Origin of the sequence: Streptomyces sp. NRRL S-646, from assembly GCF_000720765.1 — a bacterium.
Taxonomy (GTDB): domain Bacteria; phylum Actinomycetota; class Actinomycetes; order Streptomycetales; family Streptomycetaceae; genus Streptomyces.
On the sequence record NZ_JODC01000011.1, the window covers coordinates 57,672 to 115,342 of the forward strand.

At 69.2% G+C, this 57,671-nt stretch carries 45 protein-coding genes, 2 tRNA genes and 4 pseudogenes (2 of these 51 cut by a window edge); 21 read left to right on the forward strand and 30 right to left on the reverse strand.

What is annotated here, in order from left to right:
* The 8 genes from IH68_RS51905 to IH68_RS0128980 form a co-directional block, all read right to left on the reverse strand.
* Positions 1 to 2,496, reverse strand: partial view of a discoidin domain-containing protein gene (locus IH68_RS51905; RefSeq protein ID WP_051833785.1) — the 5' portion only. Its footprint begins 429 nt before the window's first position; 2,496 of the gene's 2,925 nt are visible here — the first part of the coding sequence; the start codon lies at positions 2,494 to 2,496; its stop codon lies beyond the left edge, outside the window.
* A gap of 27 nt (positions 2,497 to 2,523) precedes the next feature.
* Positions 2,524 to 3,984: a glycoside hydrolase family 32 protein gene (locus IH68_RS0128950; protein ID WP_030940751.1), complete on the reverse strand. Its 1,461-nt coding sequence runs from the start codon at positions 3,982 to 3,984 to the stop codon at positions 2,524 to 2,526.
* Between the two features lie 110 nt (positions 3,985 to 4,094).
* Positions 4,095 to 6,395: a glycoside hydrolase family 3 N-terminal domain-containing protein gene (locus tag IH68_RS0128955; protein ID WP_030940753.1), complete on the reverse strand. Its 2,301-nt coding sequence runs from the start codon at positions 6,393 to 6,395 to the stop codon at positions 4,095 to 4,097.
* A 61-nt stretch (positions 6,396 to 6,456) separates the two neighbouring features.
* Complete coding sequence (locus tag IH68_RS0128960; protein ID WP_037885409.1) at positions 6,457 to 7,344, reverse strand: carbohydrate ABC transporter permease; 888 nt, start codon at positions 7,342 to 7,344, stop codon at positions 6,457 to 6,459.
* A 4-nt stretch (positions 7,345 to 7,348) separates the two neighbouring features.
* Positions 7,349 to 8,332, reverse strand: a complete 984-nt coding sequence (locus IH68_RS0128965; RefSeq protein WP_030940758.1) for a carbohydrate ABC transporter permease — start codon at positions 8,330 to 8,332, stop codon at positions 7,349 to 7,351.
* A 62-nt stretch (positions 8,333 to 8,394) separates the two neighbouring features.
* A complete protein-coding gene (locus tag IH68_RS0128970; RefSeq protein ID WP_030940760.1) occupies positions 8,395 to 9,693 on the reverse strand; it encodes an extracellular solute-binding protein in 1,299 nt (432 codons plus the stop codon).
* 492 nt (positions 9,694 to 10,185) lie between these two features.
* Positions 10,186 to 11,193 carry a LacI family DNA-binding transcriptional regulator gene (locus IH68_RS0128975; RefSeq protein ID WP_030940762.1) on the reverse strand — a complete coding sequence of 336 codons (1,008 nt, stop codon included), beginning with the start codon at positions 11,191 to 11,193 and terminating at the stop codon, positions 10,186 to 10,188.
* A 198-nt stretch (positions 11,194 to 11,391) separates the two neighbouring features.
* Positions 11,392 to 12,432 (reverse strand): LacI family DNA-binding transcriptional regulator, encoded by a 1,041-nt coding sequence (locus IH68_RS0128980; RefSeq protein WP_037885412.1) that lies wholly within the window; start codon positions 12,430 to 12,432, stop codon positions 11,392 to 11,394.
* A gap of 291 nt (positions 12,433 to 12,723) precedes the next feature.
* Here IH68_RS0128980 and IH68_RS0128985 point away from each other — a divergent pair, with 291 nt between their 5' ends.
* The 3 genes from IH68_RS0128985 (at position 12,724) to IH68_RS0128990 (ending at position 17,513) form a co-directional block, all read left to right on the forward strand.
* The gene (locus IH68_RS0128985) at positions 12,724 to 15,279 is read left to right on the forward strand and encodes a GH32 C-terminal domain-containing protein (RefSeq protein WP_030940766.1); all 2,556 of its coding nucleotides are present in this window, start codon (positions 12,724 to 12,726) and stop codon (positions 15,277 to 15,279) included.
* Positions 15,280 to 15,541: 262 nt separating this feature from the next.
* Positions 15,542 to 15,611, forward strand: a tRNA-Ser gene (locus tag IH68_RS56515).
* A gap of 450 nt (positions 15,612 to 16,061) precedes the next feature.
* A complete protein-coding gene (locus tag IH68_RS0128990) occupies positions 16,062 to 17,513 on the forward strand; it encodes an ATP-binding protein (protein WP_199931944.1) in 1,452 nt (483 codons plus the stop codon).
* 684 nt (positions 17,514 to 18,197) lie between these two features.
* Here IH68_RS0128990 and IH68_RS56520 read toward each other — a convergent pair.
* Complete coding sequence (locus tag IH68_RS56520) at positions 18,198 to 18,515, reverse strand: hypothetical protein (RefSeq protein ID WP_159403735.1); 318 nt, start codon at positions 18,513 to 18,515, stop codon at positions 18,198 to 18,200.
* On the opposite strand from IH68_RS56520, the pseudogene IH68_RS59190 reads away from it, so the two are divergent.
* Positions 18,489 to 18,929: pseudogene (locus tag IH68_RS59190) on the forward strand (UTRA domain-containing protein); the annotation flags it as partial. The gene IH68_RS56520 and the pseudogene IH68_RS59190 sit on opposite strands and share 27 nt — an antisense overlap.
* Here the strand turns inward: IH68_RS59190 and IH68_RS0129000 are convergent.
* Complete coding sequence (locus tag IH68_RS0129000; protein WP_030940770.1) at positions 18,910 to 19,134, reverse strand: hypothetical protein; 225 nt, start codon at positions 19,132 to 19,134, stop codon at positions 18,910 to 18,912. The pseudogene IH68_RS59190 and the gene IH68_RS0129000 sit on opposite strands and share 20 nt — an antisense overlap.
* Before the next feature lie 134 nt (positions 19,135 to 19,268).
* The gene (locus tag IH68_RS0129005; RefSeq protein WP_030940773.1) at positions 19,269 to 19,511 is read right to left on the reverse strand and encodes a hypothetical protein; all 243 of its coding nucleotides are present in this window, start codon (positions 19,509 to 19,511) and stop codon (positions 19,269 to 19,271) included.
* Positions 19,512 to 19,554: 43 nt separating this feature from the next.
* Here IH68_RS0129005 and IH68_RS56525 point away from each other — a divergent pair.
* Positions 19,555 to 19,624 (forward strand) — tRNA-Gln (locus IH68_RS56525).
* 45 nt (positions 19,625 to 19,669) lie between these two features.
* Here the strand turns inward: IH68_RS56525 and chvE are convergent.
* Positions 19,670 to 20,770 (reverse strand): multiple monosaccharide ABC transporter substrate-binding protein, encoded by a 1,101-nt coding sequence (gene chvE / locus IH68_RS0129010; RefSeq protein WP_030940775.1) that lies wholly within the window; start codon positions 20,768 to 20,770, stop codon positions 19,670 to 19,672.
* 918 nt (positions 20,771 to 21,688) lie between these two features.
* Between chvE and IH68_RS0129015 the strand changes: the two genes are divergently transcribed.
* Entirely contained in the window at positions 21,689 to 21,910 is a 222-nt protein-coding gene (locus IH68_RS0129015; protein WP_030940777.1) for a hypothetical protein, read from the forward strand.
* A gap of 338 nt (positions 21,911 to 22,248) precedes the next feature.
* On the opposite strand, the gene IH68_RS0129020 is transcribed toward IH68_RS0129015, so the two are convergent.
* A complete protein-coding gene (locus tag IH68_RS0129020; RefSeq protein WP_030940779.1) occupies positions 22,249 to 22,551 on the reverse strand; it encodes a hypothetical protein in 303 nt (100 codons plus the stop codon).
* Between the two features lie 546 nt (positions 22,552 to 23,097).
* On the opposite strand from IH68_RS0129020, the gene IH68_RS0129025 reads away from it, so the two are divergent.
* On the forward strand, positions 23,098 to 26,064 hold the full coding sequence (locus tag IH68_RS0129025) for a SpoIIE family protein phosphatase (protein ID WP_234341661.1): 2,967 nt from the start codon (positions 23,098 to 23,100) through the stop codon (positions 26,062 to 26,064).
* Between the two features lie 23 nt (positions 26,065 to 26,087).
* Here IH68_RS0129025 and IH68_RS0129030 read toward each other — a convergent pair whose 3' ends face one another.
* Positions 26,088 to 26,381, reverse strand: a complete 294-nt coding sequence (locus IH68_RS0129030) for a putative quinol monooxygenase (RefSeq protein ID WP_030940783.1) — start codon at positions 26,379 to 26,381, stop codon at positions 26,088 to 26,090.
* A 42-nt stretch (positions 26,382 to 26,423) separates the two neighbouring features.
* Positions 26,424 to 27,368: a carbohydrate kinase family protein gene (locus IH68_RS0129035; protein ID WP_030940784.1), complete on the reverse strand. Its 945-nt coding sequence runs from the start codon at positions 27,366 to 27,368 to the stop codon at positions 26,424 to 26,426.
* A 240-nt stretch (positions 27,369 to 27,608) separates the two neighbouring features.
* Here IH68_RS0129035 and IH68_RS0129040 point away from each other — a divergent pair, with 240 nt between their 5' ends.
* The 4 genes from IH68_RS0129040 (at position 27,609) to IH68_RS0129055 (ending at position 31,818) form a co-directional block, all read left to right on the forward strand.
* Positions 27,609 to 28,625, forward strand: coding sequence for a sugar ABC transporter substrate-binding protein (locus IH68_RS0129040; protein WP_030940786.1), 1,017 nt, complete (start codon positions 27,609 to 27,611; stop codon positions 28,623 to 28,625).
* 239 nt (positions 28,626 to 28,864) lie between these two features.
* Positions 28,865 to 29,878, forward strand: coding sequence for an ABC transporter permease (locus tag IH68_RS0129045; protein ID WP_030940788.1), 1,014 nt, complete (start codon positions 28,865 to 28,867; stop codon positions 29,876 to 29,878).
* Positions 29,875 to 30,711, forward strand: a complete 837-nt coding sequence (locus IH68_RS0129050) for an ATP-binding cassette domain-containing protein (RefSeq protein ID WP_030940791.1) — start codon at positions 29,875 to 29,877, stop codon at positions 30,709 to 30,711. Before IH68_RS0129045 ends, IH68_RS0129050 begins: the two co-directional genes overlap by 4 nt.
* A 75-nt stretch (positions 30,712 to 30,786) precedes the next feature.
* Positions 30,787 to 31,818 (forward strand): LacI family DNA-binding transcriptional regulator, encoded by a 1,032-nt coding sequence (locus IH68_RS0129055; protein ID WP_030940793.1) that lies wholly within the window; start codon positions 30,787 to 30,789, stop codon positions 31,816 to 31,818.
* Between the two features lie 40 nt (positions 31,819 to 31,858).
* Here IH68_RS0129055 and IH68_RS0129060 read toward each other — a convergent pair whose 3' ends face one another.
* On the reverse strand, positions 31,859 to 32,998 hold the full coding sequence (locus IH68_RS0129060; RefSeq protein ID WP_051833787.1) for an alpha/beta fold hydrolase: 1,140 nt from the start codon (positions 32,996 to 32,998) through the stop codon (positions 31,859 to 31,861).
* Between the two features lie 61 nt (positions 32,999 to 33,059).
* Between IH68_RS0129060 and IH68_RS0129065 the strand changes: the two genes are divergently transcribed.
* The gene (locus IH68_RS0129065) at positions 33,060 to 33,668 is read left to right on the forward strand and encodes a TetR/AcrR family transcriptional regulator (RefSeq protein ID WP_030940797.1); all 609 of its coding nucleotides are present in this window, start codon (positions 33,060 to 33,062) and stop codon (positions 33,666 to 33,668) included.
* A 59-nt stretch (positions 33,669 to 33,727) separates the two neighbouring features.
* Here the strand turns inward: IH68_RS0129065 and IH68_RS0129070 are convergent, their stop codons facing one another.
* Positions 33,728 to 34,393, reverse strand: a complete 666-nt coding sequence (locus IH68_RS0129070; RefSeq protein WP_030940799.1) for a nitroreductase — start codon at positions 34,391 to 34,393, stop codon at positions 33,728 to 33,730.
* A gap of 114 nt (positions 34,394 to 34,507) precedes the next feature.
* Here IH68_RS0129070 and IH68_RS53645 point away from each other — a divergent pair.
* A pseudogene (locus IH68_RS53645) lies at positions 34,508 to 35,436 on the forward strand (IS5 family transposase).
* A gap of 24 nt (positions 35,437 to 35,460) precedes the next feature.
* On the opposite strand, the gene IH68_RS0129085 reads toward IH68_RS53645, so the two are convergent.
* From IH68_RS0129085 to IH68_RS0129100, 4 genes are all read right to left on the reverse strand, one after another.
* Entirely contained in the window at positions 35,461 to 38,661 is a 3,201-nt protein-coding gene (locus IH68_RS0129085) for an amidohydrolase family protein (RefSeq protein WP_030940802.1), read from the reverse strand.
* A 272-nt stretch (positions 38,662 to 38,933) separates the two neighbouring features.
* Positions 38,934 to 39,107: a hypothetical protein gene (locus tag IH68_RS56530; RefSeq protein ID WP_159403736.1), complete on the reverse strand. Its 174-nt coding sequence runs from the start codon at positions 39,105 to 39,107 to the stop codon at positions 38,934 to 38,936.
* 18 nt (positions 39,108 to 39,125) lie between these two features.
* A complete protein-coding gene (locus IH68_RS0129095) occupies positions 39,126 to 39,494 on the reverse strand; it encodes a hypothetical protein (RefSeq protein ID WP_030940803.1) in 369 nt (122 codons plus the stop codon).
* A gap of 310 nt (positions 39,495 to 39,804) precedes the next feature.
* Positions 39,805 to 40,263, reverse strand: a complete 459-nt coding sequence (locus IH68_RS0129100) for a MerR family transcriptional regulator (RefSeq protein ID WP_063763553.1) — start codon at positions 40,261 to 40,263, stop codon at positions 39,805 to 39,807.
* Between the two features lie 133 nt (positions 40,264 to 40,396).
* Between IH68_RS0129100 and IH68_RS50275 the strand changes: the two are divergent.
* The 3 genes and pseudogenes from IH68_RS50275 (at position 40,397) to IH68_RS58370 (ending at position 41,860) form a co-directional block, all read left to right on the forward strand.
* Positions 40,397 to 41,097: pseudogene (locus IH68_RS50275) on the forward strand (SDR family oxidoreductase).
* A gap of 389 nt (positions 41,098 to 41,486) precedes the next feature.
* Positions 41,487 to 41,591 (forward strand): annotated as a pseudogene (locus IH68_RS59195) (transposase family protein); the annotation flags it as partial.
* 113 nt (positions 41,592 to 41,704) lie between these two features.
* Positions 41,705 to 41,860 (forward strand): transposase, encoded by a 156-nt coding sequence (locus IH68_RS58370; protein WP_420719014.1) that lies wholly within the window; start codon positions 41,705 to 41,707, stop codon positions 41,858 to 41,860.
* A gap of 299 nt (positions 41,861 to 42,159) precedes the next feature.
* On the opposite strand, the gene IH68_RS0129115 is transcribed toward IH68_RS58370, so the two are convergent.
* The 3 genes from IH68_RS0129115 to IH68_RS0129125 form a co-directional block, all read right to left on the reverse strand.
* On the reverse strand, positions 42,160 to 42,456 hold the full coding sequence (locus IH68_RS0129115) for a hypothetical protein (protein WP_030940806.1): 297 nt from the start codon (positions 42,454 to 42,456) through the stop codon (positions 42,160 to 42,162).
* Positions 42,404 to 42,757: a hypothetical protein gene (locus IH68_RS0129120; protein WP_030940808.1), complete on the reverse strand. Its 354-nt coding sequence runs from the start codon at positions 42,755 to 42,757 to the stop codon at positions 42,404 to 42,406. Before IH68_RS0129120 ends, IH68_RS0129115 begins: the two co-directional genes overlap by 53 nt.
* A gap of 62 nt (positions 42,758 to 42,819) precedes the next feature.
* Positions 42,820 to 43,278, reverse strand: coding sequence for an ATP-binding protein (locus IH68_RS0129125; RefSeq protein ID WP_030940810.1), 459 nt, complete (start codon positions 43,276 to 43,278; stop codon positions 42,820 to 42,822).
* 151 nt (positions 43,279 to 43,429) lie between these two features.
* On the opposite strand from IH68_RS0129125, the gene IH68_RS0129130 reads away from it, so the two are divergent.
* The 3 genes from IH68_RS0129130 (at position 43,430) to IH68_RS0129140 (ending at position 47,566) form a co-directional block, all read left to right on the forward strand.
* Positions 43,430 to 44,311 (forward strand): helix-turn-helix domain-containing protein, encoded by an 882-nt coding sequence (locus IH68_RS0129130; protein WP_030940813.1) that lies wholly within the window; start codon positions 43,430 to 43,432, stop codon positions 44,309 to 44,311.
* Entirely contained in the window at positions 44,308 to 44,490 is a 183-nt protein-coding gene (locus IH68_RS0129135) for a DUF397 domain-containing protein (RefSeq protein ID WP_030940815.1), read from the forward strand. The genes IH68_RS0129130 and IH68_RS0129135 overlap by 4 nt, the downstream gene beginning before the upstream one ends.
* Before the next feature lie 313 nt (positions 44,491 to 44,803).
* On the forward strand, positions 44,804 to 47,566 hold the full coding sequence (locus tag IH68_RS0129140) for a M36 family metallopeptidase (protein WP_234341662.1): 2,763 nt from the start codon (positions 44,804 to 44,806) through the stop codon (positions 47,564 to 47,566).
* 163 nt (positions 47,567 to 47,729) lie between these two features.
* Here the strand turns inward: IH68_RS0129140 and IH68_RS0129145 are convergent, their stop codons facing one another.
* On the reverse strand, positions 47,730 to 49,184 hold the full coding sequence (locus tag IH68_RS0129145) for a flavin-containing monooxygenase (protein ID WP_030940821.1): 1,455 nt from the start codon (positions 49,182 to 49,184) through the stop codon (positions 47,730 to 47,732).
* Positions 49,185 to 49,341: 157 nt separating this feature from the next.
* Between IH68_RS0129145 and IH68_RS0129150 the strand changes: the two genes are divergently transcribed.
* Entirely contained in the window at positions 49,342 to 50,148 is an 807-nt protein-coding gene (locus IH68_RS0129150) for a slipin family protein (RefSeq protein WP_051833788.1), read from the forward strand.
* Between the two features lie 66 nt (positions 50,149 to 50,214).
* On the opposite strand, the gene IH68_RS0129155 is transcribed toward IH68_RS0129150, so the two are convergent.
* From IH68_RS0129155 to IH68_RS0129170, 4 genes are read right to left on the reverse strand one after another with little or no spacing between them, the layout of a single operon-like run.
* Complete coding sequence (locus IH68_RS0129155; RefSeq protein WP_030940826.1) at positions 50,215 to 51,561, reverse strand: DUF4407 domain-containing protein; 1,347 nt, start codon at positions 51,559 to 51,561, stop codon at positions 50,215 to 50,217.
* Positions 51,551 to 53,071 (reverse strand): hypothetical protein, encoded by a 1,521-nt coding sequence (locus IH68_RS56540; RefSeq protein WP_030940827.1) that lies wholly within the window; start codon positions 53,069 to 53,071, stop codon positions 51,551 to 51,553. The genes IH68_RS0129155 and IH68_RS56540 overlap by 11 nt, the downstream gene beginning before the upstream one ends.
* A 5-nt stretch (positions 53,072 to 53,076) precedes the next feature.
* A complete protein-coding gene (locus IH68_RS56545) occupies positions 53,077 to 55,296 on the reverse strand; it encodes a hypothetical protein (protein WP_030940830.1) in 2,220 nt (739 codons plus the stop codon).
* 20 nt (positions 55,297 to 55,316) lie between these two features.
* On the reverse strand, positions 55,317 to 56,111 hold the full coding sequence (locus tag IH68_RS0129170; protein ID WP_030940832.1) for a hypothetical protein: 795 nt from the start codon (positions 56,109 to 56,111) through the stop codon (positions 55,317 to 55,319).
* Between the two features lie 285 nt (positions 56,112 to 56,396).
* On the opposite strand from IH68_RS0129170, the gene IH68_RS0129175 reads away from it, so the two are divergent.
* On the forward strand, positions 56,397 to 56,921 hold the full coding sequence (locus IH68_RS0129175; RefSeq protein WP_030940834.1) for a hypothetical protein: 525 nt from the start codon (positions 56,397 to 56,399) through the stop codon (positions 56,919 to 56,921).
* Positions 56,922 to 57,171: 250 nt separating this feature from the next.
* Here IH68_RS0129175 and IH68_RS0129180 read toward each other — a convergent pair whose 3' ends face one another.
* Positions 57,172 to 57,671, reverse strand: the 3' portion of a protein-coding gene (locus IH68_RS0129180) for a Crp/Fnr family transcriptional regulator (RefSeq protein ID WP_030940836.1). The gene runs 217 nt beyond the window's last position; 500 of the gene's 717 nt are visible here — the last part of the coding sequence; its start codon lies beyond the right edge, outside the window; it ends in the stop codon at positions 57,172 to 57,174.

Consider the following 57,671-nt stretch of genomic DNA (forward strand, 5'->3'; position numbering starts at 1 on the left):
ACCCGCGTCCGCTCCGCCGGCCCCGTTCACCGACACCTTGTACGTGCCCACTGCAAGACCGCTCGGCACGTACGCGCTGATGCTCGTGTCCGACCAGCTGTCGATTTCGGCAAAGAGCTTCCCGAAACGCACCGTACCCAGCCCCTGCGCGTCACCGAAGTGGGAACCGCTGATCGTGAACTTGGCGCGCGGTATGCCTTGCTTCGGCTTCAGGCTGCTGAAGACCGGTGCGGGGAAGCCGGACAGCTTCTGCGTGGTGAACATCGCCGACGTTCCGCTCGGCAGGGTGTAGGTGTACGAGCTGTCGGCGGACACCGGGAAGCTCCGGCTGCCGGCGGTGCCGTTGAACACCGTGGTGACCTGCGCCCCTTCCGGACTGGTCCAGGTCTTCAGCTGGAGGCCCTTGGGGACCGCTGTCGGGGCTGCGATGGAGCCCATGCCACCCGAGGATCCGTATACGTTGATTTCGGCGATGCTCCACCAGAAACCGGATGCCGCGACGCAGACGATGCGAATGTACCGTGCCGTCTGCTCCGGCAACGTGACGGCTGTCTTCCCTATGTTCCCGCTGCCGTTCGCGACCGCGCCGCCCCAGTCGGCCCCGTCGTCCGAGACGTATATCTGGTACTTGGTGACGTAGTCGAAGGAGTTGCTTTCTCCGGTGGCGAAGGCGATCTTGTTGAAGCTCGTCGGGCTCCCCAGATCGATCTGGAACCAGGCGCCGCTGGTTGTCCCCTGGCCGAGATTCCACCGGCTGTTGATGTCGCCGTCGAGCGCGTTCGAGGCTGCACCCCAGTCCGGGCTCGACGAGGCGGTGGCGGTCCACTTGCCACGGCTCAGTGACGTTCCGGGCGTCTTGATGGACGCTCCCATCGGCAGGGAGTACGTGAGCAGCTTGCTTCCGGTGCGGACGGCGTTCTGGTACTGCAGGAGTGCCGGGTCGTACGTGACCGTCATCGGCCCCAGCGACGACTTGAACGTGAAGTCATGGGTTGGGTCGAGGACATTGGTCGCCGCGGGGGTCCCGCCGCTGCGCACGCCCGTGTAGGTGAACGTGACGGCGTCGCCGGCGTTCAGGGTGTAGTCGAAGGACTGCGTCCCGTCCGCCACCCTGAAGTTCTTCGCGGCGCTACCGGAGTTGTACGCGATGAGGACCTTCGAGCCGTCCGGGTTTTGGAACGCGACGCTCTCGATGCTTCCTTCTCCGAAGGTGTTCGAGTAGATGCGATGCGCTCCGGGCTTCACGAACCGGCTGGCGTGAGCGAGTGCGTGGTAGTCCACGTTGTAGGACACCTGCCCGCTGTCCGGATCGACCGTGACCAGTCCCCGGCACATGGGGATGCCGTTGGTGTCGCTGTTGAGCGGACCCAATTTGGGGTCGAGGGCGGTGTTCCAGAGCATCACGCCGTTCGCCCAGTTGCGTATCCCCTTGATGATCCACGTGCCGAGTGCGTCATTGAACGCCGTCTCGTCGTCACCCTGCCAGACGCCCCCGCTGGCCTCCGTGATGTAGGTTTCCTTGTCCGGAAAGTCGTTGTGGACCAGGGTCTGGTACGTCGGGTTGCCGCTGTAGATGTGCCATCCGGTGCCGGCCGTGTACTGGGAGGCGGCGGGGTCGCTGAAGATCGTCTCGGGGTACGAGGGCACATCCCAGTTGTGGTCCCAGGCCAGGATCTTCGTGGAGATGCGGTTGGCCGCGAACGCCTGGCCGATCTCCTGGATCACCGCGGATTCCTGGTAGGCGGACAGGGACATGCCGGGCCAACTGGGGGTGCCCATGGGCTCGTTCTGCGGCGTGATGTAGGAGATGGGCACACCGGCCTTGTCGTAAGCCTTGATGAACTTCACGAAGTAGTCGGCCAGCGTGGAAGCGTTCTCGCTCTTGAGGGTGCCGCCGATCATGGAGTCCGAGGTCTTCATCCAGCCTGGCGGGCTCCATGGGTTGGCCAGGACCTTGGCGGACGGGTTTTGTGCGAGAGCCTGCCGCAGGACCGGAATGATGTACTTCTCGTCGTGCTGGACTGAGAAGTCGGACAGCGTCGGGTCTGTCTGTCCCGTCGGCATGTCGTCGTAGGAGTAGTTGCCGGACGCGTTGAAGTCCGTGGCGCCCATCGGCGTGCGGATCAGGCTGAGGCCGATGCCCTTCGAGGGGTCGTACAGCTGCTGCATCAGCTTCGCTCGGTCAGCGGTGGACAGCTTGTTGATGAGCCAGGCGGAAGAGTCGGTCATGGCCGCCCCGAAGCCCTGGATCTTCTGGTACTTGACGCTGTCGTCGACCTTGATCGTGAGCGGGTTGCTGGTGCTCTTCGTCCGGAACAGCACATCGCTCTGGCGGACGACCCACTTCTTGGCCGATATGTCGGTCAGCCAGACCTGCACGGACGAATTACGCGACGAGGTGGCGGCGGCAGCGTTGCCGGAAACCTGGGTCCAGGCGGCGGCGACGCCGATGGCGGTGGTGAGGAACTGACGTCGTCCAAAACCGTGCGAGCTCATTGAGGATCCTCCTTCAGACCTGTTGGTTCAGTACTGCTCTGCGGCGCCGGCGGTCGGCTTCTTGATCACGAGCGGGTGCAGCTCCCACGCGTCGACCGCGTAGCGAAGGCGCGTGCCCGGTGCGGTGCGGGCCTGAAGTCGCCAGGCGCCCTGCCCTGTCGGGTAGAACCGCAGTGTGAGGACCTGGCCGGTGGAGGTCAGGAAGACCTCGGCAATGGAGTGGTCGACGACCACGCGGAGGTCGACCGGCTGTCCGGTGGGGCAGGGCATCCGGTAGGCGCCGCCGTGGGCACGGGAGTCGAGGGAGGCGTGGTAGCGGTCGACGACCAGTTCGCCCGCGTCCGGATCGAGGCGGATGTCGAGGTACTCGGATCCGTCCGGGGTGGTGAGCAGTCGCAGGCCGGCGGTCCCGGTCGGCTCCAGACGGGCTGTCAGGTCGAAGGCCCGTCCCACGCTGCCCAGTTCCACCGGCTCGGGGCCATGGGTGGCACCCTCGGCCTGCACGGTGCGCTCACCGCGTAGCGCGAGCAGCTCCGGGGCGGGCCGCTGACGCAGCGTGCCGTCGCCGCCGACATGGATCTCGCGGGGCACGGTGAGGACGCCGGCCCATCCGCCGGCGACGGCCCAGGCTTGGTCGCGGGCTTCCCAGGACCAGCCCCACAGCAGCCATCTGCCGCCAGGTGCACGCAGCAGGGCGGGTGCGTAGCAGTCCGGGCCGTGGTCCGCCCACACCGGTGCGCCTGCCTTGAAGTGGCCGTCGTGCTCTTCGCCGATCAGGGCTGCGACGCGCATCGGGCCAGTGGGTTCGGTCCAGGTGCTGAAGATGAGGGCGGCCTGTCCGCCGGCTGCCGGGAGGTACTGGGGGCATTCCCAGCCCTCGCCGGTGAGCTCAAGGGTGTCGCCGATGGGCTCCGGGTGGCGGGCGACGAAGGGCCCTCGGTAGGTCCAGGTCTCCAGATCGGGTGAGTCGTACAGGAGGGTGGCGGCGCGGCCGTCGGCGAGAGCGGCACCGACCAGCATCCGCCAGCCGTCGCCGTCCCGCCAGACATACGGGTCGCGGTACATGGTGCAGCCCTCGGGCAGCTCGGGGATGAGCAGTTCGCCTCGCGGGCGGAAGGTCGCGCCGCCGTCGTGGGAGACGGCGCAGGTGACCGGCTGGTGCTGGGGGGAGCGCGCCACGAGGTGCGCGGAGTAGAAGGCGACGAGCCGGTCGCCGTCGGAGACGGCGTTGCCGGAGAAGCAGCCGTCGCCGTCCACGCCGCCGGGCGTAGGGGACAGGGCGATCGGCAGCGGCTCCCAGCTCAGCAGGTCGGGACTGCGGAAGTGGCCCCAGTGCAGGTTCGCGTGTGTGGCGCCGTACGGGTTGTACTGGTAGGAGACGTGGTAGTAACCGTCATGGAAAGCCAGCCCGTTGGGGTCGTTGAGCCAGTTACGGGGCGGGCGCAGGTGCGCCACGGGGAAGTGCACATCGCGGGGTGTGGTGGACACACGCGTGCCTTTCGATGGTTCAGAGGGGCCCGCCCAGCCGGGTCAGGGATCGGCTGGGCGGGGGCTTCGAGCGGCCTCCGTGTGGCCTTCGCACGACCTTCAAGCAACGTTCAGGCCCGGATGCGGAATCCCACGCTGAGCTGTTGCTCCCGCCGTGAGCTGCGGCCGACGCGGAGCATGAACTCGCCTGGTTCGACCACGCGACGGTTGTCGGCGGTGACGAGTGAGCAGTGCGCGGCGGGGATGCTGATGCCGACATCAAGGCTTTCACCGGGAGGGATCTCCACCTGGGTGAACGCCTTCAGCTCCTGCTCGGCCCACGTGACGCTGGTGGTCAGGTCACTGACGTACGCCTGGACCGTCTCCAGGGCCGGGCGGCTTCCGCTGTTGGTGAGCCGCACCGTGGCGTGGACGGTGCCGTCGGCCAAGACCTCGTCCTCGTGCACGGTGAGGTCGGAGTAGGTGACGGTGGTGTAGCTCAGGCCCTCGCCGAACGCGAACAGGGGGTCCTGGGTGAGGTCCGCGTAGCGGTCACCGTGCTGGCCCCGCACCTGGTTGTAGTAGACCGGCTGCTGCCCGACGTGACGTGCGAAGGAGACCGGGAGCCGGCCGCTGGGTTCGGTGAGTCCGAGAAGGAGTTCGGCGACGGCGCGGCCGCCGCGCATGCCCGGGTTGAACGCCTCGATGAGCGCTGCCGCGTTCAGTGCCGAGTCGGGGAGGGTGCTCGGCTTGGACTGCAGCAGTACGACGATCATGGGCGTGCCGGTGGCGGCGACCGCGTCCAGCAGCGCGATCTGGCCTCCCTGGAGGTCGAGGGTGGCCGTGGAGCGCACCTCACCCGTGAGGGCGATGGTGTCCCCCACCACCACGACGGCGTAGTCCGCGGCCTCGGCGGCGGCGGTGGCCTCCCGAAGCTGTGCCTCATCGACCGGGGCGGGGAGGAACACGGGCGGCTGCGGCTGGCCGTCGGGCCCGGCGACCCACTGGTCGGGGTCGAAGGCGGGGCTTTCGATGTCGGCTCCGCGGGCGTGTGTGACAGTCCAGTCGGCGGGGACGACGGCGCGCAGGCCGTCCAGCACCGTCTCGACCAACTCGCGTGGATGTCCTTCGGGCATCCACGGCACCTGGCCGGTGGCACCCGCCCAGTCGCCGAGCATGGCCTCCGGGCTGTCGGCGTTGGGGCCGATGACCGCGATGGTGCGTGGCGTGACCTGGCCTGTGGCGCGGCCGGTTCCGTCCGCAGTCAGCCCGCCTTCGAGGGGCAGGACCCCCTCGTTGCGCAGCAGTACGAGGGAACGTCGGGCGGTCTCCAGGTTGAGGTCGGCGTGTTCGCGGCAGCCGATCACCTGCGCCTGCCGCTCGGGGTCGGGGGCACGGGGGTCCTCGAACAGCCCGAGTTCGAACTTCAGCCGCAACACCCGCCGTACCGCGTCGTCGATCTGCTTCTCCTCGATCAGGCCGCGGGCGACCGCCTCCTGGGCGCCCTCGAAGAACGCCGGCGTGGCCATGATCAGATCGTTCCCGGAGTTGACCGCGACCGCCGCCGCCTCGGCGTAGTCGGCGCAGGTCCGCTGGTCGTAAACCATCCTGCCGACGTTGTCCCAGTCGGTCACCAGCGTGCCGGTGAAGCCCCATTCACCCTTGAGCACGTCGTTGATCAGCCACTCGTTGGCGGTGATGGGCACCCCGTCGATCGACTGGTAGCCCAGCATGAAGGCGCGGCAGCCGGCCCGGGCCACCCGCTCGAACGGGGGCAGGAACCACGAGCGCAGCTTGCGCGGACTGAGATCCGCCTCGCTGGCGTCGCGTCCGCCCAGGGTCTCGGAGTAGCCCGCGAAGTGCTTGGCGTAGGCCAGCACGGCTGTCGGGTCGCCGAGGCCGTCGCCCTGGTAGCCGCGCACCATCGCGGCCCCCAACTCGCCTATCAGGTACGGGTCTTCGCCGAACGTCTCGTTGATCCGGCCCCAGCGCAGGTCCCGCGTGATGCACAGCACCGGGGAGAACGTCCCGTGGATCCCGGTCGTCGAGATCTCGATCGCGGATGCACGGGCGACCCGGTGGATCAGAGAGGGGTCCCAGGTGCAGGCCATGCCGAGCTGTGTGGGGAAGATGGTCGCGCCCGGCCAGAATGAGTGGCCGTGGATGCAGTCGTCGGCGGTCAGCAGCGGAATGCCGAGCCGTGTCCGCCGGGCCCGTTCCATGGCCTCCGGCATCCGCTCGGGCATCACATGCAGGACCGACCCGGCCAGCTTGGCCGACACGATGTCCTCCAGGTCCCCGTGCTGGGCGTCGAGCATCAGCAGCTGCCCGACCTTCTCCGCAAGGGTCATCCGGGACAGCAGGTCCTCGGTTCTCGCTTCCACGGAGGCGTCCGGATCCAGGTACACGGCAGCGCGGACCGGCTGTCCCACGGTGGTCTCCAAGTCATGAGTCATTGCAGGTCAGAGAGTTGATGAGGGCGAGCGACGGAGGTCACTTCAGGCCGGTGGTGGCGATTCCGGCGACGAACTGGCGCTGGAAGCGGAGGAAGACGAGCATCACCGGCAGCAGGACGACCACGGCGCCGGCGAGCAGGATGCCGTAGCGGGTGAAGGACTGGCCGCTGCTGGCCAGGGCGAGGCCGACGGGGAGGGTGTACTGGTCCTGGTTCTGGGCCACGACCAGGGGCCACAGGAAGCTGTTCCACGAGCCGAGGAAGGCGATGATCCCGAGCGTGGCCAGGGCCGGCTTGGTCAGCGGAAGGATGATCCGCCAGAAGATGGCCAGCTCTCCGCAGCCGTCGACGCGGGCGGCGTCGATGAGTTCGTCGGGCAGGGTGGAGATGAACTGCCGCATCAGGAACACCCCGAACGGGCCGGCCAGGAACGGCAGGATCAGTCCGACCAGCGAGCCGGTCAGCTTCATATTGGCCACCAGCACGTACAGCGGTACGAAGGTGACCAGGGCGGGGACCATGAGGGTGCCGATGACCAGGCTGAACACGACGCGTCGGCCGCGGAAGTCCAGCTTGGCCAGGGCGTAGCCGAGCATCGAGCAGAAGAGCAGGTTGCCCGCGGTGATGGCCAGGGAGACGATCACGGAGTTCGCGAACATGCTCGTGAAGTCGAGGCTGCGGAACAGCTGGCTGTAGTTGGCGGTCGTGGGTGCGGTGGGGATCAGAACGGGCGGCAGTCTGCGGATGTCGGCCTCGGGCTTGAAGGAGCCGGACAGCATCCACAGGAACGGCGCGATCATCAGCAGGAGGCAGCCGGTGAGCGGCAGATACAGCCATGGGTTGCCCCAGTTCTGCCGGATGCGGCGGCGCCGCACGGACCGGTCCGTGTCCGCGTGTCCGGTGCCAGGGTGCGTGAAGGTACTCATGGGATCAGTCCTTGTCTCGCAGTACCCGGAACTGCAGAACAGTCAGCGCGACGATGAGGACGAAGACGACGTAGCCGGCGGCCGACGCCATGTCGTAGTTGCCGTTGCCGAACTGGTTGTAGCTGTACAACGTGGCCGACAGGGTCGAGTCCAGCGGTCCGCCGTTGGTCATCACGAACGGCTCGTCGAAGAACTGCAGATAGTTGATGCCGGTGGTCACCGCGGTGAGCAGCAGGGCGGGGCGCAGGAGCGGGAAGGTGACCCGCCAGAACCGCTGCCAGACCCCGGCCCCGTCGAGTTCGGCCGCTTCCATCAGGGACTGGGGTACGGACTGCAGCCCGGCCAGCATGATGATCATGACGGTACCGAGGTTGCGCCACACGGCCATCAGGATCATGACGGGAAGCGCGAACCGGGTGTCCGCCAGCCAGGCCGGGCCATTGATCCCGAACCAGGCCAGGACGGTGTTCACCAGCCCCGCGCGCGGGTCCAGGAGCGTCTTCCAGATCACGGCTACGGCCACCACGCTGGTGATCACCGGCAGGTAGAAGCCGACCCGGAAGACGGCACGGAAGCGGCGGATGCCGCGGTCGAGGGCGACCGCCGCGGCGAGCCCCGCGGCCAGGGTCAGGGGCAGGCCGACCAGGACGAACACGCCGGTGTTGCGCAGCGCGTGAACGAACTGCTCGTCCTCGAAGAGCCGTACGTAGTTGTCGAAGCCGATGAACGAGACGTTCAGCGGAGTCCGCAGGTCGGCGCTCTGGGTGTCGGTCATGCTCATCAGCAGCGACCAGACCACCGGCAACACCATGAAGGCCGCGAACAGAGCGAGGAAGGGCGCGCCGAGGATCCAGGCGGCCCGGGCCTGCGCCCGCGCCGTGCGGCGGACGGCGGAGTGCCGACGGCCGGCACTCCCGTCCGGCCGCCCGGTGATCGGCTCATGGACGTCGCCCCGCCCGGGGAGCGTTTTCGTGGACATGGATGTCATCCGTCCGTAAGAAAGCCAAGAAGGCTGAGAAGGCTGCTGGAGGGCTGCTCACGCGCCGGCGCTCAGCGGCCGGTGCCGATGCTGGTGGCCTTGGACTGCAGCGTCTGCTGCACCTGGACGACGGTGGCCTTGCCGAGGGACAGCTTCTCCAGTTCGGAGTCGATGGCGTCGGCGATCTGCTGCCAGGTCGTGATGGCGGGCGGCGCCTTGCTGACCTTCAGCTGCTCCTCGAACGCCTTCTTCGTCTCGTCCTCGGTCAGCTTCCCCTCCGACCAGGCGGCGGGCGACGGGGGCAGGTTGCCGGTGGCCCTGCTGTAGGCGGCGAGGTTGGCGGGCTGGGTGAGGAACTGGGCGAACTTCCATGCCGCCTTGGAGTTCTTGGCGCCCTTGAACACAGCCAGGTCGCTGCCGCCGGCGAACCCGGCAGGCTGCTTGCTGTACGGCACCGGCATGGTCTTCCACTTGCCGTCCAGCTTCGGGGAGTCCTTGTGGAAGGCACCGCCGGCCCAGGCAGCCTCCTGGTAGACGGCGAGCAACCCGTCCTGGAAGCCCTGGACATTGTCCTCCTTGTCGGTCGGCGCCAGGTGCTGCCGGGGGACGCTCGCGTAGTACTGCAGTGCCTTGGCGACCTCCGGCGTGTCGAAGGTGAACTTCTTGGTCTTGGCGTCGTAGATGTCACCGCCCTGCTGCCAGACCATCGGCACCCAGAAGAGCCAGGAGTTGAAGCCGATCAACCACCCGCTGGCATAGCGCAGCTTGGGGTTCTGCTTGCCGGCGGTCGCCTGGATGGCCTTGAGATCCTTGATGTATCCCTCACGGTCACCGGCCAGGGGGCCCTTGATGCCTGCCTTCTCGGTGAGGTCGGCCCGGTAGTAGACCGCCGAGGTGTCGGCGACGAACGGCACACCGTAGGCGGTGTTCTTGTACTTGGTGGTGTCCCACTGGCCGGCGTAGAAGTCCGACGACTTGAACGTCGTCGGGGTGGCCTGGAAGGCATTCATGGAGGCCATCTCGGCCATCCACGTGGATCCGACCACGGACATGTCCGGGGTGTTGCCGCCGGCGATCGCGGTGGTCAGCTTGTCGTGGGCGGAGGCCCAGGGAATCGGGGTGATCTGGACCTTGACCCCGGGGTTCTCCTTCTCGAACTTCTTGGCCAGGCTCAACAGGGCCGGGTCGGTGTCGCCCATGGACCACATGACGACCTTCCCCGTGGCCTTGCCACTGCCGATCTTCGCGGGCGCGTCCTTGCCCGGCCCGGAATCGGCACTGCGGCCGCAGCCGGTGGCCACCAGGGCTGCCGTGACGGTGATGCACAGGGCCTGGACGGTTCTGACGGTGTGACGAGTAGACGTACGCATGGGGCGGCTCCTTGCCGTTGAACGAAAAAGGGCGCGGGGGGCGGCGAAGAGGTGGAGGCGGGCAGGCACCCGGATGGGCCGGCCCAAGAGGTGAGTTCGTCTGCAGCGGCATCGGCCGTCAGCCGCGGGTCGCGGCCGGCACGTCCGACCCGGAGTGGGCAGCGTCCGGGCGGGGTGTGCCCGGCGTGCCGTTCGTGTGCCGGATCAGGAAGGCACCGAGGGAAACTGCACCTCGGTGGTGACGCGTGAACACGGTTCCGCGTGGAGGGTGATGAAGTCGGCCGGCAGGCGAACAGGCCGGTCGGGTCCGCTGCGTGGAGCGGCTTTCGATTGAGCTCAGGTGGAGCTGGGCGACTCACCGCCCTGCCCGAGAGCCGGTAGGTCAGTTCATTGGGCGGATGGGGTCCGTCCCCGCCTGCGGGGCTGGGCAGGAGCGGCGGAGACGGACAGTTGGTGAGACGGCGACGCCGTACACATCTGGATGACGCAGCGTCAGTTCAGGCCCGGCTTTAACGTCGAGCCACGGACCACCAGGCTGGTGGGGACGATGCACGAGGGGGCGGCCTTCGGCGATCCGCGCACGTGGTCCAGCAGCAGCCGCGCCGCCGCCTCACCCATCTCCCGCATCGGCTGGCGGATGGTCGTCAGTGCCGGGTAGGTGTACGACGCCATCTCAAGGTCGTCGAAGCCCACCACGGCGACATCCTGCGGAACCCACAGACCGGCCTCGTGCAGTGCGGCCAGCACGCCGGCCGCCGAGGGATCGTTGTGCGCGAAGACCGAGTCGAACTCCACGCCGTCCGCACGAGCGCGCGCCACTGCGCCACGGCAGCGTTCGAAATCGAAGTCGCCGGGGATGATGCTGCGTTGGCCAATCTCGATCCCGGCTTCGGCGTACACCTCGACGAAGCCGTCCAGCCGTTCCCGGGTACAACCGAACGTCTCGGGACCGGTGATCACCAGGGGACGACGGCGCCCGATCTCCAGCAGGTGCCGCGCCGCCTGCGCACCCCCCTCCCGATTGGTGGTGGCCACGTAGGGGAATCCCGGCCGCTGGAAGCGATCGTCGATCAGCACGACCGGCAGCCCCGCTTCGTGCAGCTCCGTGATGTACCCCATGGCACCCTCGGGCTCTATCACCAGCAGACCGTCGAACGACTTGGCGGCGACCTGCAGACCGAGCCTGCGCAGTGACTCCTCACCGCGGTTCCAGGTCAGCATGCGCAGCCCGAAGCCCTCGGCCTCCAGCGTTTCGACGACCGCCTGCACGATTCCCGCCCAGGCCCAGGCCATGTCCGGGACCAGCATGCCGATCATCTGGGTGGTGCCGCGTGCGAGCCCGACTGCTCCGGCGCTCGGCACATAGCCCAGCTCCGATATCGCCTTGCGGACCTTCAGGACGGTGTTCTCGTTGATCTCGCCTTTGCCGTTCAGCACTCGCGAGACCGTCGTCTTGCTGACGCCGGCCCGTGAGGCCACGTCGGCGATGGTGACTCCCATGCCACCTCCTCTCACTCCACGCAGAGGCGGAAGACGTTCTCCCGCACCGAAGAGCCGATCGTACAGAGATCGGTGGAACCGGTACCGGCAGCGGTTCCGGAACCGGTTTCGGTACCGGTTCCGGCAGTGAAGCACCGAGAAGCCCGACCCGTCAACACACCGGAAACAACTCGTTCACGGGGAAGTAGGGGGAAGTCGTCAGCGCCCGGGAGCGGGGAGTTCGCCGGAACCGCGGGCGAGGTAGCGGGTGGGCAGCACGCGGTGACGGGCGGGCCCGCCCTCGCCGTCGAGCCGGTCGAACAGCAGGTCCGCGGCCTCCCGGCCGATGGCGGAGTGATCCTGGGCGATCACCGAGATGCCCGGTTCGAGCAGGTCGGCGAGGGGAAGGTCGTCGAAGCCGACCAGCGCGACGCGGCGCTGCAGCTGACGCTCCTGCAGGGCCATGCGGGCCCCGATGGTCAGGAGGTTCTGGCCGGAGACGAGTGCCGTGGGCGCATGGGCGAGCGCCAGGAGTGCGCGGGTGGCCTCCTGGGCGGCGTCCGCGCCGTGCAGGTCGCGCCTCACGAGAGAGGGATGCAGGACGCAGCCCACCGAGGCGAGCCCCTCCACGAACCCGGCGTAGCGCTCTTCGGCGGTCCAGATCGAGCGGAGGTCGCCGAGGAAGGCGATGCGCCGGTGACCCGCCTCGTACAGCCTCTTCACCGCTGCCCGTACGCCCGCCCGGTTGTCCACCGTCACGGTGTCCACCTGCGGCGCTGTGGTGCGGCGGTCCACACAGACGACGGGTGTGCCGGCGCGGCGGGCCGCGTCGAGGTCGGTGTCGTTCTGCCCGGTGGGCACCACGATGAGGCCGTCGACCCGGCGGGCCGTGAACGTCTTCAGCAGGCCGCGTTCGCGGACCGGGTCCTCGTCGGTGGACCCCGCCAGGAGCAGCATGCCGCGCTCGGCGGCAGCGTCCTCCACCGCCCGGTGCAGCGCGGCGGAGAAGGGGTTGGCCGCGTCCTCCAGGACCAGGCCGAGGGTGTGTGTGCGGCGGTCGGCCCGGCGCAGGCTGCTGGCCGTCAGGTCCTGGCGGTAACCGAGCTGCTCGGCGGCGCGCGTCACCCGTTCCGCCAGGTCAGGGGTGACGGGCTTGCCGTTGATGACCCGCGAGACAGTGGCGATGCCGACCCCGGCCATGGTCGCGACGTCGTGTATGGTCGCCGCTCGCCGACCTGTGTCGTTCTGCTCGCTGGACAACGTTTTCTCCCGGGGATCACTGGCACCGTGCAGCCGCCTTCATCCTCGCATTCAGGAGTTTTCCCGCACAGGGTCTGGACTTCGGCGACATGTTGCCCGTACGTTCTGCGAAACGTTTCCAGCCCTGGCTGGAGCTGCCGGTGCCGTGCTGCCCCCACAGCCGGGCTCGCCCGTGGCCTTGGACGAGGCCACGGCGCAACCGCCGCCCGCACCTGACACGCGTCAAGCGTCACTCGTCACGCGTAAGTCCCCTACGGCTGAGCCGAAGCCCGCCCGCCTGCAAGGAGCGCCATGTCCAGAACCCTTCGTCCGCGCCGCAGACTCCTGGCCGCACTGGCCGTCCTGTCCGGGCTCGGCCTGGTCGCCGCCTCCCCAGCAACGGCCGACACCGGCCTCTACCACGAGCAGTACCGCCCCCAGTTCCACTTCACCCCGGCCCAGAACTGGATGAACGACCCCAACGGCCTCATCTACTACAAGGGCAAGTACCACCTGTTCTTCCAGTACAACCCGTCCGGCAACAGCTGGGGCAACATGTCCTGGGGCCACGCGGTCAGCACCGACCTCGTGCACTGGAAGCAGCTCCCGGTGGCCATCCCGCAGGACGACCAGGAGATGATCTTCTCCGGCAGCGTGGTGCTGGACAGGAACAACACCACCGGCTTCGGGACGAAGAAGAACCCTCCGCTCGTCGCCGTCTACACCAGCGCGCAGAAAGCCTCCGGCAAGCAGCAGCAGGCCCTCGCCTACAGCACCGACGGCGGCACCACCTGGACCAAGTACGACGACAACCCGGTTCTCGACATCGGCTCGAACAACTTCCGCGACCCCAAGGTCTTCTGGTACGCCCCCACGCAGCGCTGGCTGATGGCGGTCTCCCTCGCCGACCAGCACAAGATCGCCTTCTACAGCTCGGCCGACCTCAAGCACTGGACCCACCAGAGCGACTTCGGCCCGGCCGGCGCCACCGGCGGGGTGTGGGAGTGCCCGGACCTGTTCCCGCTCCCGGTCGACGGCGATCCGAAGCAGACGAAGTGGGTACTGGCCGTCAACCTCAACCCCGGCGGAATCGCGGGCGGTTCCGGCGCCCAGTACTTCGTCGGCGACTTCAACGGCAAGAAGTTCACCTCCGACGACGACGGCACCACGTACACCCCGCCGAGCGGCACCGTCACGCAGGACTTCGAGTCCGGCTCGTTCGGCGACTGGACGACCACTGGCAACGCCTTCGGCAGCGCGCCGGCGACCGGGGCGGTGGACGGGCAGTCACAGGTCACCGGCATCGAGGGCAAGGCTTTCGCCGACAGCTTCCATGGCGGCGACGCCTCCACCGGCGCCCTGACCTCGCCCGAGTTCACCGTGACGAGCAACTACATCAACTTCAAGGTCGGCGGCGGAAACCACCCGTACCAGCCCGGCACCGTCATCGGCGACCAACCGACCCCCACCGGCGAAACCCTCGCCGACTTCGAGGGCAGCACCTACGCCAGCCCCATCGGCGACTGGACCACCACCGGCGACGCCTTCGGCACCGGACCCGCCCAGGGCACCCTCCCGGGCCAGCAGCAGGTCTCCGGCTACCTCGGCAACGGCCTGGCCAACACCTTCCTGGGCGGCGACGCCGGCACCGGCACCCTCACCTCCCCGACGTTCACCATCGACAAGAAGTACCTGGACTTCCTCATCGGCGGCGGCTACCACCCCGCCAGCTCCGACGCCCCCACCGCGGTGGAGCTCATCGTGGACGGCAAGGTGGTCCGCTCCGCCACCGGATCCAACGGCGAAGCCCTGAACTGGTCTTCCTGGGACCTGTCCGACCTGCAGGGCAAGCAGGCCCAGATCAAGGTCGTGGACGACAACACGGGCGGCTGGGGTCACCTGAACCTCGACCAGGTCCTCCTCTCCGACACCCAGGCGAAGCCGCCCTCCATCGAGACCGGCGTCAACCTGCTGGTCGACGGCAAGGTCGTGCAGAACGCCACCGGCGCCGACTCCGAGAACCTCGACTGGGCCTCCTTCAACACCACCGCCTACAGGGGCAAGAAGGTCCAGATCCAGATCGTGGACGCCAACTCCGGCGGCTGGGGACACGTCCTCGCCGACGAGTTCACCACTGCCGACAAGCCGGCTCTGAACACCACCCAGCGCGCCCACTGGCTCGACTACGGCGCGGACTTCTACGCCGCCAACACGTGGAACGACGCACCCGGCGGCCGCCGCGTCATGATCGCCTGGATGAACAACTGGAACTACGGGCAGGCCATCCCCACCACCCCGTGGCGCAGCGCAGACTCCTTCCCCCGCCAGCTCTCCCTGAAGACCGTGAACGGCAAGGTCCAGCTGATCCAGCAGCCGGTCGGTGAACTGACCACGCTGCGCGGCGCCGGCACCAAGGTGCCCAGCACGCGCGTCACGAACACCACCACCCCGCTCGCGGTGCACGGCAGCACCCTGGACCTTCAGGCCGATCTCACCCCGGGCACCGCCGACCGCTCCGGCCTGGACGTCCGCACCGGCGCCGGACAGCGCACCCGCATCGGCTACGACACCGCCACCGGCGAGGTCTACATCGACCGCACCGCCTCCGGCGCCACCGACTTCGACCCCACCTTCTCCGGCGTCCAGCGCGCCCCCCTCGACCTGCACGGCGGCCAACTGAGCCTGCACGTCCTCGTCGACGCCTCCTCCGTCGAGGTCTATGCCCAGAACAGCCGTGGCGAACAGGTCACCCTCACCGACCAGATCTTCCCGGACCCGTCCAGCACGGGTGTCGGCGCCTTCGCCGAAGGTGGCACCGCCACCATCGACCACATGCAGGCGTGGCGGCTGAAGTCCATCTGGCCGTGACCGGCCCTCACGTCACCGCGCCGGACGTCATGAAGCGGCTTCCGGCCTGCCGCTCTCCCTCGCCTGCGTGAGCGATGCGCGAGCGGACCGCCCAAGTCATCAATGTCGTGCCCCGCGACGCGAGTCAGGTGCCGTAGCAGCAGAGCCCCGCTCATCGACGCCCAGAACGCATTCAGCACACATGAGGCCGGGAAGCGCCGTGAACCCATGAGAACTAGGGAGGGGTGTTTTCCCAGCTCAGACACCTCAGCGTCGACGTTTTCGCAGGTCACAGCCCCGCCCAAGGAAAACTCCTAAAGCGGGTGTCGCAGGTTCGAATCCTGCCGGGGCACAGCGAAATGCCTGGTCAGAGGCTGCATCGACCCTCCATGGACACCATGGAGGGTCTTTTGCATGCCCGATGGGAACATTCTGGGAACGGAACAATGGGGCATTTATGCGCCTTTACGTTGACCGGAAAGTCGCACACGTTTTCTTCGGATTCACGCCGTGGCCGCGACCGCCCTGACTGCATCGTGCCCGATCATCACGGATGAGGTCTGCAGCATCCGAGCCACCCGGGTGTTGAAGGATGCCGGCGTTGGGCTCCTCGTCGACTGCGAGGCGGGCAAATCCCTGGCCGAGATGGACTGCGGGCCAGATCAGGAGCACGCCGAAGGGCACTTCGCCGGGGATGGCGACGCGATCCAGCACTCACCTGGCGCGCAGCGAGGATCGAATAAGTCCAGATATAATAAGCGCACCTATCCATACAGAGGTGCGCAGTGGACAAACCCGCCGAGATGTTCGACCGCGACTTCGAGTGGGCCGAGCTGACCCGCTTCGCCGCCCTGCCCGGCCCGCGCGCCACCCTCGGCGTGGTCTCCGGTCGCCGCCGCCAGGGCAAGACCTTCCTCCTGGACGCCGTCACACGGGCAAGCGGTGGATTCATGTTCACCGCCACCGAGACCACCGAGGCCGACGCCCTGCGCCAGTTCGGCGAAGCCCTCGCCCGCCACCGCGACCAGCCCACTCCATTCCGCTTCGCCCACTGGGACGAGGCCGTCACCGAGCTCATGCGCATCGCCGACAGGGGCGGCCCCACCGTAGCGGTCATCGACGAGTTCCCCTTCCTCGCCAAGGCCTCCCCCGCCCTCCCCTCGATCATCCAGCGCGCCCTCGACCCCGCCGCCCAGCACACCAACACCCCCGTACGGCTCCTGCTGTGCGGCTCCGCCCTGTCCTTCATGGGCGGGCTCCTCGCCGGCAACGCCCCGCTGCGCGGCCGCGCCGGCCTGGAACTCGTCGTCCCCACCCTGGACTTCCGCCTCGCCGCCGAGTTCTGGGAGATCACCGACCCGCGCACCGCACTGCTCACCCACGCCATCGTCGGCGGCACCCCCGCCTACCGCCGCGAGTTCACTCAGGGCGACATCCCCGCCGGACCCGACGACTTCGACGCCTGGGTCACCCGCGCCGTCCTCAATCCCGCCCGTCCACTCTTCCGCGAGGCCCGCTACCTACTCGCAGAGGAACCCGAACTCCACGACACCGCGCTCTATCACTCCGTCCTGGCCGCCATCGCCGACGGAAACGCCGCACGCGGCGGCATCGCCGACTACCTCGGCCGCAAGTCCACCGACCTCGCCCACCCGCTCAGCGTCCTCCAGGACGTCGGCGTGATCACCCACGAGGCCGACGCCTTCCGCCGTAACCGCTCCGCCTACCGCATCGCCGAACCCCTCATCGCCTTCTACCACTCGGTCATGCGCCCCGCCTGGGGCGATCTGGAACGCCCCGGACGCGCCCCCACCGTCTGGCGCCGCGCCCAGTCCACCTTCCGCAGCAAGGTCGTCGGCCCGCACTTCGAACAGGTCTGCCGCGAATGGGCCCGCTGGCACGCGTCCGCCCCAACCCACGGGGGGCAGGTCACAAGGGTCGCCAGCGGTACCGTCAACGATCCTGCCGCGAAGACCAGCCACGAAGTCGACGTCGCGGTCCATGGCGAGACCGACAGCGGCCGTGAAGCCCTGCTCGCCATCGGCGAAGCCAAATGGAACGACGTCATGGGAAACGGCCACCTCGAACGTCTCCAGCACATCCGTGCTCTCCTCACAGCACGCGGTACCGCCACCGACGTCACCCGGCTCCAGTGCTACAGCGGCGCCGGTTTCACCGACGAATTGCGCCACCTCGCCGAGAACGACCCCACCATCCAGCTGATTGATCCGACGCGCCTCTACCACGGCGACTGACCCGGTCGCGGCACCGCCCCTGCGCCCCCCTCAAAGCAGCTGCGGTGCTCAATGGAACCCGACTGGGCAACGGACCTGTGTAGACGCTTCTACGACCCGCCAAGACCAGTTCCCAAGACCTCCGTTGGGAACCTGCTGGGAACAGCAGGACCAAGAAGCCCCATGAAGGATCACGAAAGATTACTGCCCCAGCCGCCCTCAGTAGGTCGCTGACCTGCGTAAACAGAGAAACATCAAGCCTGCGGAGGACGGATCAGTAAACGAATGATCATGCTCCTAAAGCGGGTGTCGCAGGTTCGAATCCTGCCGGGGCACAGTGTCTGACCAGCGCGTTTACCTCTCCGCGGTAGGCGCGCTGTTCGTCGTAGCCATGGCATTGACCATGAATAGGTTCCAGAAGCATGGCGAACACCAAGAGCAAGCGACGTCAACGCGGCAGCACCGCCCCAACGGGGCCGGCTTCCAGGTCCGGGTCTACGCCGGCGTTACCCGCTCACATAGCCATAATCGTGCCGCAGCGGTGAGCTGCGGAGCACTGGATTCCACTTGCGACAACCGAGACCAGCCAGCGGGATTTCACAGGTGCGACGGGACCGCCATGTCCGGTCGGCAACCCGGGGGTGAGGCATCCGGTGATCTTCGCTCAGGCTCCGGCGACGGCTATCCAGCCGCGCTGGGCCGCTTTCACGCCAGCCTGGAACCTGCTTCGGGCACCGAGCTTCTCATGGCCCATGACCTCAGCGGCCATTCGGCTGGCGGTACGGGGGAAACTCCGAGGAGTCTGGCGATCACCTCGTCGGTGTGACCGTCGGAGAGAATCCGGAGATACTCCGTCTCCACCGCGCTCGGCCGATGCTCGTCGGTTTCGTCGCGCACATCACCGAGCGGGACAGCTCGCTGCCACACGGAATCGAATAGTTCAGAAAGGGCCGCGAGAATTCCCTTCCCCTTGAGGAAAAGGGCACCGTCCGCGTCGAGAACCGCACCCTTGCGGTTGATCAAGTGACTGTGTCGGAAGAAACGGCACCGAAGGGCGTCGGGCTTCTCGCGACGAGCCATCTCCCCATGTCGGTGGTCGCAGGCTCAGCCATCACCCAGAAGGGCACGGGGCCCGGCGGAACGTACGCTCACCCTGCCGAACTTGGGTACAGGCCAGGGCACTTCCGCGAAGAGATCCGCTCACGCATGCCGGTGAAGCACGAGGCGACGGCGTTCAGCATCTCCGCAGGTACGCCAGTGATCCTCATTTGCCGGACCGCCGTTCGCGCGTCCGTAGTGGCCTGTGTGGAGAGCTCCCATCCCGTACACCATCGACCCAGGCAGAGCCGAGCAGACGCGGCCCATGGCGGACGGGATGGAAGCTGGGGAGAGTGGTTGGTTGAGGGAACCGTTCGACCTAGATCGTCGGGTAATTGAACACGTCGCCGTTCGGGCAGTTGTTGGAGTGGATGGGGACGAAGTCAGTCAGAATCGGCAGCACCGACACCTCCGCCCCTTCCAGCCCGCAGACGGATCCCGGCGCGAAGGTCCAGTGGGGGGTCGACTTGTCGTCCGCATGAGCAGGAACTGCCATGGCGACGGCAGCCACGGCCAGCGTGGCGGCCATGATGATCTTTCGCATGCTCGCTCCAACGACCATGACAATCACCAGACACGGCTCACCGTAGGCGTGTCCCCCAGGTGCCCGAACCAGCGAGCACCAACGGGGAACAGCGGGGACTTGCAGGTCACTTCCAAACTGGTGCTTCGGTTCGCCTATTGGGGCATGGATGGACGAGTCCTCCGGTAAGCGATGAGCTCCGCACCGAATCCGACAGCCGCGAGAGCGACACCCAGCCAGAAGAGCAGCGAGCTGTGCCGTTCCACTCCGCCGAACAGCATCACATCCACACCGAGGATGGGGAGAAAGATCCCTCCTGCGGTGTACCACTGTCCTTTGCGTGCCTGGTTGATCGCCGAAGCGGCACCGAGCAAAAGGATCAAGGACATCAGCGCCATCCACACGGCGACACCCTCGCAACGAATGATCTCCTTTGCAATAGGCCCGGTTCACGTGATCGCCCAACCTCGCTCCTGAAGCGGGTGTCGCAGGTTCGAATCCTGCCGGGGCACAACGATTTACCGCTCCGACCTGGGGTTTCTCCCCCAGGCGGCTCCTACTCGACCTCGGACTCCTTGAGCTCGTCTGCGGTGAAATAGCCGTTGTTGATCAGAAGTTCATAGTTGGCCTTGTCGATGCCGGTCGGCTGCAGCAAGCGGGCGGGCACGACTTTGACGCCGTTGTTGTAGTCACTTCTGTTGTCCACCCACGGCGCCCTGTCGCTGAGGATGTCGTCGGCCATGTCTGCGGCGGCTCTGGCGAGGTCGCGGACGTCCTTGAACACGGTCTGCGACTGCTGACCGGCGATGATTGACCTCACCGAGGGCAGTTCGGCGTCCTGACCGGTGATGACCGGGAGGGGCTTGCCGGCGGAGCCGTAGCCGTCCTGCTTCAGCGCGGACAGGACGCCCCTGGAGATGCCGTCGTACGGCGACAGGACTGCGTCGACCTTCTTGCTGCCGTACCACTTGGCGAGGAGGCTGCCCATGCGCTTTTGCGCGGTCGGCCCGTCCCAGCGCAGGGTGGTGATCTCGCTGAGTTCGGTCTGGCCGGACGGGACGACCAACTGCCTGCTGTCCAGGAACGGCTGCAGGAGCGTCATCGAACCATTGAAGAAGTACTTGGTGTTGTTGTCGTCGGGGGAGCCGGCGAACAGCTCGATGTTGAACGGGCCCTTGCCGTGCTCCAGACCGAGCTTCTTGATGATGTGGTGGGCCTGGATCAGGCCCACCATCTCGTTGTCGAAGCTGACGTAGTAGTCGACGTTCTTGGTGCCGAGGATGAGCCGGTCGTAGCAGATCACCGGAATGTGCACATCGGCGGCCTGTTGAAGCACGGCGTTCAGCGATCTGGCGTCGATGGCCGCGATGATCAGTGCGTCGACGCGCTGCTTGATCAGGTTCTCGATCTGTGAGACCTGGGCTTTCGGGTCGTCGTCGCCGTAGACCAGCTTGGTCTTGTAGCCACTGCCCTTCAGGTCCTCGACGAGGCTCTTGCCGTCGGTGAGCCAGCGTTCGGAGGCCCGCGTCGGCATGGCGATGCCGACGGTACCGCGCCCGGACCTGCGCACGGAGCTGCTCTCGCCGTTCTGGCTGCAGGCGGACAAGGCGAGGGCCAGGCCGGCGGCTCCAGCGAGGGCGGATCTTCGGTTGAGCATGGTGATCGTTCCTTGTTCTGCTCGTCGTTGGGGGGATGACGGCGTATCAGCGTCGAGGGGGGCGGCGGAGCGGGGGGCAAGGCAGACGCGTCGCGAGCGAGCCGGACGCGCCGTACCCGCTCCCGGGGTCCGGAGTCAGGTCCCGCAGATGGGTGCCGTACGGGTAGAGGCCCGGGCGCCCTGGACGGACCGAGCTCGGACAGAGCGGTGCGCCGGGGCGGATCAGCTCTGCGCCCTCGTGGATCCGCATGTAGCCACCGACGTCGTCGGGGGTCTGGGAGAACAGGTTCCAAGGCGAGTGAGCAACCGGCAGGCCTCACTCAAGCGGTTGAGGCCAGGTTGGCCCGGCACGTTGCTCGAGTCGGTGCTCAGGTGCCTCGATGTCCCGCGGATCGCCGATCTTGTCGCCGGTGTGTTCCTGTGCGTACGTCAGGCTGCGCCACGGTGTTCCGGCCACGTGCGTGCTGATTCCGGGGATGCACAGGGCAATCGCCTTTCGAACGTTCGAAATCTCGTCATATGTTCGGAATGCTGGCGCGACGTTAAGGGTGGCCATGCAGGGTGTCAACGGGGCGAACTGGATCGGTTACAGAACGAGTTGGGAGATCGCTTTCGGTCTCCGATGGAACGGCGGAGTAGACAGCCACGACCGGCGAGACGCCTGTTCGTGTGCCTGCCGTCGGTCGGCGTGCCGCCGGGGCTACCTGTTGAACCGCTCGTTCGACGGTTCCCCGGCTCTCGCCGACTTCCCGTCGGCCGTCCGCCGACAGGCAGCGCCGCCGACGAAGGCGAACTGGGGGCGAATTCCGCCTTCTCCATGCCTCGAAGTACCAGGTCAGCGGCGTGACACGGAGGTGCCCGCGCGGATCTGTGCCGACGGCCACAGCGGGCGGGAGGAACGTGGGCTCATACTGAGCCATGACCAAGCCTGCGGCGCCGAAGCGTCATTTGCCCACCAGCCCCTTCAAGGCCCCGGTCACACCGGCCCCCAAGCACTTCGCCATGGGCGACCAAGTGACACACGACATGTACGGCCTCGGCCGGGTGATCGGCATCGAGGACGGGATCGCGGCGCTCGTCGATTTCGGCTCGACGCAGATGCGGATCTTGAGCCCGTACGCCAAGATGACCAAGCTGTAGCGCCGCCGTGCCCGGTCGCGGCACGCCAGGCCCCACCAGGGACCTGTAACGAAAGGCAGACCTGTCATCGACTCCACGTCGCTGTTCTCCACCCCCCTGGAAGGGCAACCCCGCCGTTCCACGGCACCATCGCCGCCTCCGACGACGACACCCTTCCAGGCCCCGGACTTCGGAGAAGACGAGATCTTCCGGTCCGAGGATGCGCAGGACCCCGCCCCGGACACGCGCGTGACGCGGCCCAAGGCTGCCTGAGAAAAACCAGGTCAAGGGCTGCATGAGCATGAGGAAGGCCCTCCGTGGGGATCACGGAGGGCCTTCCTCGTGTGTGCCGGGGTGGGCTACTTGCCGAAACTGACGGTGTTGTTGCAGCCCAGGCTCGAGCCGACGTTGGTGTTCTGCGTCTCGGGTCGGCCGTCCGGGCCGAACGCGGCGGTCTCGCCCTGTACGTCGGTGTTGTCTTCGGTGACCGTGCACGTGGTGCTCTGGTTGACACGGATCGTCTGGGTCTGGCCGTGGTGCTCGCGCGCGTGTCCGTGGCCGTGTTTGTGCCCGTCCCCGTGGGCGTAAGCGGTGCCGGCACCGAGGAAGCCGACGGTGCCGAGGAGGACTGCCACGACAACGGTCTTGCGAGGCTTGCGCATGTCTTCTCCGGGTGTTGAAACGGACGCGAACGAGATCCGCCACGTCTTAGGGTGACTGGAGGTTAATGCGCAAATTTCCTATATCTGCTCGTCGGCACGCCGGATCGTCCGATCAACGAGGACAGGCGTCCGGCCGGCTCCTGGCCCAAGTCCCCTGTGCCGAAAGGGCATCGCGGGGCCGAAGCGGTCGTAGGCGCTCCGCGCGGAACCACCCGTGCGGCGGCGCCTTGGGCGTGAGGCGGCTTGGGCCGTTCGGCTCCCCGGCCGGCCGGTTGCGACTGTCCGCTCCTGACTTGCTCGGGGCGACGGGTGTTCGCCGTGGTGAACGACCGTGATGAGGGGGTCGGCGACCCGGGCGATGCAGGCGGTTACGGCCGGTCAGGTTCGTCGATCGGCTGCGAAAACCTCCCCAAGGCAGATGAAATCGCCTAAATTGCTCGGGGCAGAATGAATACGACGGATGCAGCGGCGGATGCAGCTTGCTGCGAGTCCCGATCGCAGCGGCCCAGCGGATACCCGAGCGGTGAGCGGAGGTGACAGTCGGGCGTGGTGAATGCCAGAGGCGCCGTGCGGCCCTTGGAGCGGCAACGCATGCGGATGCGACTGCTCGGCGCCGTGGACGAGGACCGGCGCGATGTCGAGGTACTGCTGACCGCGCTCCAGCAGGCGGTGGCCGAGGTGCACGGCCTGGGCGGCATGGTGCATCTGCCGGGCGGCGGAATGGGCGGGATTCTCTATCTGGTCGCCGACAGTGGGCTGCCGGAGTCGATGACCCGGCCCTGGCTGATCATCCCGGCCCGGGGCAAGGCACCGCCCAGCAGGGCCGCCCGCAGCGACATCGTCGCCTGGCAGCCCGACCTGGCCCCGCCCGACCCGGTGCCCGGCCGGGACCCCGCCGCCCTGTGGCCCTCCGGGCTCCCCGCCGGCATCGGGCACCTGGCCGTTCCCATTCCGGGCGGCGGTGGGCGACGCGGCGCGCTCTCCGTCCTCTTCGCCCCGGGCGCCGGGCCCGGCGCGGCGGAGCACGCCTTTCTGAACGAGGTGGCGGCCTGGATGTCCGAGAGGCTCAGGTCGTCCGGGACTCTCTATCCGTCCCCCACGCTGCTGCAGGCCCTGGAGAACGGGCCGGTCCCGCGGGAGGGCTCCCCACGGGACGTGGAAGACGTGGAAGGGGCGCCCTCCGTCACGTACACCTGGGATCTGCGGACCGGCGAGCTGGCTTCCGAGGGGCCGGTCGAGGAGGTGCTGGGCGACATCGATCCACAGGTGTTGAGCGACGGCATCGAGGCCTGGGCGGCGCTGATCCACCCGAAGGACCTGCCGGGGGCGGTGGCCGGCTTCGACGCGGGCATCCAGCAGCGCGGCGGTTTCCAGAGCGAGTACCGAATCCGGCGCCAGGACGGCACGTACCTCTGGATCGAGGCCTGCGCCCGGACGATCGCGGACGAGGACGGGACACCGCTGAAGGTGATCGGCACCCTCCGCAACAGCGACGAGACGCACGACGCCGCCGAGTCGGTGGGGCGGGCGCTGCGGCACATGAGCGACGGCTTCGTCTCCCTGGACACGGACTGGCGCATCGGTTTTCTGAACAAGGCCGCCGAGCGGCTCTTCGGCGCCGCCGGAGACGTGGCCGGAGCCCTGCTCTGGAACGTTCCCGCGATTCGCGCGGTGCCCGGGCTTGAGCAGCGGTGCCGGGCCATCGCGGCCGAGGGCCGGCCCGCCGGCTTCGACGTGCCGTGGCCGGACGGGAGGTCCTGGTACCACCTGCGGCTGGTCCCGCTGCCGGAAGGCCTCACGCTGTACATCACCGACACCACCGAGCGGCATCTGCGGGAGGTCGAGCGGGCCGCCGCGGAACGGGCGGCCGGGGAGCGGGCGGCTCTGGTACAGCGGATCACGCGGGAGCTGGCCGAGGCGGTCACCGCCCAGGACGTGATGGCGGCGCTGGCCGACGGCGTGATGACCCCCCTCGGGGCCACCGGACTCATCATGCTCGGCGTGGTCGGCGACCGGCTGACCGTGATCGGCTCCCGGGGGTATTCGCAGCGCTTCACCCGGCTGCTGGACGGACAGTGGACCGTGCGCGACACCACGAACCCGGTGGGGGACGCCCTGCGCACCCGCGCCCCGCTCTACATCGCCTCCCCGGAGGAGTTCCTGGAGCGTTACCCCGAGGCCGGGGCCCTGATCCGGGAGGGCTGCCAGGAAGCGTGGGTCTTTCTGCCGCTCACGGTGTCGGGGCGCGGGATCGGCGCGGCGGTGATCTGCTTCGACCGGCCGCGGGGGCTGGACGACGACGAACGCACGCTGCTGACCGTGCTCAGCGGACTGATCGGGCAGGCCCTGGAACGGGCCGGGCTCTACGACGAGGCGACGACCCGGGCCCGTACGCTCCAGCGCAGCCTGTTGCCGCAGGCACTGCCCGAGCTGCCCGAGGTGACGGTGGCCGCGCGCTACCAGCCGGCGAAGCAGGGAGCCGACGTCGGCGGCGACTGGTACGACGTGATCCCGCTCTCCGCGGCCCGGGTGGCGCTCGTGATCGGCGACGTCATGGGCCACGGCATGGCCGAGGCCGCCACGATGGGCGGGCTCAGGACAGCCGTCCGCACCCTCTCGGAGCTGGAGCTGCCGCCCGACGAGATCCTCGTCCATCTCAACGACATCGTGGGCGAGTTGGGCACCGACGTGTTCGTCACCTGCCTCTACGGCATCTACGACCCCGTGACCCGGCAGCTGTCGTACGCCAGTGCCGGTCAGCCGCCTCCGGCGGTGGCCCGGCCCGACGGCACCGTCACCTTCCTGCCCATGACCCCGGACCCACCGCTGGGGGTGGCCACTCCCCCCTTCGAGACCCTTGAGATCCTGCTGCCCGCCGACAGCCTGCTCGCCCTTTACAGCGACGGGCTGGTGGAGAGCAAGGACAGGGACGTCACGAGCGGCATGAACCGCCTCGCCGAGTTCCTCGTCGAGTCCGTGAACGCCCTGCCGGCCGCACCGGCGGACGGCTCCGACCTGGACGCCCTCTGCGCCGCCATCACCTCCGCCCTGCTCCCCGACCAGGGCGCGCTGACGGACGACGCCGCCCTGCTGCTGGCCCGCACCCACCCGCTGGCCGCGGAGAACGTCGCCGAGTGGCCGTTGCCGGAGGACCCGGTGGCGGCGGGCCAGGCCCGCGAGCTGGTCCGCGCCCAGCTCACCGACTGGGACCTGACCGACGATGACCTGGTCATGACCACCGAACTCCTGGTCAGCGAGCTGGTCGGGAACGTCGTCCGGCACGCCTACGGCCCCATCCGGCTGCGCATGCTCCGCAGCCGCGCACTGATCTGCGAGGTCTCCGACGCCAGCCTGACCACCCCGCACATCAGGCACACCTCCGCCACCGACGAGGACGGCCGCGGCCTGCAGCTCATCTCCGCCCTCTGCCGGCGCTGGGGCACCCGCCACACCCGCACCGGAAAGTCCATCTGGACCGAACAGTCCCTCCCCGCCGCGTCAGGTGATGTCTGACCTCGCGAGCGGGTCAGGTCAGGTCAGGTCAGCGGATCGAGGAACGTCAGTACGGAGGCGTCCTCCTCGATCAGCGGGGCGAGGGCGGCGTTGAAGGGGGCGCCGTAGGGCTGCTTCAGGTGCGCCTGGAAGGCGTCCTCGTCGCGGTACACCTCGAAGATCCAGAAGGCGCGCGGGCTGGACGCCTTGGTGTAGGCGTCGAAGGCGAGGTTGCCTTCCTCATCGCGGACCTTCTTGGCGTACTCCCGCAGCAGGCGGGCGACCTCGTCCTCCGTTCCCTCGCGGGCGGTGAACTCGGCGAACAGGGTCTTGGTCACTGGGGTGTCTCCTTGCGTTGTCGGGGAGTGTCCGGTGGGTGATCAGCGCTCGGCCAGCTCGCTCTGCCACGGCGGGTTGGGGCCGGCGACGGCGCAGGTCAGGGCCGCGACCCGGGTGGCGAACACGCAGGCTTCGGCGACGGCGGCCAGGTCCAGGTCCGGGAGCCGGCCGCCGAGGAATCCGCGGGCGCCGAGGTGGTGCAGCAGGCCGGCCGTGAAGGAGTCCCCGGCCCCGACCGTGTCGACCACCTGCGTCGCGACTGCGGGCACCTGGATCCGTTCGCCGTCGAGGGAGGCCAGGGCCCCGTCGGCGCCGCGCGTGATCACGACGAGCCGCGCTCCGGCGGTGTGCCAGATGTCGCAGGCCTTCTCGGGAGGCGTGTCCGGCAGGAGGAGTGCCAGGTCGTCCTCGCTCAGCCGCAGTACGTCGGCGAGGCTGCACCAGTGCTCCAGCCGGGCGCGGTAGACCTCGGGACGCACCAGCAGTGGCCGTACGTTGGGGTCGATGCTGATGGTGGTCCGGGGAGCGGCGGCCGCCAGGAAGTCCTCCACCACCGCGGCGCCGGGCTCGCGTACCAGCGCAAGGGAACCGGTGTGCAGACAGGCCGTTTCGGACAGGTCCACCCTTGCCAGTTCCGGTGGGGTCCACTGCCAGTCGGCCGTGTTCTGGGCGTGGAAGGAGAACGCGGCCTGCCCCTGGGCGTCCAGTTCCGCGACCGCCAGCGTGCTGGGTTCGGCGGCCGCGACGGCGTGGGAGAGGTCCACCCCGGACGCCTCAAGACGAGCCCGGAACAGGCGTCCGAACACGTCGCCGGAGAACCGGGCGAGGAAGCGGGCCGGGGTGCCAAGACGCGCCAACGCCACCGCCGTATTCGCAGGTCCGCCGCCCGGCAGCACGCGCAGGGCGAGCTCGTGCGGGGCGGCTGCCGGTTCGGTGAAGGCGTCCGCGACGCACTCTCCCAGGACGGTGATCTGACGCGGGCTCATGGGCTGGCCTTCTTTCCGGCTGCCTTCCGGCTGCTTTCCGGCTGCGGACCTGCAGCGGAGGGGACGTTGCCGATTTGTGACGAGTACAAGGCATTGACGTTGCCGCGAGCCGGAGTCCATCATCCTCGCCATGCGGTGTCAACGTTGACATAAGTCAACGATGACACTGGGCAACACCGGGCAACATGCGCACATGCTCTGATGCCGACCCCGCCGCTCGCTATCCCGCAGGAGTCGTTCATGTCTCGCACCACTCGTCTGTCACCCACCCTCGTCAGAGCCGCTGCGGTCACGGGCATCGCGGCCCTCACCCTGACGGCCTGCGGTTCCGGCTCCGGGTCGAGTTCCACCAGCTCCGGTTCTGGCAAGGTCAAGGTCGGTCTGATCACCAAGACCGACACCAACCCGTTCTTCGTGAAGATGAAGGAGGGCGCGGAGAAGGCCGCCAAGGCGGACGGCGCCCAGCTGATGACCGCCGCCGGCAAGTTCGACGGCGACAACGCCGGGCAGGTCACCGCCATCGAGAACATGGTCGCCGCCGGCGTGAAGGGCATCCTGATCACCCCGAGCGACTCCAAAGCGATCGTGCCCGCCATCGCCAAGGCCCGCGCCAAGGGGGTCCTGGTCATCGCCCTGGACACCCCGACCGAGCCGCAGAGCGCGGTCGACGCCCTCTTCGCCACCAACAACCTCGACGCCGGCAAGCTCATCGGCCAGTACGCCAAGGCCGCCATGAAGGGCAAGGCGGCCAAGATAGCCACCCTCGACCTCGCGCCGGGCGTCTCCGTCGGCGTGCAGCGTCACAACGGCTTCCTGCAGGGCTTCGGCGCCACCGACAAGGACGTCGCCTGCGCCCAGGACACCGGCGGCGACCAGGCCAAGGGCCAGACCGCCATGGAGAACTGTCTCCAGAAGGACCCGAGCATCAACCTCGTCTACACGATCAACGAGCCCGCCGCGCTGGGCGCTTACACCGCGCTCAAGGCCAAGGGCCGCGAGAAGGACGTCCTGATCGTCTCCGTCGACGGCGGCTGCACGGGAACCCAGGCGGTCAAGGACGGCAAGATCGCCGCGACCTCGCAGCAGTACCCGCTGAAGATGGCCTCCCAGGGCGTCCAGGCCGTCGTGGACTACGCCAAGAACGGCAAGAAGGCGTCCGGTTACACCGACACCGGCGTCAACCTGATCACCGACAAGGCGCAGACCGGCGTCACGTCCAAGGACACCGCGTTCGGCCTGCAGAACTGCTGGGGGTAAGCGCTGCGGGGTTGTGCCGCGATGTGCCGTCTTTCGTCTGCGGCGCCGTCGTGGCTGGCCGCGCCCACGCGGCGGAGCCGCAAATCGACACAGCCCCGCGCCCCTTTGGGGCGCCCCCAGCACCGCACGACGGGCCTCTCCCCTGAGCGGGGCGGCCGGCCCCACCCCCTCCCCGACCCGGGACGGCCGCCCCCCTTGGTCCTCCCACAAGGGCTTCTGTCTTCCGACAAGGACTTCGCATGACTGCCACGACCACGCCTCCGGGCACGTCCTCGCCGTATGCCGGACTCAAGGCGCCGACCACGCTCCGCAGACTGCTCACGGCACCGACCACCGGCCCCCTGGTCGCGCTCCTCCTGGCCTGCGCCTTCTTCTCGATCTCGACCGACCAGTTCCTCACCGGCGGGAACTTCTCGCTGATCGTGCAGCAGGTCATGGTCGTGGGCACCCTCGCCATCGGCCAGACCCTGATCATCCTCACCGCGGGCATCGACCTGTCGTGCGGTGCCGTGATGGCGTTCGGCAGCATCGTGATCGCCAAGATGGCCGCGGGCGGCACCTTGCCCCCGCTCGTCGCCATCGCCCTGGGCATCGCCGTATGCGCCGGATTCGGCCTGCTCAACGGGCTGTTGGTGCAGAAGATCCCGCTGCCGCCGTTCATCGTCACGCTCGGCATGCTCAACGTAGCCTTCGCACTGACCCACATCTACTCCAACGAACAGACCATCACGAGCCTGCCCGGCCCGCTGACCGCTCTCGGCCAGACCTTCCCGCTCGGCCACACCGACATCACCTACGGCTCCCTGGTCACCATCGCCCTGTTCCTGCTGCTCGCCTACGCGCTGAGCAACACCGGCTGGGGCCGGCACGTCTACGCCCTGGGCAACAGCCAGGAAGCCGCCCGCCTCAACGGCATCCGCACCTCCCGCCTGACCATCGGCATCTACGCCGTCGCGGGCCTGCTCTACGGCATCGCCGCCCTGCTGCTCATCTCCCGCACCGGAGTCGGCGACCCGCAGGCGGGCCAGACCGACAACCTCGACAGCATCACCGCCGTCGTCCTCGGCGGCACCAGCCTCTTCGGCGGTCGCGGCTCGGTCCTGGGCACCTTCATCGGCGTCCTGATCGTCGGTGTGTTCCGCAACGGCCTGCAGCTGATGGGCGTCGCCTCCATCTACCAGACCCTGATCACCGGCGTGCTGGTGATCCTCGCCGTGACCGTCGACCAGATCTCCCGGAAGAAGGCACGATGACCGCCACCTCCTCCCCCACGCCCGTGCTGCAGGCCCGCGGTCTGGTCAAGCGCTACGGCCATGTCACCGCCATCGACGGCGCCGACTTCGACCTGCTGCCCGGCGAGGTCCTCGCCGTCATCGGCGACAACGGCGCCGGGAAGACCAGCCTCATCAAGGCCCTCACCGGCGCGCTGGTCCCCGACGCGGGCGAGATACGGCTCAACGGCAAGCCCATCACCTTCTCCGGTCCGCAGAGCGCCCGCGCCCACGGCATCGAGACCGTCTACCAGGACCTCGCCGTGGCCGCCTCCATGGACATCGCCTCGAACATGTTCCTGGGGCGCGAGCTGCGCCGTCCCGGTGTCCTCGGCAGTGTCTTCCGCATGCTCGACAAGAAGCGCATGCGCGAGGAGGCCTCCGCGCACATGGCCGACCTGAAGATCGGCCTGCGCTCGCTGACGCAGTCGGTCGAGACCCTCTCCGGCGGACAGCGCCAGGCCGTCGCGGTCGCCCGGTCCGTCGCCTGGGCCGGCAGCGTCGTCGTCATGGACGAACCGACCGCCGCCCTCGGCGTCAAGGAGTCCGGCCAGGTCCTCGACCTGATCCGGCGCGTCCGCGACAAGGGCCTGCCGGTGGTCCTGATCAGCCACAACATGCCGCACGTCTTCGAGATCGCCGACCGCATCCACGTCCACCGGCTGGGCAAGCGGGCTGCCGTGATCAAGCCGTCCGACTACTCCATGGCGGAGGTCGTCGCCATCATGACCGGCGCGCTCACCGTCGATTCGGCCGGAGGTACCGTCGTAGCGGACTCCGAGGCTGCGAAGGCGGCCGGAGTCCAGGCCAACTGACACCACGACCCAGCTCCCGCATGTTCCGGCCGAGGCCGCGGCCGGAACCCGGGAGCTGACAGGAGACGTTCCTCCATGGCTGCGAGCCGCCGCCCCACCCTGGCCGACGTCGCCCGGGAAGTAGGTGTCAGTGCCAAGACGGTTTCCCGGGTCCTCAACGAGGACGGCCCCGTGTCGCCCCGGACCAGGGAGCAGGTCCTCGCCGCCGTCGCCGAACTCGGCTTCCAGCCGAACCTGATGGCCCGCAACATCCGCGTCGGGGGCCCGGACACCACCATCGGTCTGGTCATCCCCGACCTCGCCAACCCCTTCTTCGGGGCCGTGGCCCGCGCCATCGAGGACACGGTCGGCGAGCGCGGGCTGACGCTGCTCATGGGCTCCTCCGCGGACGACCCCGGCCGTGAACGCGCCCTGACCGACAAGTTCCTGGCCCGGCGCGTCAGCATCCTGATGATCGTGCCGTCCGTGGGCGCCGACCACTCCCACCTCAAGAGCCACCGCGCGGCCGGGCTGCCCGTGGTCTTCCTCGACCGTCCGGGAGTCGGCCTGTCCACGGACAGCATCGTCAGCTCCAACCGTGCGGGCACCCATGACGGTGTCGCCCATCTGATCGCCCACGGCCACCGCCGTATCGGCTTCATCGGCGACCTGCCCGTGAAGCTGTACACCCGCCGCGAGCGTCTGGCCGGATACCGTACGGCCCTGCAGGAGGCCGATCTCGCCTACGACCGCTCGCTGGTCACCAACGCCCACGACCAGCCGGCGGCCGCGACGGCGACCGCCCAGCTGCTCGCCCTGTCCGATCCGCCCACGGCCCTGTTCGCCGGCAACAACATGGTCGCGCTCGGCATGGTCGCCGAACTCGCCCGCAGGGGGCGGAAGGACATCGCCGTCGTCGCCTTCGACGACGTCCCGCTCGCCGAGGCGCTCGAACCGGCCCTGACCGTCGTCGCCCAGGACCCCGAGGAGATCGGCCGGGCGGCCGCGGCGACCGCGCTGGCGCGGCTCGACGGGGACCGGTCGCGGGCCCGGACGATCACCGTGCCCACGCGGCTGATCGTTCGGGGGTCGGGGGAACGCCCCGCGCAGGCGCTGCAGGAGGCCTGAGCAGGTGTCACAGGTCCGCATCCCACACCTCAAGATGCCGCTATAGCGGCACCTCCAGATGCCGGCGTACCGGCACCCGCAGCAGTGTCTCCGTCCGTACACCCCCGCCCATTCGGGCCAGCAGCCAGCCCCAAGTGCCCACCAGCACCGGCCGGATGCGCTCGGCCGCGCAGTGGGTCGCGTTCCGGACGATCCAGACGGTCGTGTCGGGGCGGGAGGCCAGAGCGGTGGTGTCACCGCGCGGGATGTACTGGTCGTGCTCGCCGTTGACTGCAAGCAGAGGGGCACCGCCGGTCGCATCCAACAGTCCCTGACGGCGCAGCGAGAAGCCGGACAGGAGAGCTTCGGCGGTTGCCGCGTCGGGGGGCCCGTCCAGGTGGAGGGCGTTTCCGATGATGCCCGCCATGCCGTGCGGGAGGGACGGTACGTCGATGTCCTGGCCGGCGGCTCCGGTGGGACCGCCCAGGCCGACGGCGGCGTCGACGACACCCCGGGCGGCCAGTTTGACCGCCCAGTGACCGCCGAAACTCACGCCGAAGCAGGCCACCGGGACACCCGGGAACCGTTCGCGCAGCACCTCGACGAGCCCGGCCAGCAGCGCATCGCCGTCCGGCGCGAGCGGGAGCGGTGACTCGCCGGTCCCCGGCATATCGATGACGACGACCGTCAGGCCGGTGGCCAGTGCTGTGGCCACCGCCATCCGATGCAGTTCCACCTTCCAGGTGTCGACTCCACCCGACAGCACCAGCACACCGCGCACCCTGCGACCACGGGTGACTCGGGCGATACGGGTGACCAGGTGCACGGGGAGGGCCAGTGCCCGAGCACCCTGCGCCGACGGGACGGCCAGAACCTCGCGCACGGTGCGCACCGGAAAGCGCCCGACCGCGCGTGCGAAGCACTCCCGCTGGCGTTCGTACGCCGCCAGCCGGTCGTCCGTGGCCAGTGCCGGGAAGCGTGCCGCGCCCCACAGCTGGGCGGCGCGCAGCCACCGCCCGTCCCGTTCCGCCTCGCGGGCGAGCCCGCTCCACACCGGCACCCAACTCCCCTGGCCGGTACCCCACATGTCGGTGATCCGACCGCGGGCGCGGGCCACGGCACTCCCCGGGATACCCCAGGCCGTGAACTGGCGGGCGCGTTCCTCGAACAGCGCCGCGGGGTCGACGTCGAAGGTGAACATGCCCTCAAGGGTCCGAGCAATACTGAGCGTTGACAACTCGCATACCCACCTCGGAACGGTCGTGTCCACACCCCGCAAAAGACCACGTCAGCAGCGGTCCAAGGAGACGTACGACGCCATTCTGGAGGCGGCTGCTCAGCTTTTCGAGCGTGACGGCCGGGCGAAGGCGACGACGAACCGCATCGCCGAACGGGCCGGTGTGTCGATCGGCTCGCTGTATCAGTACTTCCCCGACAAGGACGCACTGCTGTACGCCCTCGGCGAGCGGCACATGCTCCGGCTCGTGGCAGGGCTGTCGGCAACCCTGTCCGGACTGCGCACGAGCAACCCGCCCCTGCCGCAGACCGTCACAGCCCTCGTGCACGCCGTCGCCGACGTGCACACCACCGAACCCGGGCTGCACCGTCTGCTGTACGACCAGGCACCGCGCCCGAAGGAGACGGCAGCCCGGCTGCGCGAGGTCCAGAAATGGATCGCCGCCGAGGTCGAACACCACCTCCACCGCTTGGCCGTCGGCGGCCCGGACCGGCGACTCACCGCACTGCTGCTGGTCCAGAGCATCGAGGCACAGGTGCACGGCGCGCTGCTGGACCCGCCCGAGGGGTGCACCACAGCCCAAGTGGTCTCCGCCATCGAGCAGTTGTGCCTTGGCGCGCTGGGCCGGCCATAAAGGCATTAGGAGCATTGAAGGCACTAGGGCCTGTCCTGTCGATCTCGGCCGGCCAGCGGTCACACTCCGATGAATCTCACCGTTTCTGTCATCTCCGCCCGCCCGGTGCGCAGTTGCGGCGCGCCCTCCTTCTCGAACCCCACTGAGACGCCGCAGAACAGCACGAGTCCGTCATCGGCTCCGACTGCCCGGCTGACAGTCTCCCGGTACACGGTCCACATCACCTGGGGGCAGCTGTGCAGCCCCTCGGCCCTCAACAACAACATGACCGTCTGCAGGTACATCCCGGCGTCAGCCCACTGCCCCGGCCCCATCGTCCGGTCGAGGTAGCAGAACAGAACGGCCGGCGCCCCGAACGCCTCCGAGTTTAAGGTGGCGATCTTCCTGGGCCGGTCTGGGGCGTCGCGCTCGATCCCCAGCGATTCGTACCGCTGGGCGGCGGCAGCAGCAAAACGGTCCAGATACGGTGAGGCCAGCCCGTCCGGGTACATCGGGTACTCACGCTCGTCGCCGGGGTCCCCCGCCAGTGCCCTGGCTGTCGCGGTCCGCTTGAGTTCCGCCAAGGGCTCACCGGTCACGACGTACAGATGCCACGGCTGGAGGTTCCCGCTGGACGGAGCCCTCGTCGCTGCGGTCAGCACTCGTTCGAGTACCTCCTTGGGCACGGGCTCATCGCTAAACGCCCGCACGGCCCGGCGACTGTCCACGGCCTCATACACATCCACGTCTTCGCGTCCTCTCATTCAACCGGGCCCCTCCACCGTATTCAGCCGTCAGTACCGAGCATCGCCGGGGTGTTGGAAGACGCCCCGACGACCAGTCCAGTCGTTGATAGGACCGTGGGAGACAGAGGTGACTTGACGGATGCTCAGTGGGATCGGCTGGAGCCGCTTCTACCGGTCAGCAATGGGCGCTGTGGCAGGTGGCGGGACCACCGCCAGGTCGTGAACGGGGTGCTGTACCGGATCCGCACGGGCGTGCACTGGCGCGATCTGCCGGAGCGGTACGGACCGTGGAAGACGGTGCACGAGCGGCATCGCCGCTGGTCGGCGGACGGAATGTGGGAGATGCTCCTGCGGCGGATCCAGGCCGAGGCGGACGCGGCTGGCGAGATCGACTGGGACGCCTCAATCGACTCGACGTCCGTGCGCGCACACCACCAGGCCGCCGGCGCCCGGCACGCTCCGCCGCCCGCCATCAAAGGGGGCTCCGCCCAGGCGGTCAGAGCCGCTCGGGTTTGGGCGGAACTGATCGACCGGCTGGCGGAGGTGGTGAGGGAGGTGAGGCGCTCGGCCGATCGCGCGGCGGGTTCACTACCAAGATCCACCTGAGCGCGGACGGCCGCTGCAGGGTGCTCTCGCTGGTCATCACGCCCGGGCAGTGCGCCGACTGCACCCAGTTCGAGGCAGTCATGGACCGGATCTGCGTACCGCGGCTGGCCTGTGGCAGGCCACGTACGAAGCCGGACAGCGTCAGTGCGGACAAGGGCTACAGCAACCGCCGGACTCGCCGCTATCTGCGCAAACGCGGAATCCGGCACGTCATCCCGGAGAAGGCCGACCAGGCAGCCAACCGGGTGCGACGCGGCAGCTCCGGGGGCCGACCGCCCGGTTTCGACAAGGACCGCTACAAGAAGCGCAACACCGTCGAACGGGCGATCAACAAACTGAAGATCTTCCGCGCGGTTGCAACCAGGTTCGACAAGCGCGGCTACGTCTACCTCGGAACCGTTACCGCAGCCGCACTCGTCATCTGGCTCCGCTCATGATCGCCAGGACACTGCCTAACGGCATTACCCGCCGTGCCCGTCGCAGCAGCCGTCCCTGCGCATCAGGCGCCCCATCCCCAGCCAGTCCTCCTCCGCCGCCGTCGCAGCCCCGGCCGTCGGCTCGAACGCGGCGACCAACTCCTCAGTCGTGTACGGCACTCCGCCCCTGAGCACCGAGACCGTACGGACGAGGGTGGCGAAGTCCGTGAACGGGTCGCCGTCGATCACCGTCAGGTCGGCGAGCCTGCCCTCCTCGACCGTGCCGAGGTCGCCGTCCACGCCGAAGAGGCGGGCGGGCAGGACGGTGGCGGTGCGCAGGGCCTGAGCAGGGGTGAGGCCGCCCCGGTGCAGGGCGCGCAGGCCGAGGTGGAGGGAGAGGCCGACCGGGACGAGCGGCTGGTCCGTGCCGAGGGCGACCAGGCCGCCGGCGGCCAGGATGCGACGGTAGATGTCGGTCTCGGTGCGGAGGGTGGCGAGTTGGGCCGGGGTGGGCGGGACGCCCGCCGACTGGCGGACGGCGGCCGTGTCCCACGGGGGCATCACCACCGTGACCCGCGGGTCGTCGGCGAGGGCGGGGTCCGCGCCGAGGAGGGGTGCGGAGGTGAAGGGGGTGGCGATCATGGAGAAGTGCACCGCGGGCGCGGTGTAGATCTCCGTCACGTCCTCGTAGGCGCGGCCCCTCGCCGTGATGGCGTGCCCGAACTCGGCGCGCTGAGTGGCCTGCAGATGGGTCGTCAGGTCCTGGCCGAGTTGTACACCGGGGGACAACAGGTGGCCGCCCGTTCGCACCCCGAGGCGTTCGTGGGCGAAACGCGCCGCCTCCTCCATGACCCAACCAGGCGCCCGTACATACGTCTTGACGAAATCCCAGTCCAGTTCGGCACCCCGCTCCAGTGACCGGCGCAGACCCTCCCGGGTCCGGTGGGCACGCCCCATGCTGTACGCGACGCGGGCCCCGTCGAGGAGTTCGCCGGTGGTCAGCAGCCGCGGCCCGGCGAGCTGTCCGGTGGCCACGGCCTCGCGGATGCGGGCCTGCTCGTAGGCGAAACCGCCGAGGGAGACGGCCGTGGTGATGCCGTAGGTGAGCTGGCCGGCGGTCTGGCGGCCGCCGTAGGTGGTCTGCCAGGGGTGGGTGTGGGTGTCCCAGAGGCCGGGGATCACGGTGTGCGCGGAGGCGTCGATGCGGCGGAGGGAAGCACGGCGGCCGGACCGGTGCGGCTCGACTGCCGTAATGCGCCCACCGCTTACGACGATGTCGGCGTCCTCGCGGGTCGTCTCACCCGTGCCGTCCCAGAGGCGCCCGGCGTGCACCACGACGTCGGCGGGTGTGGGCCTGGGGGCGTCGAGGGGGACGCGGACGGTACGGGCGGGCCCGCCGTCGACGCCGACGAGCCGCATTCGGCTGCCGGAGAGGTAGAGCAGGGTGGTGGAGTCGGCGGACCAGGACGGGTGGTCGGCGGGTTCGGTGGTGAGGGTGCGCAGGTCGCCGGTCGGGGTGCCGTCGGGGCCGACGGGCAGCAGGCACAGCGCCGACTCGACGATCACCGCCATCCAGCGGCCGTCGGGCGACCAGACGGGCCCGGAGTCGTACCGGTCGGAGATCGAGGTGTGGGGCGCCACCGCATGCAGGCGGTCGGCGCCCGTCGCCGTGTCGACGATCCGGACGAGGTTGTAGCCCTCCCGGAAGCGGGAGTTGAGCCGGTTGCGGTCGCAGAGGGCGAGGTGGCGGCCGTCGGGCGACCAGCTGGGACGGCCGGGCAGACCGCCGGCGCCGAGAGGGGTGGCGAGGACGCGTTCCTCGCCGGAGGCCAGGTCGCGGACGAGGAGCCGGCCGGTCAGGTCGAGACAGGCGAGCCGCTGCCCGTCCGGGGAGAGCGCGGGGTGGACCCGGCCGCCGGTCGCGAGCGCGGTCTCCTCGCCGGTGGCGAGATCGTGACGGTACACACCGAGGAGTCCGTCGCGGTCGTCGGCGTAGACGAGCGACCGGCCGTCGGGGGCCCAGGCGGGCGCGAGCAGATACCGGGTGCGGGACGCGGTGTGCAGCCGCCGGGGCGGACGTCCACCCGAACTACCGGCCAGCCAGAGCGAGTTGAGAGCAGCAAAGGCGATCTGACGCCCGTCGGGCGAGAGCGCGGGCAGATGAATGGCCCGGACGGGACGGGCCCGGCCCGGCTCCCCGAGGTCGTACTTCTTGGTCGCGTACCGCGGCCGCTGCACGGGGAGCACTCCCTCGAAGGGGAGGGTCTGCGGCTGCTCCGGGCTCTCCGGTCGTACGAGGGTGAAGGCGCCGTCGAGGGTCAGGAGCAGTTGCCCTGCCGGTGTCCAGCGCGGGGGCACCGGAGCGATGTCGCCGGTGACCGGGACGGGGTGACCGTCGACGACCAGGGTGCAGGAGGCGTTCGGGGCGGCCGTGGTGCGCAGATACGCCAGGCGGCCGTCGGCGGCGACGGCGGGGGTCATGACCTGCGCGGCCTCGGTCTCGGTGTGGTTTACGACGACCGGGCCGGTGCCGTCGGCGGGGACGGCGGCGATCGTACGGGCTTCCACGGTCAGCCCCTGGGCGGTGGTGACCGTCTTCGCGCGGACGAAGAGGATGCGGCTGCCGTCCGGTGACCAGATGGGGTCGAAGTCCTCCCACGGACCGTCCTGGAGGGGGCCGTCCTGGCCGGTCAGGCCGGTGACGCGGGTGATACGACCGGTGCGCAGCTCAAGAACGTGGATGCGGTACGGGCTTCCGGCGACGGGGTCGCCCCCACGCTCTGAGGCGAACGCGAGCCGGGTGCCGTCGGGCGACCAGGCCGGGCCGCGGTCGTCCCAGGGGCCGTCGGTGCGCTGCCGAAGGTCGGAGCCGTCGGAGCGCATGGTCCAGAGGTGGAAACCGCCGCCCCGGTAGGCGCAGAAGGCGACGAGGGTGCCGTCCGGGGAGTACGTGGGGCGGTTGGGTTCGAGGTCGGCCGGGGTGAGGGGTCGGGCCTTGCCGCCGGTGCGGGGCAGGGACCACAGGGTGCCCTGCACCTCGGCGATCAGGCGGTCCCCGGCGAGGGTGGCGGAGCCGTTGGTGGCCCCGGTGAAGGCCAGGGAGGGGATACCGGTGCGGGGCCGTGCGACCGCCGCCGGGGCCACGCCCACGAGGGGCACGGCGCTTGCGGCGGCGAGGAGTTGACGACGGGTCGGACGAAAGGAGGAAGGAGAGGAGGAGGTCGCGGAGGTCCGGTCACAGTCCATGGCAGCAACACTGCTGCACCGGCAGCCTCGGGCTCAACGCTGTCCCCGGCCATCACTCTGTCGTGTAGCCGGCGCGTGGCCATGGTCGCGTATCAGCGCGGTGCGGGTTCTCGGCGGGCCTGCGGTGTGCGTCGTGGCGGGCTCAGCCGGACGTGGTGGCCGTGGAAATTCCGGTCCGGGGCGGCACGGGATTTGACGGTATCGCCGCTTCATGAGAAGCGGCGATACCGTGTTATTGCCGCTGCGGCCAAGACCTTTTTGGAACGGTCCCTCTAGTTTTCACCGTCCTGCGCGGCACGCTTATTCAATTTGTCTATGAGTAGTGCGTACGCGCCGGCGAGGAAGAATGTGGCCACGTACTGGGGCCAGTCGGTATCGGCGAGCAGTTTGTTTACGCCGATGAGTACGGCAATCCAGATGAGTGTGACAAGGATCTTGGCCGTCATTGGTGTGCTCCCGATGGGTTACGTGAAGGATGCCAGGCAGGCTGCGGACCCTGCCACAACGACCTTGGCGGCGATGTCCTTGGCTGCATCCTTGCTGATGTACCTGCCGACGACGAATGCGGCCGCCCCGCCGATACCGGCCTTCACCAGGAAGTTTTTGACGACGTTAGTCATCTTGTTGCGATGCAGGAGTGCGGCGCACGCGTACTTGTCGTGGTAGACGGTGCACAGCGACCGCACGTCTTCGACCGGGTCGACCTTGACCACCGGGTTCGAAGTCTTGGTGATGTGCTGCGTTTGCGTGGCGGCTGACGCGGTCCCCGCGCCCATCATGAGGGCGCCGCTGAGAAGCGTGACGGACAGCGTACTTGATATCACGCGCTTCACATTGAGAGAATCCCCGATTCTTCTTGCTTGGATAGGTGCGCTCTGGTCCGGAACCGCACCCTCCGGTCCCGCAAGACACTACGAGCAAGATTAATCAGGCAGAAGAGAGTTGAGGAAGATCTGAGACTCGTTGGGGGTGCAGGGATTCGGCGTAGTTGCGTGACGCACGGTTTGCGTTTATCCGGGTCTTCGGATCTGCGGGTGGGAAGGTCTTCTGCGACGCGACTTGCGTCGTCCCTTCGTGCCCTTGGAACCGCAGGCCGTCAGCGACGGTGGGTAGCTGGCTCCGCGAGAGCTCAGGAACTTGTGCTCACGCGGCGCGGACCTTGCGCGCAGGACGAAGTGACGTCCTCCTCGACGTCGGTGCCCCATCAGTCACTGCCTCATCGAGGGACGCCGGGCACGACGCATCGTCAGGGTGATCGACGAGGCCGATCAATGCGGCGAGGCGGCGGCCGGCCGCCTGCAGATCGGCGATCTCCGACTCCAGCCGTGCGTGCTCGACCAGCAGTCGCGCCGACAGCTCGGCATCGACGTGGCGGGCATCGATGGCCGGCAGGAGCGTGGCGAGCAGTGGACTGTTGAGCCCGGCGGTGAACAGCTGCTGGATGAGCTGCACCCGCGCCACGGCCGAGGCCGGGTAGAGGCGCTGGCCGCTGGTGGTGCGCTGCGGCTCCAGCAGTCCCTGCTCCTCGTAGTAGCGCAGAGCGCGGGTGCTGACCCCGGCCCGCTGGGCCACCTGCCCGATGCGTAGGTGCTCGATCGGCACGGCTCACTCCTTTCGGCTCACGACGGAACGGTGATCGACTTGACCTTCACGTCGACGTCAAGTCTTAGCGTACCCAGCGCTGGCGAGGGGACGTTCCCTCGTCTCTCCCACGTACGACGTCGATAGGACGATCATGCAGATCAACGGATCCATCGCGCTGGTGACCGGTGCCAACCGGGGCATTGGCCAGCGCTTCGTCGAGCAGCTGCTGGCTGAAGGAGCGCAGAAGGTCTACGCCGGCACCCGCCGGCCTGACCTGCTGGACGTCAGCGACTCCCGTGTCGTCCCGCTGCACCTGGACCTGCTGGACGAGACGTCGATCTCCCAGGCCGCGGTCACCGCCTCGGACGTCACCGTGCTGGTCAACAACGCCGGCATCACCACCGGAGCGAATTTGCTGACCTCCCCGGTCCAGGACATCCGCACCGACCTCGAGACGCACCTGTTCGGCACGCTGAGCGTCATCCGCGCCTTCGCTCCGGTCATGGTCGGCAACGGTGAGGGGGCCATCGTCAACGTCCTATCGGTCCTGTCCTGGGTGGCCACCGCGGCCGGGTCGGGGTCGTACTCGGTGGCCAAGGCCGCGGAGTGGAACATGACCAACGGTGTCCGAGTGGAGCTGGCCGGCAAGGACATCCTCGTGCAGGGAGTCCACCTGGGGCTGCTGATACCGACATGATGGCCGGCAACGACGGACCCAAGATCGACCCCGCCGAGGTCGCGCGAGCCAGCCTGGCCGGGATCGAGGCCGGAGCCATCGAGGTCCTGGTCGACGACCCTGCGCGGTTCGTCAAGGCCGCCCTCGGGGGCGACCCTGCTCAGCTGTACGGCTGACTTCCCGAGCAACCGGCGACCGATCCCACGCCCTGGGAATCCGTCGGACTCGACGCGGCGAATCGGCTCCCCCGGCGGCCCTCACAGCCCTTGATTCTGGGCGTGAGGGCGGCCGCTGGGGGGCTTCGGGCCTGGCCGACGCCGAGGCCGGTGTTCAGGTGACGGTCGAGACAGGCGCAGTGCGTTCTACCGCGCGATCACTGCACACCACCTGCGCCGCTGACCGTTCGCCCACGGCGTGCGCCATCGCTGACGAACTGCTGGGACTGGACGGTCTGCAGCTTGTTGCTGTTGACCGTTTCGATTCCGACGCTGAGCACCCACGCGGGCTGCTACGCCTGACAATCCAGACCCATCCACCTGCTGTGGTTGCGTGCCGCGGCCGTGGGGTGGTCGCGGCCGACCACGGTCGTCGCGAGCACCGCCTGGCCGACGCGCCCTGCTTCGGCATCCCGGTGCAGCTGATCTGGCGCAAGCGTCGCTGGCGCTGCCGCGAACAGCGCTGTCCGGTCGGGGTCTGGTCCGAGGAGCATCCCGCCCTTCCGCCGCGGGCCAAGCTCACTACCCGAGCGGTGGCCTGGGCGATCCCGACCCTGACCGGTACGGGATCAGCAACGGCGGCACCGAGGCCATCAACCTCATCATCGAGAAGACCCGCCGCTTGGCTCACGGCTTCCGCAACTTCGGCAACTACCGCATCCGCATCCTGCTCGCGGCCGACGGCACTCGCCCCTGGCGAAGACGCGAGCACGGGTCAGGGTGAACTACCCACCCACAACTCCGAAGAGCCGAAAAACCAGTAGAGAAAGTTGTAACTCAGTCGGGCGCGTGGGGCTTGTCCGATCCCGGTGATGCTTGACAGTTCGGTCCCAGCCGATGGTTGACAGTGGCCGTGATCGGCCGCCCTCGGAGCTCAGTTCAGCGACCCAGCCGGACCTTCCCTCCACTTCATGAAAGGCCTCCGACGGCCCCGAGACGGGTGCAAAGGCAGCAACAAACTTCTGTTCACGGAAATACCGCAAGCAGGGGACCTGATCGATACGGCCTGGATCCGGCCGTGCCTCAGCCGAACCAGCTCACCTGAACGAGCACGATCCGTTCACCACGGACATCGGTCAGGTAGGTGAGCATGAGGAGCCCGCGGCTCTCGGTCCGTACGCCAGGGCCCGGTCCGGTGTAGGCAGCTCCCTCCAGAAAGACCATCGACTCGCGTACGGCGATCTCGTTGGCCAGCCGGTCGGTCTCGGCGCGTGCCGTATCCGGGAGGCCGTCCAGCAGGTCGTCCTGGAACAGCTCCCAGCGCCAGTCAGCTACCGGCGACCTCGCGGTGTGCCGCTCGTACGATCTCTGCGGCCTCACGGATGGCGCGCTCGCGTACGTCCGGGTCGGGGCTGCTGATGGCCTGCTCGGCGGCGTGCAGGCGGTGGGCCGTATCGGGGTGACGCTCGATCTCCACCACTACGCCCCACTGCTGGTAGAACATGCGGATCGGTACGACGCTGTCCTCGTCCCCGGCGCGGACGAACGCCTTCTGCAGGTCCTCGAAGAATTCGGGGAGGCGGGAGGGGACCACCGTTGCCACGGCCTGTCGCAGAGCTGGCAGTGTCAGCTCGGGCCTGGGAATGAGCGGGCCGTTTCCGTCCGCGTGCGGCGTGGTCATGGGCCGCTCCTTCCGCTCGTCCAGCGCCCTTCCGGCACGAGCCCACGCTAGCGCCATTCCCGTCACTTCCGCGTGCGCGCGAGCGGATTGCCGCAGAGGGTGAGGCCGAGGCCCCATTCCGCCCAGACGGTCTTGCCGACTCCCACCCGTGGCCCCACGCCCCAGTCGTCCGCCAGCGCTCCGCCCAGCAGCAGTCCTCGCCCGAACTGATCCTCGTCGGTTGCCTCCCGCCGACACGGCGGCCGTTCACCGCGAGGGTCGCTGACCTCGACGCGGAGCGCGGCGGCCGTCGTGGTGATCCGCAGCCGGATGAGCCGGTCGCGCAGGCTGCCGTGCAGGAGAGCGTTGGTCATCAGTTCGCTGGCGACGAGGGCTACGTCTCCGGCGAGGTGCGTATGCCCCCAGTCGGTGACGACGCGTGCGGTGCGGCGGCGGGCGAGGGCGACGCTGCGGGGGACGGGGGTGTAGTCGAGCTGGTCTACGTGGCGGAGGGGTTCGGGGGTGGGATTGGCGTCGGGCATGGACGCGCGCCTCCTTGTGGGGGTGGGTGGGAGCCGCTGAGTGAGCGGTTGAGTACTGACCGTAGCGAGACGGATGGCACGAGTGCAACAAACTTGGAGACACTTGTCTCCAAGTTTGTTGAGAGGGCGGCGGAGGCGCGAGACTGATCCCGTGAACCGATCCGCGCTAACTGGTAACCGGGCGTCAACTGTCTTGGGGCGCCGACTCGGTGGGGAGCTGCTGCGCCTCCGCGATGCGGCGGGAAAGACCCAGCAGCAAGCCGCTGATGTCCTCAACGCGACCAACTCGAAGATCGTGAAGATGGAGCGGGGATGGGTGCCGATGCGGGACATCGACATCCGTGCCCTGTGCGAGCTCTACGGCTTGGACGACCCCGAAGCCCTGGCACGGCTGCTGAACCTGGCCCGGCTGGACCGGGAGCGCCGTAAGGCGAAGGGCTGGTGGCAGCACGCTCCGCAGGCCGGGGCGATCGCCGAGTACATCGCCATGGAGGACGTCGCCAGTCAGGTGCGGACATGGCAACAGGCGTTCGTTCCAGGCCTGTTGCAGACCCCTGAGTACACCAGGGCGGTTGTGGTAAGCGAAGGGCTGTGCACGGACCCCGACGAGATCGAAGGGGTCGTAGATGTACGGATGAAGCGCCAGGCCCGGCTATCGGGAGCCGAGCCGCTCCAGATGTATGCGGTGGTCTGGGAGGCCGCGCTCCGGCAACAGATCGGCGGTCCCGAGGTCATGCGCGCGCAGTTGCAGCACCTGCTCGACGTGGCCCAACTCCCCAACGTGCGGATCCAGGTGTTGCCCTTCCGTGCAGGCGGCCACGCCTGTATGGCAGGAGCCTTCAACATCATCTCCTTCGCCGAAGCCCAAGCCGTGGACGTAGTCCACGTTGACAGCATCGCGGCTACGGTGTGGGTCGAAAGCGAGTCCGAAAGCACCATGTACGGCTCTTTCTTCGACCGCACCGCGAGGCTGAGCCTGGCCCCCAAGGACTCGCTCAGCCTGATCGAGAGCATCAGAGAGGGTATGCATTGACCACCGGATTCGACTTCCTGAAGTCCAGCTACAGCAGCGGCAGCGGCGAATGCGTCGAGGTCGCCCGCAACATCCCCACCACTGTCGCCATACGCGACTCCAAAGACCCCGACGGCCCGATACTCCGCCTGCCCCCCAAGGCATGGACGGACTTCACAGCATTGTTGGCCACCAACTGATCCGGCTGATCCGGACAACCCTCCCTGTGTGACGTCTGTGACACTTGATCTTTGAGGTCTTCTGTCGGGCAGGTCGCCTTGAAAGGGTGCGAGGCGTACAACTCGGCCGTAAAAACACGGCCGTTGGACCCCTCACCCCCCACGAGGCGTTGAAATGGCGAGAGCCTCCTCATCGCGCGCAAGACGCGCGACCATACTCACCGCGGCGGCCGGCCTCACGCTGGCCGTCGCTTTTGTGCCCGGCGCCGCTAGCGCGGTCCCGGGTGGCCCGGCGGCCGACGGTCCGTCGCCCACGCCGTCCGCCACTCCGTCCGTGCCCTCGCAGCAGACGCTGGTGCGTCGCGATGCCAGGCTGGCGAAGGCTGAACAGCGGCCCGGTGTACGGCAGTTGCGCAAGCAGCTCGGGGCTCAGGGCGTGCTCGAACTGGACCCGGCCACCGGCACTGCACGGCAGGTGGCCAAGCTCGACGGGTATCTGACAGACAGCAGCGACAGCGGCAAGAGCCCGGAGAACGTCGTCCGGGAGTATCTGCGGGACCATCCCGATGTCTTCGGGCTCTCCGCCGGTCAGGTCCGTGATCTGACCCTGCGGAAGCAGTACAGCGACGTCGCCGGGATCCGTCATCTGTCGTTCGTCCAGTCTGTCGACGGTGTGCCGGTGTTCGGCAACGGCGTCAAGGCGAACGTCGCCCGTGACGGGCGGCTGATCAGTGTGCTCGGCTCTCCGGTGCCGAAGCTGCCCGCGCAGCTGGCGCCGGGGCGGATCACCTCGACGCAGGCCAGACACACGGCCGTTCGGGACATCGCCGGTGCCGAGGCCGGTGGCCTCGGCAAGGCGGACACCGCCAAGCAGGTCGTCTATACGGCGCCGGGCGGCACCTCACGGCGTGCGTGGCAGACGGTGACCGTGCCGGACGGCCACGGCATGTGGCTGCACGTCGTCGACGCGGCGACGGGGCGGGTTCTGTATCGGCAGAACCTCTCCGACGACCTGTCCGCGGCGACCAGGGAGGCGCCCTCCACCGGACAGCCCCTGTCCTCCTCGGCGGCCACGCCCCTGCGCACCGGCAAGGTCCTCGTCTGGGACCGGTACCCCGGCGCCCCCAAGGGCGGCAAGCAGCACACCCGCCACATCACCGCGCACGGCTGGCTGCCCGTCGGCGCCAAGACCCTCGACGGCCGTATCGCGCACGTCTTCAGCGATGTCGACGACAACAACAAGGTGGACGCGGGCGAGGAGATCACCCCGGCGGCCGACGGGACGTTCTCCTTCCCGTTCAAGCCCGTCACCGGTCCCGGCTGCGACGTCCCGCTGCCCTGCTCCTGGGACCAGAAGACGCCGTACTCCTGGAAGACCAACCGCGAGCAGAACGCCGCGCAGGTCTACTACTACCTCGGCACCTACCACGACCACCTGGAGGCCGGCCCGATCGGCTTCACCCGGGCCGCGGGCAACTTCGACGGCCGGGACGGCGACGCCGTGGACGCGCAGACCGACGACGGCGCCGCGGTCGAGCACGGGCTGCCCGACGAGAACCACCTGAACAACGCCAACATGGGGACGCCGCCGGACGGGCAGGCGCCCACGATGCAGATGTACCTGACCGGGACCGGCACGGTGCTGCAGGGCAACTGGGGCGACGACGCCGCCACCGTCTACCACGAGTACACGCACGGCCTGTCCAACCGGCTCGTCGTCGACGCGGCGGGGGTCTCGGCCCTCACCGGTCAGCAGGGCGGCGCGATGGGCGAGGCCTGGAGCGACTGGTACGCGCTCGACTTCCTCAACACCAAGGGGCTGCTGAAGGACAACCGGCACGTCGACGGTCAGGTGGCCCTCGACCCGCCGCACTGGACCGACGAACTGCCCTCGCGCTCCCAACCGTTGGACTGCCCCGTCGGCTCCACCTCCGCCAAGTGCCCCGGCACGGCGGCGGCGGGCAAGGGCGGGTACACCTACGGCGACTACGGGAAGATCTCGCGCCGCGGCGCCGAGGTGCACGCCGACGGCGAGATCTGGAGCGAGACGCTCTGGGACCTGCGGAACCGGCTCGGCAGCAGGCTCACCGAGTCGCTGCTGACCCGCGCGATGGAGCTGTCGCCCGCGAACCCCACCTTCCTCGACCAGCGCAACGCCATCCTGCAGGCCGACACCGTGGTCAACCGCGGCCGGGCCCACGACCGCATCTGGAAGGTGTTCGCGCACCGCGGCATGGGCTACTTCGCCGCCGCGCTGAGCGCCGACGACACCAAGCCCGACGAGGACTTCTCGCTGCCGCCCGGCCCGCACACCGCGGTGACCACCCTCACCGGCAAGGTCACCGACGACGCGTCCGGCGCCCCCGTCGGCGGGGTCGGCGTCAGCATCAGCGGCCATGCCTCCGGGTTCCCGGGTGCCGACTTCTCCGCCGTGACCAGGGCGGACGGCACGTACACGATCCACAACGTCCCCAAGGGCACGTACCGGAAGGTGTACGCGAGCGGCAACGGCTACGAGCCGCAGATCCGCACGGCCTCCGTCGGCTCCGGGAGCGGCGCCGACTGGTCGCTGCGCCGCGACTGGGCCGCCGCTTCCGGCGGCGCCACCGTCACGGAGTTCACCGGACCCGACAACACCGACTTCGGCTGCGGACCGAACGGCCTGATCGACATGTCGGGCACCGTCTGGGGCTCGGACGCCAAGGGCGGCAGCAACGGCACCGGGGTCGACCCGGTGCACAACACGGTCAAGCTGCCCTCGGCCGTCGACGTCACCGAACTGCGCATCGACCCGACGTCGGGCTGTGGGGACGACAAGACGGCCTCCCTCGGCGACTACCGGGTCGAGACCTCGACGGACGGCACCACCTGGGTCACCGCCGCCGAGGGCCACTTCAAGCCCGCCGACACCGGCCGCGAGAACGCTGTGCCCCTCAAGGCCGGCACCGGGCAGAACGTCCGCTACGTCCGCCTGACCATGCTCGGCAACCAGGCCGCCGACAACGGCGCCAAGTGCGCTACGGACCCGAGCCCCTCGGGCTGCAGCTACATGGACGTGACCGAGCTCCTGATCCACGGCTCCCCGCACCAGAGCTGACGGACTGGCACCCGACGACCTGGGGGCGGCGTACCGGAGACGGGACGCCGCCCTCGGGCGTTTCCGCAGCCACTGCGACTGGCGTCCCCAAGCGGGGCACGACCGGTCGGCCGCTCGGAGGGCGCCCGCTGCCTGCTGCAACTCGCCGACGCACTGCGCCGGTTCATCGCCCCCGGGACGGGAGGAACCGGAACTCCGCGAGCGTCACCCGCCGCGTCTGTGCCGCGTACTCCCCCATGTAGCCGGGCCAGTTGGCGACATTGCGGCCGTCGGGAGTGCGGTACCACGACGAGCAGGACTGCCAGGCCGTGCCCCCGAAACGTGCCCGCAGGGCCCGTAGCCCCGCCTCCTCGACCTCGGGCCGCACGTCCAGCGCCGCCGCTCCGGCGCGGCGGACCAGCTCCAGCGCCCGGCGGACATAGGCGGCCTGGGCCTCCAGGAAGAACAGGATGGAGCCACCGGAGGTGTTGGTGTTCGGGCCGTACATGAGAAACAGGGACGGGAAGCCGGGGACCATGATGCCGAGGTGTGCGCGGGCCCCCTCGGCCCACACCTCCCTGATCGAGCGTCCGCCCGCGCCCCGCACCTCCATCGGCAGCATGAAGGTGTTCGTACGGAAGCCGGTCGCGTGGATCACGCAGTCGACCTCGTGGAGCCGGCCGTCCTCCGTCACCGGGCCCTCGGGGGTCATACGGGCGATCGGGTCCGTCACCAGCTCCACGTTCGGGCGGCGCAGCGCGGGCAGGAAGTCGGAGCTGAGCAGGACGCGTTTGCAGCCGAAGGGGTAGTCGGGCCAGGCCTTGCGGCGCAGTTCGGGGTCGGGCAGCTGGCGGCGCATATGGGCGGCGGAGAGCACAGCGCCGATGCGGCCGGCGATTCGGGGGTGGCGGATGCAGAGGGTGAGCAGCTCGATGCCGTGGTGGAGGAGCCGACGCCAGGCGCGGCGTGCCCACGGCAGGCGCATCGCACGGTTCAGGAGCGCCGGCATCGGGCGGTCCCGACGCGGCAGGAACCAGTTCCCCGTGCGCTGGAACACCGTCAAGTGAGCGACCAGCGGCGCGATTTCGGGAACCAGCTGGGTTGCGCTCGCGCCCGTTCCGATGACCGCCACCCGCTTGCCCCGCAGGTCGTAGTCGTGGTCCCAGCGGGCGGAGTGGAAGCTGCGCCCGGCGAAGTCGGACAGCCCCTCCACGGCCGGGAGGGCCGGCTTGTCGAGCTGTCCGGTGGCGAGCACGACGGCATCGGCGACCCTCTCCTCCTCCGGCCCGTCCGATCCCCTACGACGGCTGTGCACCGTCCACGTACGCGTGCCGTCGTCCCATGTGCACGAGGTCACCGTGGTGTCCGTGACGATCCGCGGGGTGACCCCGAGCGCGTCCGCGGTCTCCTGTGCGTACCGCAGGATCTCGTCCTGGTGGGAGAACACATGGGCCCAGGAGGCGCGTTGGGCGAAGGAGTACGAGTACAGGTGGCTCGGCACGTCGCAGGCGGCGCCCGGGTAGCGGTTGTGGTGCCAGGTGCCGCCCAGCTGCGGTGCCGCCTCCAGCAGGGTCACGTCGGCCGGCCCGTGCCGCAGGAGCTCGGCGGCGACGGCGATCCCGCCGAAGCCCGCGCCCACGACGAGGACCCTCGGTACGGGGCCGTGTGCAGGACCGTGTGCAGGATCGATTTCTTGACGATCTCCTGACGCTTGCGGGCGCATCCGGCCAACTCCGTCCGGTGTCTACTTCCTTGTCTCAATCCTTACGGGGAATCCTTTCGAGGAATGGAGTGCCATGGAAGGCACTGTGGTCGCGGTCGTGCTGGTTGCTGTGGCGGCCCTGCTCGTGCTGCGCAGCGGTATGCGGGTGGTCAACCAGGTCGAGCGCGGGGTCGTGTTCCGGATGGGCAAGGCCCTGCCGTCGTACCGGCAGCCGGGCGTGACGTTCCTGATCCCGTTCGTCGACCGGATGCGGAAGGTGAACACCCAGGTGATCACCATGCCGGTGCCCACCCAGGAGGGCATCACCAAGGACAACGTCTCGGTGAAGGTCGACGCGGTCGTCTACTTCCGGGTGACCGATCCGCTCCGGGCCGCCATCGAGGTCCAGGACTACCACTTCGCCGTCGGCCAGGTCGCCCAGTCGTCGCTGCGTTCCATCATCGGCAAGAGCGACCTCGACGACCTGCTGTCCGACCGTGAGCGGCTGCACGAGGGGCTCGCCCTGATGATCGACAGCCCGGCCGCCGGCTGGGGCGTCCACATCGACCGCGTCGAGATCAAGGACGTACAGCTGCCGGAGTCGCTCAAGCGGTCCATGTCCCGGCAGGCCGAGGCGGAGCGGGAGCGGCGGGCCCGGGTCATCACCGCGGACGGCGAGTTCCAGGCCGCACAGCAGCTCGCCAACGCGTCGCGCATCATGTCCGACACCCCCGAGGCGATGCAGCTGCGTCTCCTCCAGACGGTCGTGGAGGTCGCGGCCGAGAAGAACTCGACGCTCGTGATGCCGTTTCCGGTGGAGCTGCTCAGGTACTTCGACCGGGCGGCGCAGAACATGGCGCCCGCCAGTCCGGCTCCCGTACCGGAGACCCGTCAGCCGTGACCTCGGCTCCGGCGGCGGTCCGCCCCTCCCGGGGCGGGGCCGTCGCCGGTCCGTCGGCCGTCCCGCTCAGGCCTTCCTCGCCCGAAGGATCCGGCCCATCCGCTCCTCCAGCTCGGCCCGTTCCTCCGCGGCCCGCTCCGCCTGGGCCCGTTGGAAGTCGTGTTCCACACGCCGCATACGGTCGGCCGTGTCCTGTGCCACGCCGTGGCGCTGCACCTCGTGCTCCATCCGTGCGCACTCCTGCTGCACCTGGAGCTCCTCGGTGTACGTCCGGCTGCTCGCCGTGAAGCGGGCGCCGAGCATGCGGTCGTACATCGTGGCGCCGCTCATCAGCTTGGCCAGCACGGGCATGGCGTCCAGGCAGATCAGCAGCAGATGCAGCACGAGGGTGATGAAGAGCGCGAAGCCGTCGGACTCCGCGACCTTCCTGAGCCCGTGGGCCCGGGTGAGGATGCCGTCGGTGTCCAGGTCGGCGGCCCGTGCCCGCGTCTTGGCCTCGATGGCCCGCTGCAGCAGCGGCTGGTAGGCGTCGGCGGCGGTGTCCTTCTTCGCGGCCAGGGTGCGGCTCTTGGCGACCAGCGCCGAGAGCTCCTTCTCGTATGTGTCGACCTTGCTGGTCCTGCGGTACTCGCTGGAGTCCTTCCGGGCCCTGTCGCAGGTGATGGTGACGTCCCGCACCCCGTTCCGCCAGATCCAGTTGGCCTTGCCGCACAGGCGCTGCTCGGCGGACATCTTGTCGTCGAGCGTCTTGTTGATGGCGTCGACCTGGGTCTGCAGGGCCTTGGTGCGGGCGGTGTTGCTCTTGATCTGCTCGGCCAGCTCGGCCGGGGAGCCCGCCACCTTCAGCTGGTAGCTCAGGCATTCGGGGCGGTCCGCGGTGGTCGCGCCGTCGGTGGGGTTGCAGGAGACGAGCATGCCGCGGTAGTCGGCGGTCTGCTGCTCGTTGCCGACGGCTATCTCCTGGCGTATCTCCTTGTCGAAGATCTGGAAGAGGATCGGCTCGGCGATGAACAGGCCGAGGAGCACGGAGAGAATGAAGCGGAGAAGAAGCGACCACTTCTTGACCATCGTGCCGTGGGTGCTGGACACCAGCCAGCTGTCCATCGCGAGAACCACCCAGAACCAGACGGCGGCCACCCCGATCACGGCGGCGAGGGGCAGGTCGGAGCGGAAGCTGCTCAGCGCCAACGTCATCGAGAGGGCGCCCACCAGGGCCGTGTTGACGACCAGGGCGCCGTACCAGGTGTAACGGGTGCGTTCCTCCGGCACCCAGGCCAGCAGCCCCTCGTCGATGCCGATCAGCCCGCGCAGCCGGACCGCCGGACCGCCTGCGCGCGGCACCGGACGGGCCGCGCCCGGGTCGTCGCCGAAGGAGGCGCTGTCGGCGTGGCGCAGCGGTGTGTCAGTGGCCAAGGCTGCCCTCCGAGTCCGTGCCGCCGAGGTCGGGTTCGGCGTCGCCCAGTTGGGCGTCGCCGCCGTCCTGGCTCTTCTGGACGATGCTCACGCGCGGGGTGTTCGTCACCGCGCTCGGGGCGGTGCCGTCCTGCGCGGGGCCCCGCTCGAAGGAGAAGTCGCCCACCCGGTTGATCTGCGCGCCCGGGTCGCTCAGCTGCCCGTCGAACAGGCCGCGGTCGAAGGCCTGCTTGGTCAGCTCCGTCCAGGCGCCCAGCTGCTGCCTGGCCCAGGTGTGCTGGTCCTGCAGCAACTGCTTCTTGTCCTGCCGGTCCTCGTCGCGTTGGCGCACCTCTTCCGCGTGCTCCACGTCCCAGCGACGGGCCGCCTCCTCGGCCTTGGCCGTCTCGCGTTGCAGGGTTTCCGCGCGGGTCGACGATTCCAGCTGGTTCTTCTGTTCGACCTTCCAGCGCTCCTCCTGCCGGTCCAGCTCGGCCCGCTTCTCCTGGAACTCACGCTCCAGCCGGGCTCGTTCGGCCTGCAGCTCGTCGTAACCCCGTACGCGCTTGGAGTACTCGTCGGAGGTGATGTCGCCGTGGTGGCGGGCGCTGAGGTCCGCGGCGAGCGGATTGGCGCCGAGAAGCTTCATGTCCTCCTGGACCTGATCGCGGACGAACCGGTTGAACTCGGCCCGCTGCGTGAGGTCGTGCTTCTGCTGCTCGGCCCCCGCCTCGCGGTCGAACCCGCCGCGCAGGGTCTCGTAGTCCTGCCGGCCCAGCTCCTTGTCCACCGCCTCCTGCTGCCGGTTGCGCTCCCTGCGCTGCTCCCGCACGAAGCGGATCTGCTCCCGCTTCAGTTCCAGCTCGGCCTCCCGCTCGGCCCGGTCCAGGGCCAGCTGCTGCTCCCGCTCCTCCCGCCGCTGCTGCTGTTGCTGCTCCCACCGCTCCTTCTCCAACTGGGCGATGTGCTGGGCGAGTTCGGCAGGAGTGAGTACCTCGACCAGACCGTGCCGGGCGCGCAGGCCGGACAGCACCGTCGGGCGCATCTCGTGGTACGCGGTCAGCCGTGCGTCGATGCGTTCCCGTACGGCGGCGGAGTTCATGATCGGCTGGTCGCTGCCGTCCTCGGTGAGTCCCGGCACCTCCCGCAGATGGCTCAGCAGCAGCGCCTCCACGTCCGTGATGCCGTCACGCACGACCGCCTTCGCGTCCGTGACGGTGCAGTAGAACGTCGCCCTTACGGTGAAGTCCCCCGCCTCGGCGGAGGGGATCCTCGTCTCCACGACGACCGGCACCTCGATCCGGCGGTCGACGACCGTGACGGAGCTGGCACCGATCACCACCGGGTCCTCGGCGTGCAGCTGCCCGTGGTCCTCGACGTACTCCGCGCCGACCCGGAAGACCCGTACGTGGTGCGGGGCGAGCCGGGGCAGTTCGCCCTCGTCCCGCATCACGCGCTTCTTCATCAGGCCGCCGCGCTTCTCCGGCCGCCCGTATTCCCGCTGCTCCACGAGCGGGTAATTGGCATTCATGCCTGTCAGTCCTCCGTGCTCAGTACAGCGTCGAGAAAGATGTCGATCAGAGGGGCCGCAGCCTCGTCGAAACGCCCCACGACCTGCCGCAGGGACGGCCCCAGCAGCGGGCGTTCGTCCGGCGGCAGTGCCGCGCCCAGGGAGCGGCCCAGCCGCTCGGCCGTCTGCTCCGGCTCGTCCGTCCCGGCGGACAGGTCGCGCAGGGTGAGGTGGAGGCACAGCAGCACACGGCGCCGGTACGGCCGGTTCGCCAGCAGCCCCGCCCACAACTCGCCGATCGGGTCGGCCTGCCGGGGGTCGCGGGCCGGCAGCGCTGCGCAGACCATCCGGCCCGTGCGCGTGTGCCGCGCCACGACGATCAGTGCGGCGTCGAGGGTGCGGTCCTTCTGATGTGCGGTGAGCTTTCCGCCCTCGTCCTTCAGCCGGTAGGCGAGCGGACGCAGCACAGCACCCGCGTCCTGGTCGCACTCCATGAGGACGACGACGAGACCGGCGAGGGCGACCATCGCCTCCAATGCCTGATCGTCGAACCGGCGGAGGGTGCGGTGCAGCAGCGCCTTGACCGCGTCCGTGGGGAAGCACACCCCGAGCGCCCCGCTGAACGCCGCGGTCGCCGTCGACGAGAGCTCCGGGTCGGGCGAGCGGGCCCAGCCGCGGGCGACGGACAGTGCGGTCGCGGCAAGGCCCTCGTCCAGACACATGCAGTGCAGCACCAGGGTGGCCGTGGACTGGCCGGCCGGGCCCGCCGCGCCGGCCGCCCAGGGGTGCAGATAGTTCTCCGCGACCTCGTCGAAGGCGGGCCGCGTGAGCAGGGCGAGGCCGGAGGCGACGGACAACTGGAGCCCCAGGCCGGGCTGGGTGGCCACGAGTTCGGTCAGCCAGTCCCGTACACCGTCCCAGTACGCCGTCGAGCGCTTGCTCCACAGCTCCTCCAGCACCCACCGCCGGTACTGCGAGTGCGGGAAGACCAGGGCGGACCGGGTGAGCGCGCCATCCTTGCGCTCCTCGACCGCGACCAGGCTGTTGCGGGACAGCGACAGCCTGCGGTCGGCGTCGCGCCGGGTGGCCTCGGCCGTCTCCTCGTCCTTGGCGAGCACCGGGAAGGTGGCCGCCACATGCTCCTCCAGACGCTCCTGACAGGTCTCGAAGTCGCGGTAGCCGAGGCCGGTGACGAAGGCCAGTGCCGTGACCTCGGTCCACTCCTGCGGCGAGCGCGGCTCGTCGAACCAGTCGCGTACGGGCTGGGCCGCTGCGGCGCCGTACTCCTGCCAGACCCCGGCGGGGTCCGCACCGTCCGCGATCCTGGCGGCCGCCGCGGCCACCTCCGCGATCCGGCATCCGGCGGGCATCAGGGAGGCGGCCTGCTCGACGGTGTCCTGCCCGCAGCCCGCCCGCACCAGCCGCAGCCGCAGGACGGCCGTGAGGTCCGGTGGCTGCCAGGGCATATGGCGTACGGATCCGGGGGCGTCGTCCTCGCCCTGGTACACGGTGGTGACCACGAGATGCGCCCCCTGCTCGCGCACGGTGTCGCGCACCCGCCGCCAGTCGAAGTCCGCGGTCCCGCCGACGGCTTCGTTCATACGGTCGATGAGCACATAGCCGACGCCCTTCTCGAACACCGGGCGCCCGCCCGCCAGGTCCTCCAGGCTGCGGCCGGGCGAGAGCACCACGTACTCCGTGCCCTCCGCGACCTTGGCGACGAGGGCCACCGCCGCGGACCGTTTGCCCGTGCCGGGCGGCCCGACGAGCACGACCACACCGTCCTGCTGGAGGGCGCGTACGGCTTCCTCGAAGCAGTCGGGTTCGACGTACGGCGCCAGGATCGCGTCGGCCTCACCGGCATCCAGGCGGCCGACGGCGCGGCGCCGGGCATTGGCGGAATCCGCGGTGCCGATGCCGAAGATGGCGCCGGGGGCGTCGAGGGCGCCGTAGAAGTACTGGTTGACGTTGTTCTGTGCCCGGGCCGTCTCGTCGGCCCGTTTCGCCCGGTCGGGCCTGGCGGGTTGTTCGGCCTCGTCGGGCTGTTCTGTTCCCCGGGGTGTGTCGGCGTTGTCGGCCGGCCGGTCGCCGCGGGGCTTCGGGTCGTCCCCGGGGGGCTCCTGCGGGGGAGCCGCCTCGGGTGAGTCACCCGGGTCCCGGGGTGTGTCCGGGGCTTCCGATCCGCCGTCGGCGTCCGGCGGTTCCGGGGTGCCCTGGAGTCTCTTCGCGCTCTCTTCCTCGTCCATTCTCAGCCGTCACTCGGAGGTCACTTGGAGATGCCGAAGACGGCGCCCGGAGCATGGACGGTTCCGGGGAACACCTGAACTACCGTGTCGCCAGGAGCAGTTGGCGCACTCGGGGGGCGCACGTCGGGCACTTCACCACCCCCGCTTGCGCCGTCATCCGCCCCACCACCATCCGCGCCGCTCCTGGCCGCCCCGCCGACGGACGGCGCCTCCGCCGCCCCGCCCAGGTCGAGCGCATGCACGTCGTACCCGGGCACCCGGATCCACGCCCGACCCGCGTACTCCTTCTCCGCGATCCGCACCTCGCGGAACTCTTGCGCCCGGATCGTCGTGTACGCCTCGCGGATCACGTCGTTGAAGACCGTCGAGGAGACCGCGAGGGCCAGACAGGCGTCGGGGGCGGCCGCCAGGGCCGACTTCAGGACCGCGCTGTCCAGCATGCGGCCGATCTCGACCGGGGCGCGGCCCTCGAAGCCGTTGGCGGCCGGGGACGCCGTGCCGAAGTGCACGGCCGCCCGCAGCCGCAGCCGGGCCTCGGGCAGCCGACCGTGGTTGAAGGCGCGCAGGCCGGCGTCCAGGTGCCGCATGAAGGTGTCCACGAGGTCGGGCTCAGAGGCGCCCTCGGGCAGCACGGCGAACACCGAGTCCCCGCCCACCTGTGTCTCCCACCGCTCCCGCGCCAGGCCGGCCGCGGCGGCCGACTCGCCCAGGAGCAGCTGGATGGCCTCCTGCAACTGGCGCTGCGTCAGCACGTCGACGCCGCCATAACCCTTCGCATCAACCGCCAGCAGCAGTCTGCGACCGAACGTTCCCATAGTCGAACTCCCCGCTCCCTGAATGGAACACACCGGCGCCCGCTCCCCCGAACATGCGGACGCCGGTAGGCCAGTGGTACACGCCCGGGCCGCCGTGAACCCCGTCGAAGTACGGGATGCGGAAAGGAGCAAAAAAATACCGGGATCCGGCCAAGTCGTAGGCGAATTCCACGAATTGGGGCGGATGGGGTTCTTGGTCCGATCCCGGATAAATGCAGGATTGCGTCGGCCGGACCGGTGTCTCCTGGAAGCGACGCGTCGTCCGTCGACCGCAGGAGGAGCCGAATGCCGCCCATTGCCGCCCAGCCGGACAGCCGTCCCGCGCAGTACATGTTCACCGCCCTGCAGACCACCCACCAGCACGCCGACACCAAGGCCGGGATCCTGGCCGCCGCACAGGCCGCGCTGGTCGGCACGGCCGGCGTCTGGAGCGGGCGGGCCCTGCACGCCGCCGAGCGCGGTGGTGCCACTGGTGTGCTCGCCGGCACCCTGCTCGCCCTGTTCCTGTGCGGGCTGTTCGGCGGCGCCGGATTCCTGGTGGCCACCCTGCGGCCCCGCGTGCTGCGGCCCGTCGGCGCCAACCGCTACAGCTTCGCCCACCTCGCCTCGGGCCCCGACATCCTGCCGTCCGACGGGGAGCCGGACACCACCGACCTTGCCCTGGAACGCCGTGAGTTGTCGCAGACGGTCCGGTTCCTGGCTCAGGTGGCCGTGCGCAAGTACCGGTGCCTGAGCGCCGTCGTGGTGTGCACTGCGGTGATGGGCGTCAGCGCCGGGCTGCTGGTGGTGTTGCGGCCGGTGCTGGCCTGAACACCGGCACCGCCGGCACGTATTCTCACCTCTCGGGTGCCTCGGGGCCCTCGGGCGCCAGATACCCAAGCCCGGGAGCCGCAACCCGCCGAAGCCGCACACGCCCCGGCCCCCCACCAGACCGCCGCCCGCAAGTACCGCTGTCCGACCACCACCGGAATGCGCACGGCCACCACGGACGTCAGCGCCGGGCTGCTGGTGGTGTTGCGGCCGGTGCTGGCCTGAACACCGGCACCGCCGGCACGTACTCTCACCTCTCGGGTGCCTCGGGGCCCTCGGGCGCCAGATCCGCCAGTTTCCGGAGCCGGGGCAGGTCACGGATCACCGTGGAGCCGTATCCGGTCTCCAGCAGGCCCTCCTGGCGCAACTCGCGCAGGCCTTTGTGGATCGTCGTCTCGGCGGCCCCGGTGAGCGCGGCGAGCTCCGGCTGGGTGAGCCGGCAGCCGAGGACCGCGCCGCCCTCGACCGGGTGGCCGTAGGACGTGGCAAGCTCCACCAGCAGCCGGGCGAGCCGCACCTTGGCCGGATATCCGCGGAAGTCCAGGCGCCGGCGGTTGGCCCAGCGCAGCCGCTGGGCGATGATCCCGGTCAGGGTCAGGTGCACGTCCGGTCGGCGCGCCAGCAGCGAGTGCAGTTCGGCGGGTTTCCATATCCGTGCGGTCACCAGGCCGCACGACGTCACGGTGGCGGAGCGCGGCGCCCCGTCCAGCGCCGCCATCTCTCCGACGGTGTCGCCGCCCACCCGGACCG

Coding starts and splice junctions, on each gene's coding strand:
- IH68_RS0129020 (WP_030940779.1), bottom strand. CDS start 22,551: ATGCGCAAGCCTCGCAAGACCGTTGTCGTGGCAGTCCTCCTCGGCACC.
- IH68_RS0128970 (WP_030940760.1), bottom strand. CDS start 9,693: ATGCGTACGTCTACTCGTCACACCGTCAGAACCGTCCAGGCCCTGTGC.
- IH68_RS0129085 (WP_030940802.1), bottom strand. CDS start 38,661: ATGGACTGTGACCGGACCTCCGCGACCTCCTCCTCTCCTTCCTCCTTT.
- IH68_RS0129170 (WP_030940832.1), bottom strand. CDS start 56,111: ATGGGAACGTTCGGTCGCAGACTGCTGCTGGCGGTTGATGCGAAGGGT.
- IH68_RS0129005 (WP_030940773.1), bottom strand. CDS start 19,511: ATGGCGCTGATGTCCTTGATCCTTTTGCTCGGTGCCGCTTCGGCGATC.
- IH68_RS0129040 (WP_030940786.1), top strand. CDS start 27,609: ATGTCTCGCACCACTCGTCTGTCACCCACCCTCGTCAGAGCCGCTGCG.
- IH68_RS0128985 (WP_030940766.1), top strand. CDS start 12,724: ATGTCCAGAACCCTTCGTCCGCGCCGCAGACTCCTGGCCGCACTGGCC.
- IH68_RS0128965 (WP_030940758.1), bottom strand. CDS start 8,332: ATGACATCCATGTCCACGAAAACGCTCCCCGGGCGGGGCGACGTCCAT.
- IH68_RS0129060 (WP_051833787.1), bottom strand. CDS start 32,998: ATGTTCACCTTCGACGTCGACCCCGCGGCGCTGTTCGAGGAACGCGCC.
- IH68_RS56530 (WP_159403736.1), bottom strand. CDS start 39,107: ATGACGGCCAAGATCCTTGTCACACTCATCTGGATTGCCGTACTCATC.
- IH68_RS0128990 (WP_199931944.1), top strand. CDS start 16,062: ATGTTCGACCGCGACTTCGAGTGGGCCGAGCTGACCCGCTTCGCCGCC.
- IH68_RS0129015 (WP_030940777.1), top strand. CDS start 21,689: ATGACCAAGCCTGCGGCGCCGAAGCGTCATTTGCCCACCAGCCCCTTC.
- IH68_RS0128960 (WP_037885409.1), bottom strand. CDS start 7,344: ATGAGTACCTTCACGCACCCTGGCACCGGACACGCGGACACGGACCGG.
- IH68_RS0129035 (WP_030940784.1), bottom strand. CDS start 27,368: ATGAGCCCGCGTCAGATCACCGTCCTGGGAGAGTGCGTCGCGGACGCC.
- IH68_RS56540 (WP_030940827.1), bottom strand. CDS start 53,071: ATGAATGCCAATTACCCGCTCGTGGAGCAGCGGGAATACGGGCGGCCG.
- IH68_RS0129055 (WP_030940793.1), top strand. CDS start 30,787: ATGGCTGCGAGCCGCCGCCCCACCCTGGCCGACGTCGCCCGGGAAGTA.
- IH68_RS0129125 (WP_030940810.1), bottom strand. CDS start 43,278: ATGCCCGACGCCAATCCCACCCCCGAACCCCTCCGCCACGTAGACCAG.
- IH68_RS0129150 (WP_051833788.1), top strand. CDS start 49,342: ATGGAAGGCACTGTGGTCGCGGTCGTGCTGGTTGCTGTGGCGGCCCTG.
- chvE (WP_030940775.1), bottom strand. CDS start 20,770: ATGCTCAACCGAAGATCCGCCCTCGCTGGAGCCGCCGGCCTGGCCCTC.
- IH68_RS0129000 (WP_030940770.1), bottom strand. CDS start 19,134: ATGCGAAAGATCATCATGGCCGCCACGCTGGCCGTGGCTGCCGTCGCC.
- IH68_RS0129045 (WP_030940788.1), top strand. CDS start 28,865: ATGACTGCCACGACCACGCCTCCGGGCACGTCCTCGCCGTATGCCGGA.
- IH68_RS0128975 (WP_030940762.1), bottom strand. CDS start 11,193: ATGGGAGTCACCATCGCCGACGTGGCCTCACGGGCCGGCGTCAGCAAG.
- IH68_RS0129050 (WP_030940791.1), top strand. CDS start 29,875: ATGACCGCCACCTCCTCCCCCACGCCCGTGCTGCAGGCCCGCGGTCTG.
- IH68_RS56545 (WP_030940830.1), bottom strand. CDS start 55,296: ATGGACGAGGAAGAGAGCGCGAAGAGACTCCAGGGCACCCCGGAACCG.
- IH68_RS0129120 (WP_030940808.1), bottom strand. CDS start 42,757: ATGACCACGCCGCACGCGGACGGAAACGGCCCGCTCATTCCCAGGCCC.
- IH68_RS0129175 (WP_030940834.1), top strand. CDS start 56,397: ATGCCGCCCATTGCCGCCCAGCCGGACAGCCGTCCCGCGCAGTACATG.